The organism is Fredinandcohnia onubensis, from assembly GCF_002734285.1.
Classification (GTDB): Bacteria; Bacillota; Bacilli; order Bacillales; family Bacillaceae_L; genus Ferdinandcohnia; species Ferdinandcohnia onubensis_A.
On sequence record NZ_NSEA01000004.1, the window covers coordinates 1 to 57,671 of the forward strand.

Annotated in this window: 54 protein-coding genes and 1 other annotated feature (1 of these 55 running past the window's edge); of the genes, 53 read left to right on the plus strand and 1 reads right to left on the minus strand. The window is 37.8% G+C overall.

What is annotated here, in order from left to right; translation table 11 throughout:
* Positions 1–48: 48 nt before the first annotated feature.
* The 47 genes from CKJ95_RS05075 (at position 49) to pyrE (ending at position 49,534) form a co-directional block, all read left to right on the plus strand.
* Positions 49–261 (plus strand): biotin/lipoyl-containing protein, encoded by a 213-nt coding sequence (locus tag CKJ95_RS05075; RefSeq protein WP_099352326.1) that lies wholly within the window; start codon positions 49–51, stop codon positions 259–261.
* Between the two features lie 10 nt (positions 262–271).
* Entirely contained in the window at positions 272–1,813 is a 1,542-nt protein-coding gene (locus CKJ95_RS05080; protein ID WP_099352327.1) for an acyl-CoA carboxylase subunit beta, read from the plus strand.
* A gap of 147 nt (positions 1,814–1,960) precedes the next feature.
* Entirely contained in the window at positions 1,961–2,836 is an 876-nt protein-coding gene (locus tag CKJ95_RS05085) for a 2-dehydropantoate 2-reductase (RefSeq protein WP_099352328.1), read from the plus strand.
* Positions 2,837–2,839: 3 nt separating this feature from the next.
* The gene (locus CKJ95_RS05090) at positions 2,840–3,232 is read left to right on the plus strand and encodes a DUF3397 domain-containing protein (RefSeq protein WP_099352329.1); all 393 of its coding nucleotides are present in this window, start codon (positions 2,840–2,842) and stop codon (positions 3,230–3,232) included.
* A gap of 91 nt (positions 3,233–3,323) precedes the next feature.
* Positions 3,324–4,949: a bacillithiol biosynthesis cysteine-adding enzyme BshC gene (gene bshC / locus CKJ95_RS05095; protein WP_099352330.1), complete on the plus strand. Its 1,626-nt coding sequence runs from the start codon at positions 3,324–3,326 to the stop codon at positions 4,947–4,949.
* Positions 4,950–5,201: 252 nt separating this feature from the next.
* The gene (gene mraZ, locus CKJ95_RS05100) at positions 5,202–5,633 is read left to right on the plus strand and encodes a division/cell wall cluster transcriptional repressor MraZ (RefSeq protein WP_099352331.1); all 432 of its coding nucleotides are present in this window, start codon (positions 5,202–5,204) and stop codon (positions 5,631–5,633) included.
* A 294-nt stretch (positions 5,634–5,927) separates the two neighbouring features.
* Positions 5,928–6,860, plus strand: coding sequence for a 16S rRNA (cytosine(1402)-N(4))-methyltransferase RsmH (gene rsmH / locus CKJ95_RS05105; RefSeq protein ID WP_099352332.1), 933 nt, complete (start codon positions 5,928–5,930; stop codon positions 6,858–6,860).
* Between the two features lie 53 nt (positions 6,861–6,913).
* A complete protein-coding gene (ftsL, locus tag CKJ95_RS05110) occupies positions 6,914–7,276 on the plus strand; it encodes a cell division protein FtsL (RefSeq protein ID WP_099352333.1) in 363 nt (120 codons plus the stop codon).
* Positions 7,277–7,278: 2 nt separating this feature from the next.
* Entirely contained in the window at positions 7,279–9,486 is a 2,208-nt protein-coding gene (locus tag CKJ95_RS05115; RefSeq protein WP_099352334.1) for a penicillin-binding protein, read from the plus strand.
* Between the two features lie 159 nt (positions 9,487–9,645).
* Positions 9,646–11,601 carry a stage V sporulation protein D gene (locus CKJ95_RS05120; protein ID WP_099352335.1) on the plus strand — a complete coding sequence of 652 codons (1,956 nt, stop codon included), beginning with the start codon at positions 9,646–9,648 and terminating at the stop codon, positions 11,599–11,601.
* Between the two features lie 208 nt (positions 11,602–11,809).
* On the plus strand, positions 11,810–13,273 hold the full coding sequence (locus CKJ95_RS05125; protein ID WP_099352467.1) for a UDP-N-acetylmuramoyl-L-alanyl-D-glutamate--2,6-diaminopimelate ligase: 1,464 nt from the start codon (positions 11,810–11,812) through the stop codon (positions 13,271–13,273).
* Complete coding sequence (locus CKJ95_RS05130; protein ID WP_099352336.1) at positions 13,274–13,720, plus strand: hypothetical protein; 447 nt, start codon at positions 13,274–13,276, stop codon at positions 13,718–13,720.
* Between the two features lie 2 nt (positions 13,721–13,722).
* On the plus strand, positions 13,723–14,697 hold the full coding sequence (gene mraY, locus CKJ95_RS05135; protein ID WP_099352337.1) for a phospho-N-acetylmuramoyl-pentapeptide-transferase: 975 nt from the start codon (positions 13,723–13,725) through the stop codon (positions 14,695–14,697).
* Positions 14,698–16,050 (plus strand): UDP-N-acetylmuramoyl-L-alanine--D-glutamate ligase, encoded by a 1,353-nt coding sequence (gene murD, locus CKJ95_RS05140; RefSeq protein ID WP_099352338.1) that lies wholly within the window; start codon positions 14,698–14,700, stop codon positions 16,048–16,050.
* 48 nt (positions 16,051–16,098) lie between these two features.
* Positions 16,099–17,199, plus strand: a complete 1,101-nt coding sequence (gene spoVE, locus CKJ95_RS05145; RefSeq protein ID WP_099352468.1) for a stage V sporulation protein E — start codon at positions 16,099–16,101, stop codon at positions 17,197–17,199.
* Between the two features lie 110 nt (positions 17,200–17,309).
* Complete coding sequence (gene murG / locus CKJ95_RS05150) at positions 17,310–18,398, plus strand: undecaprenyldiphospho-muramoylpentapeptide beta-N-acetylglucosaminyltransferase (protein ID WP_099352339.1); 1,089 nt, start codon at positions 17,310–17,312, stop codon at positions 18,396–18,398.
* Positions 18,399–18,480: 82 nt separating this feature from the next.
* Complete coding sequence (gene murB / locus CKJ95_RS05155) at positions 18,481–19,389, plus strand: UDP-N-acetylmuramate dehydrogenase (RefSeq protein ID WP_099352340.1); 909 nt, start codon at positions 18,481–18,483, stop codon at positions 19,387–19,389.
* A 202-nt stretch (positions 19,390–19,591) separates the two neighbouring features.
* Positions 19,592–20,401, plus strand: coding sequence for a cell division protein FtsQ/DivIB (locus CKJ95_RS05160; protein WP_099352341.1), 810 nt, complete (start codon positions 19,592–19,594; stop codon positions 20,399–20,401).
* The gene (locus tag CKJ95_RS05165) at positions 20,385–21,092 is read left to right on the plus strand and encodes a DUF881 domain-containing protein (RefSeq protein WP_257215718.1); all 708 of its coding nucleotides are present in this window, start codon (positions 20,385–20,387) and stop codon (positions 21,090–21,092) included. Before CKJ95_RS05160 ends, CKJ95_RS05165 begins: the two co-directional genes overlap by 17 nt.
* 35 nt (positions 21,093–21,127) lie before the next feature.
* Entirely contained in the window at positions 21,128–21,838 is a 711-nt protein-coding gene (locus tag CKJ95_RS05170) for a DUF881 domain-containing protein (protein WP_099352342.1), read from the plus strand.
* A gap of 18 nt (positions 21,839–21,856) precedes the next feature.
* Positions 21,857–22,219: a small basic family protein gene (locus CKJ95_RS05175; RefSeq protein ID WP_010282644.1), complete on the plus strand. Its 363-nt coding sequence runs from the start codon at positions 21,857–21,859 to the stop codon at positions 22,217–22,219.
* A 129-nt stretch (positions 22,220–22,348) separates the two neighbouring features.
* Positions 22,349–23,641 carry a cell division protein FtsA gene (gene ftsA, locus CKJ95_RS05180; RefSeq protein WP_099352343.1) on the plus strand — a complete coding sequence of 431 codons (1,293 nt, stop codon included), beginning with the start codon at positions 22,349–22,351 and terminating at the stop codon, positions 23,639–23,641.
* Between the two features lie 45 nt (positions 23,642–23,686).
* The gene (gene ftsZ, locus CKJ95_RS05185; protein ID WP_099352344.1) at positions 23,687–24,853 is read left to right on the plus strand and encodes a cell division protein FtsZ; all 1,167 of its coding nucleotides are present in this window, start codon (positions 23,687–23,689) and stop codon (positions 24,851–24,853) included.
* A 401-nt stretch (positions 24,854–25,254) separates the two neighbouring features.
* Positions 25,255–26,181, plus strand: coding sequence for a sigma-E processing peptidase SpoIIGA (gene spoIIGA, locus CKJ95_RS05190; protein WP_099352345.1), 927 nt, complete (start codon positions 25,255–25,257; stop codon positions 26,179–26,181).
* Between the two features lie 73 nt (positions 26,182–26,254).
* Complete coding sequence (gene sigE, locus CKJ95_RS05195) at positions 26,255–26,974, plus strand: RNA polymerase sporulation sigma factor SigE (RefSeq protein ID WP_099352346.1); 720 nt, start codon at positions 26,255–26,257, stop codon at positions 26,972–26,974.
* Positions 26,975–27,029: 55 nt separating this feature from the next.
* Positions 27,030–27,899 (plus strand): RNA polymerase sporulation sigma factor SigG, encoded by an 870-nt coding sequence (gene sigG / locus CKJ95_RS05200; RefSeq protein WP_099352347.1) that lies wholly within the window; start codon positions 27,030–27,032, stop codon positions 27,897–27,899.
* Between the two features lie 189 nt (positions 27,900–28,088).
* Positions 28,089–28,334 carry a YlmC/YmxH family sporulation protein gene (locus CKJ95_RS05205; protein WP_099352348.1) on the plus strand — a complete coding sequence of 82 codons (246 nt, stop codon included), beginning with the start codon at positions 28,089–28,091 and terminating at the stop codon, positions 28,332–28,334.
* A gap of 156 nt (positions 28,335–28,490) precedes the next feature.
* A complete protein-coding gene (gene pgeF / locus CKJ95_RS05210) occupies positions 28,491–29,312 on the plus strand; it encodes a peptidoglycan editing factor PgeF (protein ID WP_099352349.1) in 822 nt (273 codons plus the stop codon).
* Between the two features lie 7 nt (positions 29,313–29,319).
* Positions 29,320–29,997, plus strand: a complete 678-nt coding sequence (locus CKJ95_RS05215; protein WP_099352350.1) for a YggS family pyridoxal phosphate-dependent enzyme — start codon at positions 29,320–29,322, stop codon at positions 29,995–29,997.
* A gap of 49 nt (positions 29,998–30,046) precedes the next feature.
* Complete coding sequence (locus tag CKJ95_RS05220) at positions 30,047–30,481, plus strand: cell division protein SepF (RefSeq protein ID WP_099352470.1); 435 nt, start codon at positions 30,047–30,049, stop codon at positions 30,479–30,481.
* A 6-nt stretch (positions 30,482–30,487) separates the two neighbouring features.
* Complete coding sequence (locus CKJ95_RS05225; protein WP_099352351.1) at positions 30,488–30,748, plus strand: YggT family protein; 261 nt, start codon at positions 30,488–30,490, stop codon at positions 30,746–30,748.
* A gap of 183 nt (positions 30,749–30,931) precedes the next feature.
* Positions 30,932–31,705: a YlmH family RNA-binding protein gene (locus CKJ95_RS05230; RefSeq protein WP_099352352.1), complete on the plus strand. Its 774-nt coding sequence runs from the start codon at positions 30,932–30,934 to the stop codon at positions 31,703–31,705.
* 108 nt (positions 31,706–31,813) lie between these two features.
* Complete coding sequence (locus tag CKJ95_RS05235; RefSeq protein ID WP_099352353.1) at positions 31,814–32,314, plus strand: DivIVA domain-containing protein; 501 nt, start codon at positions 31,814–31,816, stop codon at positions 32,312–32,314.
* A 65-nt stretch (positions 32,315–32,379) separates the two neighbouring features.
* Positions 32,380–32,635 (plus strand) — a binding site (T-box leader).
* A 103-nt stretch (positions 32,636–32,738) separates the two neighbouring features.
* The gene (gene ileS, locus CKJ95_RS05240; protein ID WP_099352354.1) at positions 32,739–35,507 is read left to right on the plus strand and encodes an isoleucine--tRNA ligase; all 2,769 of its coding nucleotides are present in this window, start codon (positions 32,739–32,741) and stop codon (positions 35,505–35,507) included.
* Positions 35,508–35,783: 276 nt separating this feature from the next.
* Entirely contained in the window at positions 35,784–36,158 is a 375-nt protein-coding gene (locus CKJ95_RS05245; RefSeq protein WP_099352355.1) for a TraR/DksA C4-type zinc finger protein, read from the plus strand.
* Positions 36,159–36,243: 85 nt separating this feature from the next.
* On the plus strand, positions 36,244–36,747 hold the full coding sequence (gene lspA, locus CKJ95_RS05250; RefSeq protein WP_099352356.1) for a signal peptidase II: 504 nt from the start codon (positions 36,244–36,246) through the stop codon (positions 36,745–36,747).
* Positions 36,722–37,630: an RluA family pseudouridine synthase gene (locus tag CKJ95_RS05255; RefSeq protein WP_099352357.1), complete on the plus strand. Its 909-nt coding sequence runs from the start codon at positions 36,722–36,724 to the stop codon at positions 37,628–37,630. Before lspA ends, CKJ95_RS05255 begins: the two co-directional genes overlap by 26 nt.
* A gap of 223 nt (positions 37,631–37,853) precedes the next feature.
* Entirely contained in the window at positions 37,854–38,402 is a 549-nt protein-coding gene (pyrR, locus tag CKJ95_RS05260; protein ID WP_099352358.1) for a bifunctional pyr operon transcriptional regulator/uracil phosphoribosyltransferase PyrR, read from the plus strand.
* 146 nt (positions 38,403–38,548) lie between these two features.
* Positions 38,549–39,865 (plus strand): solute carrier family 23 protein, encoded by a 1,317-nt coding sequence (locus CKJ95_RS05265; protein WP_099352359.1) that lies wholly within the window; start codon positions 38,549–38,551, stop codon positions 39,863–39,865.
* Positions 39,866–40,025: 160 nt separating this feature from the next.
* Positions 40,026–40,928 (plus strand): aspartate carbamoyltransferase catalytic subunit, encoded by a 903-nt coding sequence (locus tag CKJ95_RS05270; RefSeq protein WP_099352360.1) that lies wholly within the window; start codon positions 40,026–40,028, stop codon positions 40,926–40,928.
* Positions 40,925–42,211, plus strand: a complete 1,287-nt coding sequence (locus CKJ95_RS05275; RefSeq protein WP_099352361.1) for a dihydroorotase — start codon at positions 40,925–40,927, stop codon at positions 42,209–42,211. Before CKJ95_RS05270 ends, CKJ95_RS05275 begins: the two co-directional genes overlap by 4 nt.
* On the plus strand, positions 42,208–43,308 hold the full coding sequence (locus CKJ95_RS05280; RefSeq protein WP_099352362.1) for a carbamoyl phosphate synthase small subunit: 1,101 nt from the start codon (positions 42,208–42,210) through the stop codon (positions 43,306–43,308). The genes CKJ95_RS05275 and CKJ95_RS05280 overlap by 4 nt, the downstream gene beginning before the upstream one ends.
* Positions 43,293–46,505 (plus strand): carbamoyl-phosphate synthase large subunit, encoded by a 3,213-nt coding sequence (gene carB, locus CKJ95_RS05285; protein WP_099352363.1) that lies wholly within the window; start codon positions 43,293–43,295, stop codon positions 46,503–46,505. Before CKJ95_RS05280 ends, carB begins: the two co-directional genes overlap by 16 nt.
* On the plus strand, positions 46,502–47,281 hold the full coding sequence (locus tag CKJ95_RS05290) for a dihydroorotate dehydrogenase electron transfer subunit (protein ID WP_099352364.1): 780 nt from the start codon (positions 46,502–46,504) through the stop codon (positions 47,279–47,281). Before carB ends, CKJ95_RS05290 begins: the two co-directional genes overlap by 4 nt.
* Positions 47,278–48,189, plus strand: a complete 912-nt coding sequence (locus tag CKJ95_RS05295) for a dihydroorotate dehydrogenase (protein WP_099352365.1) — start codon at positions 47,278–47,280, stop codon at positions 48,187–48,189. Before CKJ95_RS05290 ends, CKJ95_RS05295 begins: the two co-directional genes overlap by 4 nt.
* Positions 48,189–48,905 carry an orotidine-5'-phosphate decarboxylase gene (pyrF, locus tag CKJ95_RS05300; protein WP_099352366.1) on the plus strand — a complete coding sequence of 239 codons (717 nt, stop codon included), beginning with the start codon at positions 48,189–48,191 and terminating at the stop codon, positions 48,903–48,905. Before CKJ95_RS05295 ends, pyrF begins: the two co-directional genes overlap by 1 nt.
* Positions 48,902–49,534, plus strand: coding sequence for an orotate phosphoribosyltransferase (gene pyrE / locus CKJ95_RS05305; protein WP_099352367.1), 633 nt, complete (start codon positions 48,902–48,904; stop codon positions 49,532–49,534). Before pyrF ends, pyrE begins: the two co-directional genes overlap by 4 nt.
* Positions 49,535–49,582: 48 nt before the next feature.
* On the opposite strand, the gene CKJ95_RS05310 is transcribed toward pyrE, so the two are convergent.
* Complete coding sequence (locus tag CKJ95_RS05310; protein ID WP_099352368.1) at positions 49,583–51,292, minus strand: Rqc2 family fibronectin-binding protein; 1,710 nt, start codon at positions 51,290–51,292, stop codon at positions 49,583–49,585.
* 170 nt (positions 51,293–51,462) lie between these two features.
* Between CKJ95_RS05310 and CKJ95_RS05315 the strand changes: the two genes are divergently transcribed.
* From CKJ95_RS05315 to coaBC, 6 genes are all read left to right on the plus strand, one after another.
* Positions 51,463–54,153 carry a calcium-translocating P-type ATPase, SERCA-type gene (locus tag CKJ95_RS05315; RefSeq protein ID WP_099352369.1) on the plus strand — a complete coding sequence of 897 codons (2,691 nt, stop codon included), beginning with the start codon at positions 51,463–51,465 and terminating at the stop codon, positions 54,151–54,153.
* A gap of 200 nt (positions 54,154–54,353) precedes the next feature.
* Positions 54,354–55,229 (plus strand): YicC/YloC family endoribonuclease, encoded by an 876-nt coding sequence (locus CKJ95_RS05320; protein WP_099352370.1) that lies wholly within the window; start codon positions 54,354–54,356, stop codon positions 55,227–55,229.
* Positions 55,230–55,289: 60 nt separating this feature from the next.
* The gene (remA, locus tag CKJ95_RS05325) at positions 55,290–55,553 is read left to right on the plus strand and encodes an extracellular matrix/biofilm regulator RemA (protein ID WP_010282579.1); all 264 of its coding nucleotides are present in this window, start codon (positions 55,290–55,292) and stop codon (positions 55,551–55,553) included.
* Between the two features lie 12 nt (positions 55,554–55,565).
* Positions 55,566–56,183, plus strand: coding sequence for a guanylate kinase (gene gmk / locus CKJ95_RS05330; protein ID WP_099352371.1), 618 nt, complete (start codon positions 55,566–55,568; stop codon positions 56,181–56,183).
* Positions 56,184–56,417 (plus strand): DNA-directed RNA polymerase subunit omega, encoded by a 234-nt coding sequence (gene rpoZ, locus CKJ95_RS05335; RefSeq protein WP_099352372.1) that lies wholly within the window; start codon positions 56,184–56,186, stop codon positions 56,415–56,417.
* Positions 56,418–56,474: 57 nt separating this feature from the next.
* Positions 56,475–57,671: the 5' portion of a bifunctional phosphopantothenoylcysteine decarboxylase/phosphopantothenate--cysteine ligase CoaBC gene (gene coaBC, locus CKJ95_RS05340; protein WP_099352373.1), read on the plus strand. It continues 6 nt past the right edge of the window; the window shows 1,197 of its 1,203 coding nt (coding positions 1–1,197); its start codon is at positions 56,475–56,477; the stop codon falls past the right edge of the window.

The window sequence follows — 57,671 nt, forward strand, 5'->3', positions numbered from 1 at the left end:
TTCTTATAAAAGTTTTGACAATACGCTCAATTAATAGGGGGACTTAATATGAAAGAAATAACAGCGAGCATGGCAGGGACAGTATTACAAGTATTGGTTTCAGTAGGGGATGAGATAAACGAAGGCCAGGTTGTGGTCATGCTGGAATCAATGAAAATGGAAATACCGATAGAAAGCGTACATATTGGCAAGGTTGCATCTATTAAAGTAGAAATCGGTGATTTTGTAAACGAAGACGATGTATTACTTGTACTAGAATAGGAGGGTAATAATGCTTCATACAAAGGATTTGGACCAAAAGTTAGTTGAAAAAAGCAAAGAAATCGAAGCAGGAGGGCATGAAAAATACCATCAAAAGCTGAAAGAACAAAATAAATTATTTGTTCGTGACCGTCTTGCGCTTTTATTTGATAAAGGAATATACCAAGAGGATGGAAAATATGCAAACAATTCAGCAGGCGACCTTCCAGCAGACGGTGTCGTTACTGCAATTGGAGAGATAAACGGACAAAAAGTATGTGTAATGGCAAATGATTCTACTGTTAAAGCGGGTTCGTGGGGAGCTAGGACGGTTGAGAAAATCATTCGGATTCAAGAGACTGCTGAAAAGCTTCGTGTACCGCTATTATATTTAGTAGATTCCGCTGGAGCTCGGATTACAGACCAACTTGAGATGTTTCCGAATCGTCGAGGGGCGGGGCGCATTTTTCATAATCAAGTAAAACTATCAGGGATGATCCCTCAAATATGTATTTTATTTGGTCCATCAGCTGCAGGAGGGGCTTATATACCTGCATTTTGCGATATTGTGATCATGGTTGATAAAAATGCTTCAATGTATTTAGGTTCACCAAGGATGGCCGAAAAAGTCATTGGTGAGAAAGTGACCTTAGAAGAAATGGGCGGGGCAAGAATGCATTGTACAGTTAGTGGCTGTGGAGATGTACTTGCTGCCAATGAAGAGGAAGCGATTCAAAGTGCACGACAGTATTTGCAATTTTTCCCTGCCAATTATTTGAACAAACCCTCTTGTATGGAAGGGAGATTACCAAAGGAAGGTAAAAGCCTACAAGAGATCATACCTGTAAATCAGAATGCTCCTTTTAATATGTACGAAGGCATTGATACCCTCATTGATGAAGGAAGCTTCTATGAAATTAAGAAATTATTTGCTCCAGAAATAATTACTGGATTAGCACGTATAGATGGAAAACCTGTTGGGATTATTGCAAACCAACCAAAGGTAAAAGGTGGAGTCCTATTTGTAGATTCTGCTGACAAAGCGGCTAAATTTATCACATTATGTGATGCATTCCATATCCCGTTAGTGTTCTTAGCTGATGTTCCTGGGTTTATGATTGGTACAAAGGTTGAAAGGGCGGGCATTATTAGACATGGAGCAAAATTGATTGCTGCAATGAGCTCCGCAACTGTTCCGAAGATTTCAGTTATCGTGCGAAAAGCATATGGCGCTGGACTTTATGCAATGGCAGGTCCTGCATTTGAGCCGGATTACTGTGTCGCACTTCCGACAGCCCAAATTGCAGTTATGGGGCCTGAAGCAGCGGTTAATGCAGTATATTCGAATAAAATTAATGAAATTGAAGACCCAAAAGAGCGGATCGCTTTTGTTCAACAAAAACAACAAGAGTATAAAGAGACGATCGATATTTACAAGCTGGCTTCTGAGCTAATTGTAGATGATATTGTTCCAGCTGCAGAGCTTAGACGTGTCCTCATTGATCGTTTGGCTGCTTACGAAACAAAGGAACTTGAATTCGGCCAGAAAAAACATCCAGTCTATCCAGTATAAATAAGAAGGTTAATTAGACCCCAAGGAATTTGCCTTGGGGTTATTTCTGTATTGGTATGATTTTGCCTACCTTTTATAGTAAGTATCTAGTCATTTTGTCGGGCTTTTTGGTAATATAAAGGTAGGACAAACTATGGAGTTGGAACTATGAAAATTGGAATAATTGGTGGGGGTTCTATCGGGTTGTTATTTGCAGGCTATCTTGCAGAATACCATGGTGTAACTCTATATACGAGAACTGAACGTCAGGCATCTGAAATTAATCGAAACGGCGTAACAATAGACATTGAAAATACGTCAAAAACATACCGAGTACAAGCCATATCAAGTAAAGCTAGTGTAATCGGAGAAGATATCCTTTTCGTCGCGGTGAAACAATACATATTGAAGGACGCCCTTTCACAGATCAAAGATTTAGAAAAAGTACAAACAGTTTGTTTTTTGCAAAACGGAATGGGTCATCTTGAGTTCATGAATCAACTCGAAAATACAAATATCCTTGTGGGTGTTGTAGAACATGGTGCTTTAAAATTCAATGACACTACCATCATACATACTGGCATTGGTCGTACAAAGCTAGCGATTTTTAAAGGGGATTTTCCCGCATTTGACATACCCTCTAAGGAGTTCCAAATCGAATTTCATAACGATTGGTATAAAATGATAACTTCAAAGCTGATTGCTAATGCTGTCATCAACCCATTAACAGCTTTATATGGTGTTAAGAATGGGAGATTGCTTCAAAATGAGTATTTCAAGAACCAAGTGAAGACTTTATTTCGTGAAATCACGTCTGTCATACCTTGTAATGAAGAACAAATGTGGGAGCTTGTGACGACAATTTGTGAAAATACTGCTCAAAATAAATCATCTATGCTACGAGATATAGAAGAAGGAAGAAAAACGGAAATTGATGCCATTTTAGGATATGTTTTAGCAGAAGCAGAGAAAATAGAGCGGGAAGTAGCGATAACACAATTTCTACATGATTCTATAAAAGGGATGGAAAGAAGAGGGGGATAGGGAATGATCAATTTTTTTGCCGGTATTGCAGCGACCTTTGTTACAGTTCCTGTGCTTGGCTTTATACTAGTCTATTTAATTAGTAGATTTATATTGAAAAGTAACAGAAAATCATTTTTTCTTTCGGTAGATATTACAACCGTATTTTTTCTCATTGCAGTGCATTATTTATTGCTCGTAATTGTGGGAAAAAGCATGCTTTGGCTAATCATCCTGATCCTTGTTTTTTCCATTTTGCTGACTGGATTTGTGACTTGGAGAAAAAGTCATGAAATAGATACGGTGAAAGTATTAAAGAAATCTTGGCGATTTGTTTTTCTTGCATCTACATTTGCTTATTTTCTTTTGCTTTTAATCGGCTTGGTTCAACGAATTTTCGTCACAACCATAAATTAATCCATCATGAGCGAATATTTTTGGTTTATAGAAAAAGCGTGCTATACTCATCTAAGATACATACTGGATAAGAAAGGAAGAACAAGAATTTATGGAGGTTTTGGATCTCTCTTTGCCATCATCAAATCGATTAGTCAATGACTATCTTTTAAATAAAATGGATATAGAGAAATTTTTCGATTATGATATACATTCTCCCCTTGTCTATGAGATAAGAAAAAAGGATCTACAAAAAAGGCATTTTGAACGTGAAAAACTTGTTGAGCATTTGCTTATCTTTAATAAAAGATTCAATTATCATCAACATACGATCGAGAATATTAATAAGCTACTTGATCCAAGTAGTGTCGTGGTGATTGGTGGGCAACAAGCGGGTATTTTAACTGGGCCATTGTATACGATCCATAAAATCGTATCTATTATAAAACTTGCAAAAGAGCAAGAAGAGAAATTAAATGTACCGGTACTGCCAGTGTTTTGGATTGCGGGAGAGGACCATGATTTTGCGGAAATCAATCATCTCTTTATAAATCTGCAAAATGGTATTCGAAAAAGGGCTGTTCCACAATATCACAATCGTAAAACAATGGTTTCATCGATTGAGATTGAACAAGCGGGCTTTTTAGAATGGATAGAAGAAATCTTCGAGACTTATGGTGAAACAAACCATACAAACGGTCTTCTGGAACGTTTAACTGGTTTCGCGGAAAAATCAAAGACCTATGTTGATTTCTTTGTGCAGATTATTAATGATCTTTTTGGAGAAACCGGTCTTATCCTTGTTGATTCAGGATCAAAAGAAATTAGAACCATTCAATCTCAATTCTTAAGAAAAATGGTTGAAAAAAATAGAGAGATTCATGATGGATTGTTGCTTCAGCAAGAGGTATTGTCATCTCATCAATACCCAAAAATGATTGAAATGAATGAGTCGAGTGCAAACCTTTTTTACACCCAAAATGATGAACGTATTTTACTTGAGTATAATATGGAACAAGATGTGTTTAGCGGTAAAAACAATGAATGTATACTTTGTGGAGACGAATTGCTTGAAGTTGCGGAGAAACAACCAGAACTTCTAAGTAACAATGTAGTAACAAGACCAGTTATGCAGGAGTTCTTGTTTCCAACACTAGCTTTTATTTCTGGACCTGGTGAGGTTTCATACTGGGCCGAGCTAAAAAAGGTGTTTGCTGTAATGGAGATTCAGATGCCTCCTGTTGTACCAAGACTCATGATGACAATTGTTGAAAGGGCGATAGAGTCTAATATCGAAGAAGTGGGATTAACGATTCAAGCTACCCTTTCTGGAGAACTTTCAAAAGTAAAACAGTCCTGGTTGGAACAACAAACAGCTGATGTGGACGGGATTATTCTCGATGCGAAAAAAGAAGTAGAGCAAATTCATAAGAAGATACGAAAAGTGGGGCTTGAAGTTGATTCAGGATTAGGGGATCTTCTCTTGAAAAATGCTCAAAACATTCAATCGCAGCTTGATTTCGTGAAGAACACAATAAACCGAAGTATTTTAAACAGTAATGAAATAGAATTGAATCGTTTTAACCGAATAGAAAAATCTCTTCTACCACTTGGCTCCCCACAGGAGAGAGTTTGGAATGTTTTTTACTATTTAAATAAATACGGAGACGATTTTATCCAAGATTTATTAGCACTTTCGTTTGAATTTAACGGAAAGCATAAGGTAGTAAAGATGTAGAATATGACGAAAATCCTCGGAATTCCGGGGATTTTTTTTATTTTAATCAGCAAAAGTAGGCGACCTTTGCTGATTAAAATAAAAGCCTCCGGCGGATGCCACGATTTTTCAAAGGTAATTTTTCGAGCAAGCACGAAAAAAATCGGGCGCAAATAAACCAAGGTTTATTTGATTTGGAAAAATATTATAAAAACCGGTGGTGGAAAGTGGGGGATTGTGGTAAGATAAAGTCAGAAAGTGGGGACAATAGATATGTTCATGGGAGAATACCATCATACTGTTGATACGAAAGGCCGAATGATTATACCTGCTAAGTTTCGAGAAAACCTAGGAGAAACATTTGTTTTAACTAGAGGTTTAGATCAGTGCTTATTCGGTTACCCACAATCAGAATGGAAAATACTTGAGGAAAAATTAAAAACACTCCCACTTACTAAAAAAGACGCACGAGCGTTCACACGTTTTTTCTTTTCTGGAGCCATTGAATGTGAACTTGATAAACAAGGAAGAGTAAATATTGCAACACCGTTAGTTTCATACGCTGGGCTTGAGAAGGAATGTGTAGTACTTGGAGTATCAAACCGTATTGAAATTTGGAGTAAGGAGAAGTGGGAAGAATATTTCGCTGCTTCTGAAGAATCTTTTTCTGATATAGCTGAAAATATGATCGGTTTTGATATATAACTTTATTCAGCAGGATTCACTTTTTTATGGTGTGATGAATGCTTTATTAGTATAATATTCTGGGAGGATTCAAACCCAGACTGAATAAAGTTATAGCCTCCGGCGGATGCCACGATTTTTCAGTGGAAGATTTTCGATCATAAGATCAAAGACTAAGAACGCCACTTCCTGTGGCAACGTCTTTGTGACCCACATCGTGTGGGCCTAAAAAAATCGTGCGCAAATACGCCAAGGCGCATTTGAATGAACTCTTGTGTATAAAATAAGTGTATTACTGAAATAAGAGGTGCTAACATGTTCAAACACAAAACCGTTCTATTAGAAGAGGCTGCCGATGGATTGAAGATTCGTCCAGATGGAATATACGTAGACTGCACACTTGGTGGTGCAGGACATAGTTCATACATAGCTTCAAAGCTTTCAAACAAGGGTAAGCTATATGCTTTTGATCAAGACGATATTGCGATTAAAAATGCACAGGACAAGCTTGCGGAATATGGTGACATTGTTACCATCATCAAAAGTAATTTTGCTCACATAACTGAGAAATTACATGAACAAGGTGTTACGGCTGTTGATGGAATTCTGTTTGATTTAGGGGTATCATCACCACAATTAGACACACCGGAAAGAGGATTCAGCTATCACCACGATGCACCACTTGATATGAGAATGGACCAAAATTCAACATTATCAGCTTATGACGTTGTCAACAATTGGTCATATGAGCAAATGGTAAGAATCTTTTTTCAATACGGTGAAGAAAAGTTTTCCAAACAAATTGCTAGAAAAATAGAGGCTGCAAGAGAAAAAAAATCAATCGAAACGACAGGAGAATTGGTTGAGTTAATTAAAGATGGAATTCCTGCTGCTGCTAGAAGAACCGGCGGACATCCAGCGAAAAGAATTTTCCAAGCGATTCGAATTGCGGTAAACGATGAATTAAAGGTATTTGAAGATGCTATTCACCAGTCAATTGAGCTTTTGGCAACAGGTGGGCGAGTAAGTGTCATAACCTTCCACTCACTAGAGGATCGGATTTGTAAGGTTGCCTTTAAAAAGGCAAGTGAAGGTCCACCCCTACCACCAGGGATTCCAATTATACCTGATGAATATAAACCTACATTAAAACTTATCACAAGAAAACCGATATTACCTACAGAAGAAGAATTAGAGGCAAACAAAAGAGCTCGTTCTGCAAAGTTAAGGATTGCAGAGAAGCTTTAAGTTTCGTGGCTTCATTCATTAATAACTAGAAGAGATACTTAAGGAGGGATATGATGGGTAATTTAGCATACAAAGTTAGACAAACAGAAAACTATCAACCAAATCAGGCACCAAAGACACGACCGGAAAGAAGACAGAAATTTCGATTTTCGTTAGGGGAAAAGTTATTAGGGATAATATTCTCTGTAGCTGTGATATTCTGCGCAATTCATATCATATCTAACCAAGTATCCATCTACAAAACGAATATCGAAATTCAACAAATCGAAGCATCAATTACTCAACAAACAAAAACAAACAATGACCTTTATGTACAAGTTCAAGAACTAAGCGAATATGAGCGTTTATGGGAAAAAGCAAGAGAACTTGGACTTGTATTAAATGAGAATAACGTTAAAGTGGTCCAAGGAAACTAATTATGAAAATAAAGGTTAAAAATAACAATATAAACAGAGGAGCAGCATTTATTAGTATAATATTTGCTTTGCTCTTTTTTACATTGATGGCAAGATTTGTGTATATCCAAGGTACGGGTAAGGTTGATGGTGTTGTTTTAGCGGCTTTAGCAGAAGAAAAATATACAAAACAAAGAGCAATTGAAGCAAAACGAGGAGCTATTTATGACCGCAATGGGAATCCAATTGCTGAGGACACTTCTTCTTTTACAGTGGTCGCAATCCTCGACGAAGAACTAACCCTAGACGAAGATAATCCGAAACATGTAGTTGATCCTGAAGAAACGGCAAGCAAGCTTGCACCGCTTTTAAAAATGGATGAAAACGAAATGTATAAAATTTTAACAAAGCCTGATCGAAAACAGGTTGAGTTTGGTACGAATGGACGCGATATAAGTACATCACTCAAGCAAGAAATTGAAGCATTAGAATTGCCTGGCATTGCGTTTAGACGAGAATCAAAACGCTACTATCCGAATGGGACGTTTGCATCACATCTTGTAGGGTATGCCGGTAAAGTAACCGACAAGGAAACTAAAAAGACGGATACCGTCGGAATGTTGGGGATTGAAAAAGACCTCGATAAATATCTTCTTGAAGAAGATGGCTATATGAAATTTCAAAGTGATACAAAAGGGTATAAGCTTCCGGACGCTAAAGAACAGATAGTGGCTCCCGATAATGGAAGTAATGTTTATTTAACGATTGACCAAACGATTCAAACTTTCTTAGAGGACGCCATGAACACGGCTGTTAAGGAATATAAGCCGAAAAAAGTGATCGGTGTTGTTGCTAATCCAAAGACCGGCGAAATCTTAGCGATGTCAACAAGACCAAGCTTTGACCCGAATGTAAGAAATATCGAAAATTACTTAAATGATGTGATTGCCTATCCATTTGAACCAGGTTCTACGATGAAGATATTCACATTGGCAGCAGCGATAGAAGAGGGAGTCTATAATGGTAATGCAAAATTCGCTTCTGGAAGCTACTCTGTGGGTGGAGAAACCATTCGTGACCATAACAGGGTAGGTTGGGGTTCAATTACCTATGATGAAGGCGTGCTTAAATCTTCAAACGTTTCATTTGCAAAAATTGCAAATGAACAATTAGGTACGGATAAATTATTGGAGTATTTAGGTCGTTTTGGTCTTGACCGACCAACTGGTATTGATTTAGAAGGCGAAGTTGAAAATAAGATAAACTTTAAATGGGAGATTGATAAAGTATCAACAGCATTTGGACAAGCATCTTCTGTTACTCCAATACAGCAGGTCCAGGCCGCAACAGCCATTGCAAACGGTGGAAAGATGATGAAACCATATGTTGTCGATAAAATCGTTGACCCTGATACGAATAAAACGGTTGTCGACCATGAGCCTAAAGTAGCAGGTCAACCAGTGTCAGCTGAAACTGCTAAGCATGTGTTAGATTTGTTAGGTAAAGTGGTAACGGATGGAACAGGAAGACAATATAATCTAGAAGGTTACCAAGTGGCAGGGAAAACAGGTACTGCCGAAATTCCTAGTCCTCAGGGTGGGTATTTATATGGAAGAGGAAATTATTTATATTCCTTTCTTGGGATGGCCCCACTGGATAACCCGAAACTTGTTGTTTATGTTGCAGTTCAACAACCAGAACTTAAAGATACCGACATTGGCAGCGAGCCAGTTGCGCTTGTATTCAATCATGTTATGAAAAATAGCCTGCAGTATTTAAATATTCAACCAACTGATCCAAGTCCAGAAAATAATGAGAATGTAGATCAAGAAATAGCAACTGACTCTTATGCAGGGAAATCAAAAGAAGAGGCAATAGCAGCAATTGAAAAGCAAAATCTTAGAGCGACTGTGATTGGAAATGGAAAGAAGATCGTTGCTCAGATTCCGAAACAAGGCGAAAAAGTTCTGCCAAATGAGCATATATTCCTTCGTACCGACCAAGATGCAACCCTTCCGGACATGACGGGCTGGTCTTTACGGGACGTCATGATGTTAGCCGATTTAACGAATATCAAAGCATCTTATAATGGTAATGGTTATGTTGTCAAACAAAGCTTAGAGCCAGGGTCAATCTTAAAAGAAGGGGATAAGTTAACGGTAAATCTTGAAACACCAAATACACCGGGAGAAGAACCCGTTGAAGAAGAGAATAGTGAGAAAGAACAATGAGGGAGCTGATTTTTCAGTTCCTTTTTTGTTATAAGAAATTCATTGGCGACCCTTTCGTTCTATTCATTCCTGTACAAGCATATATTTAGACGAGCCTTGGATTTTAAAGAGATTTTCACTTTTTAAAGGCGCTTACGTTTCAATAGGAGGTACAACAATATGCGAGTTTCGAATGTAACAGTACGAAGAAGGTTATCAATAGTACTATTTATAGGGTTTTTATTATTTCTAATTATTGATGTTCGCTTAGGGTATGTTCAATTTTTTGTAGGAGAAAAGCTGACTGCACTCGCCAAAGATTCTTGGAGCAGGGACATTCCGTTTGAACCTGAACGCGGAAAAATTCTCGATCGCAATGATGTTGTCCTCGCTACCAATCAAAGTGCTCCGACAGTTTTAGTTGTTCCTAGACAAATTGAAAACCCTGCTGAGGCAGCAGAAAAATTAGCTGCAGTATTAAATATGTCAAAAGAGAAAGCATTTAAAAAAATTACCCAAAATGAGTCAAAGGTATATATCAATCCCGAGGGCAGAAAAATTTCTCATGAAAAAGCGAATGAGGTCCGTGCACTTGGGATAAAGGGTGTTTACATCGCGGAAGATTCAAAGCGTCATTATCCTTTTGGCAGTTACCTCTCTCATGTATTAGGCTTTGCTGGTATCGATAACCAAGGGTTAACAGGACTAGAGAAAAGTTATGATGAAGAATTAAAGGGTGAAGAAGGAAGTGTTCAGTTTTATTCAGATGCGAAAGGTAGAAGAATGCCAGATATCGCGGATGATTATACACCTCCGAAGGATGGTTTGGATTTGAGGCTAACCATTGATACAAAAATCCAAACCGTAATTGAACGGGAACTTGATAATGCTGAAGCACAATATAACCCTGATGGAATCATTGCGATTGCGATGAATCCAAATAATGGAGAAATTTTAGGGATGTCTTCAAGACCTGATTTTGATCCAGCCAACTTTAGGAACGTCCCACAAGAGGTATATAACCGTAACCTCCCAGTTTGGAGTACGTATGAACCTGGTTCAACTTTTAAGATTATTACACTAGCAGCTTCCTTAGAGGAGGGAAAAGTCAACTTAGAGAATGATCATTTTACTGATCCCGGTTTTGCGAAAGTAGGGGGAGCAACACTTAAGTGCTGGAAAAGGGGCGGACATGGACATCAGACCTTCTTAGAGGTCGTCCAAAATTCATGTAACCCAGGATTTGTAGAACTAGGCACTAGATTAGGAAAAGACACCTTATTTAAGTATATAAAGAATTTTGGATTTGGACAAAAGACTGGAATTGATCTTCAAGGAGAAGGGACAGGTATTCTATTTAAACCTGAAAATGTCGGTCCTGTAGAGTTAGCCACAACAGCATTTGGTCAAGGGGTAGCCGTAACACCGATTCAACAGGTCACAGCTGTAGCTGCAGCGGTAAATGGAGGGACCTTATATAAGCCGTATGTTGCTAAAGAATGGGTGGACCCTATAACAGGTCAGGTTGTTAAACGGAATGAGCCTGAAGCTATTCGTAGTGTCATTTCAGAAGAAACATCCAAACAGGTACGTTTTGCGCTTGAAAATGTTGTTGCCAAAGGTTCTGGTGGTGGAGCTTATGTGGATGGTTATCGTGTGGGTGGTAAAACAGGTACTGCCCAAAAATCGAAAAAAGGTGGCGGCTATCTACAAAATAACCACATCGTATCCTTTATTGGATTTGCACCGGCAGATGACCCACAAATTGTCGTATACATTGCCGTAGATAATCCTAAAGGTACTGTGCAATTTGGTGGAGTAGTAGCAGCGCCAATCGTTGGAAATATTATGCGTGAAAGTTTACCGTTGCTTGGTATTGAAAAGCGAGACAATCAAATCGAGAAAGAAATCAAATTGTGGACCGATAAAAAATATCTTGAAGTTCCTGATGTGATTGGCTTGACTAAGCAGGAATTGCAACAACAATTAATGAATATAAAATTGGATATAAGTGGTGAAGGAAATGTTGTCGTTGACCAAGCTCCAAATGCAGGTGAACGAGTTCAAGAAGGAACAACATTACGAATCCATCTCGGGGAAGGCGCAGATAAAAAAGAATCAAAAGATAAGAATTAAGTAGCCAAAGGATTCCCCCTTTTGGCTTCTTTTTTCTATAAAAAGGAATACCTTTAATATAGAGGAATAAAATTTTTTGTAAGGTCCTTTTGTTAAATGTCTAATAGGTAAATAGGGTACTAGACAACAACGTAAGTCTGGAGTAACATGTTAATCTGGTGCCCATTCGACAGAGTAAATCTTTCGAGGGGAAATGGTAAAATTCATGATGAGATTACAAGAATTATTAGCTAACTTGCATGATTTTACGGAAAAAGGTAGTGCCAACCCACTTATCACATCTCTTGAAATGGACTCGAGAGCGGTAGGAAAGGGAAGTTTGTTCTTTTGTGTAGAAGGTAGTACGTTTGATGGCCATTTGTTTGCAAAGCAAGCGGAAGAACAAGGTGCTGTTGCTATTATTGCTGAAAAAGAGGTCCAGGTATCCATTCCGGTTATCAAGGTAAAAAACACCCGAAGAACAATGGCTGTGTTGGCTGACGCTTTTTACCATCACCCGACACATCAACTCCATTTAATTGGAGTTACTGGGACAAATGGTAAAACGTCAATAAGTCACATAATCGAGGAGATATTTAAAGAAGCTGGCCAGAAAATAGGCTTAATTGGAACCATGCATACGAAAATTGGTGAAAAGACCATTGAAATGAAAAATACAACACCAGAATCAGTCATGCTACAAAGGTATTTTAAGCAAATGGTTTCTGAGAAAATAAACACCGCAGTTATGGAGGTTTCCTCTCATGCCCTAGATATTGGTAGGGTCCATGGTTGTGATTTTAATATTGCTGTTTTCTCTAATTTGACTCAGGATCATCTGGATTACCACCAGACAATTGACGAGTATCGTAGAGTAAAAGGTCTGTTGTTTACTGGATTAGGAAATCGATTTGACAAAGATAATCCAAAATTTGCCGTACTAAATAATGATGACCCTGCTTCAAGGGAATATGCAAGGTCTACTTCAGCAGCTATCATCTCATATGGCATTCACCATTCAGCTGATATTGTGGCTTCGTGTGTTCGTATGACCGCCTCAGGGACAGAGTTTATTTTAACAACTCCGTTCGGTTCTTACGAGGTGAAGATGAATTTAATTGGTATGTTTAGTGTCTATAATGTGTTGGCGGCAATCGCTACTTGTATCATTTCTGGAATACCTATTTCAACCATTATTTCAGCAGTTGAAAAGGTAAAAGGGGTTCCCGGACGTTTTGAAATTGTGAACCTAGGGCAAAATTTTACTGTGATTGTGGATTATGCACATACGCCTGATAGCCTTGAAAATGTTTTGAAAACTGTAAAAGAGTTTTCAAATGGGAAAATCTTTGTCATTATTGGATGTGGTGGTGATCGTGATCGGTCAAAGCGCCCAATCATGGCAAGGATTGCTACAAAATTTGCGGATATCCCTATTTTTACATCAGATAATCCTCGCTCAGAAGACCCTGTTCAAATTCTAAAGGAGATGGAAGCTGGAGTAGTAGGAGAAACATACATCACAATCCCCGATCGTGAAAAAGCAATATTTTATGCTATTTCAAATGCGGGTGAGAATGATATAATAATCATTGCTGGCAAAGGACACGAAACTTATCAACTCATCGGGAATAAAATTCACTCGTTTGATGACCGCCTTGTTGCAGCACGTGCAATTAAGGAGTTGACATAATTGTTATCCAACCACGATTTATGGAGTCTTTTTCAAGAATCATATGGATTAAGAAGTCAAGATTTCTATTTTGAAGAAGTGATTACAGATCCAAACCTCATCACGAAAAAAGGGCTATTTATTTCAATTGAACAAGAAAAAAGGGATGAATTATTAAAGCGTGCGCTTTATAATGGTGTGGTTGCAGCAGTTTGGCCCAAGGAAGAGAAATTACCGGGATTTCTTCCCAATCATTTCCCTGTATTTATAGTACCAGAACCACTACCAGCACTGAAACTAATCCTAGAATTCTATCTTAAAAAAATCGAAGAAAATGGGTATGATCAAATGACAAAATTTAGACTATTTAATCATGTAACTGAAGAAATGAAACAAAACTATCCCATAGTGGATGAAATAACGAAGCTGACAAAAAAAGTAGCAATGAATGAAGAAGGGAGGGGATAAGGATGATAGAAGAAGTAGTCATATACTCGATTGCAATAGGGTTTATAATAAGTGTCATTCTTTCCCCTATTTTTATCCCTTTCTTACGTAGATTAAAATTTGGACAAAGTATCCGTGAGGAAGGACCTAAATCCCATCAAAAAAAATCGGGAACACCGACGATGGGTGGAATCATTATTCTGGTTTCCATTTTACTAACTACCCTTTTAGTGTCAAATCGATTAGGTGAACTGTCTGTTACTACATATTTGCTTTTATTTGTAACAATTGGGTATGGGGTACTAGGCTTTTTAGATGACTTTATTAAAGTGGTATTAAAAAGGAATCTCGGTTTGACTTCGAGACAGAAACTGTTTGGTCAAATCGTTATTGCTATCATTTTTTATTTTATTTTTAAACAAAATAATTTTTCAACAGCAATCTCAATACCAGGTACAGATTTTGAATTTGATTTAAAACTTCTGTATGTACTGCTGTTAATTGTATGGTTAGTAGGGTTCTCCAATGCAGTCAATTTAACGGATGGTTTAGATGGATTAGTATCGGGTACAGCAGCAATTGCTTTTGGGGCATTTGCGGTTTTAGCTTGGAATCAAGCGCAATATGATGTTGCTATTTTCTGTGTAGCTGTAGTCGGTGCAGTTCTTGGATTCCTCGTATTTAATGCCAACCCTGCCAAGGTATTCATGGGTGATACAGGTTCGCTTGCACTTGGTGGAGCAATTGCGACAGTTGCTATCATGCTAAAGCTTGAAATACTATTATTATTAATTGGTGGCGTATTTGTAATAGAGACATTGTCTGTTATTATTCAAGTCATTTCGTTTAAAACAACAGGCAGACGTGTTTTTAGAATGAGTCCTTTGCATCACCATTATGAATTAGTAGGATGGTCTGAATGGCGAGTTGTTGTGACATTTTGGACTGTTGGATTATTGTGTGCCATTCTTGGAATCTATATTGAGGTGTGGATTTAATTGAAAAAATCAGAGAAGTTTACTAATAAGCATATTTTAATACTTGGACTTGCCAAAAGCGGCTATGCTGCAGCAAGAGTTCTCCATGAGGTTGGGGCTATTCTAACTGTTAATGACCAAAAGCCGTATGAAGAAAATGAGGCTGCTCAGGAACTAGAAAAAATGGGAATTAAAGTAGTGTGTGGAGGTCATCCAATTGACATTTTGGATGATCATTTTGACTTTATTATCAAAAATCCTGGGATCCCTTATAGTAATCCTATTCTTGTTAAGGCGATCGATAAAGGCATCCCTATTTTAACGGAAGTGGAGTTAGCATACCATATTTCTCCAGCTGATTTTATTGGGATTACGGGGTCAAATGGAAAGACAACGACCACCACGTTGATTTATGAAATGCTTGAAAAAGGAGAGAAGTCTCCATTAATTGCGGGAAATATTGGAACAGTTTCTTGCGAGGTTGCACAAGGGGCGGCAAAGGAAAATATTATCGTGACTGAGCTTTCTTCTTTTCAATTAATGGGAATTGAAGATTTTGCTCCTAAAATTGCTGTGTTGTTAAATATTTTCGATGCCCATCTTGATTACCATGGAACAAAGGAAGAGTACATCAAAGCAAAGGCGAGAATTTTTGAAAATCAGACAGAAGCTAATTATTGTGTCATCAACCTAGATGACAAGGATGTGATGTTTGCTGCTGAGAATGTTAGAAGTAAGAAAGTTCCTTTTTCAACCACGAAAGTATTAAACGAAGGCGCTTATATAAAAGATCAGGCGATTTATTTTAATGATGAAAAAATCATTGAAATTAATAATATTGTTTTACCAGGTGTTCATAATCTCGAAAATATCTTGGCTGCTGTTGCGGTTGCGAAGCTCGTGTCAACACCTAATACTGCCATTATCGAGGTCTTAACAAGTTTTACAGGTGTTAAACACCGCCTTCAGTATGTCACTACAATTGAAAATCGTAAATTTTATAATGATTCAAAAGCGACAAATATTCTTGCCACAAAGAAGGCAATTTCTGCCTTTGAACAGCCAGTTATTTTGTTAGCAGGTGGACTAGACCGTGGAAATGAATTTGATGAACTTGTAGATGAACTAACCCGGGTGAAAGCGATGGTTCTATTTGGTCAAACAGCTAAAAAGCTTGAAAAAGCTGGCCAACTTGCTGGAATAGAAATCGTAAAAATTGTCGATAATGTTGAAGCAGCGGTAAAAGTAGCTTATGATCTTTCAAATGAGGGTGATGTCATTTTATTATCACCTGCATGTGCTAGCTGGGATCAACATAAAACATTTGAAGAAAGAGGAGACATTTTTATAAACGCCGTGCATAAGCTTAAGTAAGGGCTTGGACAATCTAGAGCTCTGAATCTAGAATGTAGAGGTGTTTTGATTGTGACCCAGAGAACGACCCCGGATATCATTTTAATTATTACAACACTTACACTTTTAGCAGTTGGATTAATTATGGTGTACAGTGCCAGTGCAATATGGGCTACATATAAATTCGATGATTCGTTTTTCTTTGCTAAAAGACAATTATTATTTGCAAGTGTTGGAGTCATTGCGATGTTTTTCATCATGAATGTGGACTATTGGACTTGGAGAACCTGGGCAAAAGTCCTAATCATTATTTGTTTTGTATTATTGGTCGCTGTACTAATCCCTGGAATTGGAATGGAACGTAATGGTTCTCAAAGTTGGATTGGCGTTGGAGCATTTTCAATACAACCATCAGAATTTATGAAATTAGCAATGATTGCGTTTTTGGCAAAATTCCTATCTGAGAATCAAAAGAAAATTACTTCCTTTAAAAAAGGATTAATGCCGTCACTGGGTCTTGTTTTTCTGGCGTTTGGTATGATTATGCTACAGCCGGATTTAGGAACGGGAACAGTAATGGTTGGAACTTGTGTTGTGATGATATATGTAGCGGGGGCAAGAATCTCCCATTTTGTTGGTTTGGGCTTAATTGGAGTGGTGGGATTTGTTGCTTTAATTTTATCGGCTCCGTATCGAATTAAAAGGATTACATCCTTTTTAGACCCATGGGAAGATCCATTAGGAACAGGGTTTCAAATTATTCAATCTCTTTATGCAATTGGACCTGGAGGCTTATTCGGTTTAGGTTTGGGGCAAAGTCGGCAGAAATTTTTCTACTTGCCAGAACCTCAGACTGACTTCATTTTTGCCATTCTAGCAGAAGAGTTGGGCTTTATCGGTGGTTCATTTGTCATCATTTTATTTAGTATTCTACTTTGGAGAGGCGTACGGATTGCTTTAGGGGCACCTGATTTATATGGAAGTTTCCTGGGAATTGGAATTATCGGGATGATTGCGATCCAAGTAATTATAAATATTGGAGTTGTAACTGGTCTGATGCCGGTAACGGGAATAACACTTCCGTTCTTAAGCTACGGAGGGTCATCCTTAACCTTAATGCTCATGGCAGTCGGTGTCCTTTTAAATATTAGTAGGTATTCAAGGTATTAACCCAAAAACACATGAATATATGTTATACTTAGAAAAAAGTTTAACCCTGTTTACTTGAACAGGGTTAAACTAATTTGAACGATAAACTTCCAAAAACGGGAGGAGTTTCCTTGAAAATAGTTGTTAGTGGTGGTGGAACAGGAGGGCATATTTATCCTGCACTTGCCTTAATTAAAGAAATTAAAAAACTTAATCCTTCTGCCGAATTTCTCTATATCGGTACAGAAAAAGGGTTGGAGAGCAGTATTGTAACCCGTGAAGGGATCCCATTTAAAACAATCCATATCACTGGATTCAAACGAAAGCTTTCCTTTGAAAATATTAAAACAATTACTCGGTTCCTAAAAGGTGTCCAAGACAGTAAGAAGTTGATAAAAGACTTTAAACCTGATGTTGTAATAGGTACAGGCGGTTATGTATGTGGACCTGTTGTTTACGCAGCATCAAAATTACATATACCAACAATCATTCATGAACAAAACAGCATACCAGGTCTTACAAATAAATTTTTAAGTCGATATGTTGACAAGGTGGCCATCTGCTTTGAAGAAGCTGGACAGTTTTTCCCTAAAGAAAAAGTAATCCTTACAGGAAACCCACGGGCGTCTGAGGTAATCGGTAAAGACGGAAGTACGGGGAGAGAATCTGTTGGTCTAAAAAGTTCCCAAAAATCCGTTTTACTAGTTGGTGGAAGCAGAGGTGCTAAACCACTTAACGACGCATTTTTGAGTGCTTTATCCGAGGTGAAGGAAAAAAATTATCAATTCCTGTATGTTACTGGTGAGGTTCATTATGAAAATGTACTTAATCGGGTAAAGGCGGTTGGAAATCCTGATAATGTGATCATCAAACCGTTTATCCACAATATGCCGGACGTACTAGCAGGTGTTGACCTCGTTGTAGCTCGCGCAGGTGCGACAACCTTAGCTGAACTAACTGCTTTAGGATTACCAAGCATCTTAGTGCCAAGCCCTTATGTAACAAATAATCATCAAGAGAAAAATGCAAGATCCTTAAGTGATAAGGGGGCAGCCATATTAAGACTTGAAAGAGATCTTACAGGTTCTCAGCTAATTAAGGACATTGATTCAATTCTATTAAACCCAATAAAACTTGAAGAAATGAAAAATGCTTCTTCAGAAATAGGGATACCAGATGCGGCTAGTCGTCTATACAAAGTGATGAATGACCTAATCTAGGCGAATGTACCATGAAAGCAGCAATGAGCATATACTACAGTAATGTCTGTTCTAAGTCGAGATGCAGATGAAGGAGGTAATCATGGAAAATATAGTGAAAGAACTTCAAGAGTCGAATGTTGGCAAGGTTATAGAGAACGAACCTTTATCTAAGCATACAACCATTAAGATTGGTGGTCCGGCCGATTTATTTATCGAACCAAATAGTATTGAATCCTTAAAAAAGACACTTGAAATAATAAAAAAACACGGAATTAAATGGCGTGCCATCGGACGAGGTTCAAATCTTCTAGTTTCTGATAAAGGTATTGAAGGTGCAGTTATTAAACTAGGAAATGGCATTAATCATATGGAGTTACAAGGCACAACTTTAACTGTTGGTGCTGGTTATTCAATCGTAAGTCTTGCTGTACAAATTGCAAGAAAAGGATTGTCAGGACTTGAATTTTCAAGTGGAATTCCAGGTTCAATCGGTGGCGCTGTCTATATGAACGCTGGGGCACATGGGTCTGATATTTCCAAAATATTAACGAAGGCACATATTTTATTCGATGATGGTAGTTTGGAATGGCTTTCGAATGAGGAAATGGAGTATTCCTACCGTACTTCAATCCTTCAAAAGAAACGACCTGGAATTGTGGTTGAAGCAACGTTTCAATTAACTGAAGGGGATAAAGCAGATATTTCGGCAGTCATGAAAAAAAATAAAGACTATCGAAGGGATACTCAACCATGGGATCTCCCTTGTGCTGGAAGTATTTTTCGTAATCCGCTTCCGCATTATGCTGGTCAATTAGTAGAAAAATCAGGCTTGAAAGGCTATACCATTGGCGGAGCAAAAATATCCGAAATGCATGGTAATTTTATTGTGAATGCTGGAAATGCAAAAGCGCAGGATGTTCTTGATCTCATTGGATTCGTAAAGGAGAAAATCTATACTCTACACGGAGTGCGAATGGAAACAGAAGTTGAAATAATTGGTCGAATCTAGACAGATTCTACACCCATTTCTTAGGAAAATATGATATAATACAATAACATGTATGTGTTACTGTATAAGTTTCTAAACGGCATGTATACATGCCGTTTATTCTTTCGTTTAAAGCATTTTTAAAATACATGTATTTGCCTATATAAAATGGACAGGTTGTTATATTAAGATGATTACAGGAGATTTTTGATTCGCGGGGTGAATGTATTTGGCAAAGCAAAAGGTTGTTACAATAGAAGACCGAATTCCAAAGCTTAAGCAGAGAAGAAAACAAAAAGCTAATCGTCGATTGATTATGTACATAACCTTTTTCTTTTTATTGCTTTCCGGAATTCTTTATTTCCAATCTCCTTTAAGTAAAATCGGCGAGATCACTATTACAGGCAACCAAAATATCACATCCGAACAAATTTCAAAGCTTAGCAAATTGAATGTTGGGACAAGCTTTTGGAAGGTCAATCAGGATGAAGTTAAACAAAATATAAAAAAACACCCTGAAATTAAGGAAGTTACGATTCAAAAGATATTTCCCAACGATATAAAGATAAATGTCAGTGAGCTAAAAAGGGTAGGATATATAAGTGGTCATAATACTTTTTACCCAATCCTTGAAAATGGGAAGATTATTGAGAATGCCCAAAAATTTGGTTCAAAAGCGATTCCAGTTGATGCGCCAATTTTAGTTGACTGGGATGATGAAGCATTAAAGTTGCTTACAAAGGAACTAAATAAAATCCAACCCTCAATTTCAAAGCTTATTTCCGAAATTCACCATACTCCTACAGAATATGATCCTCTTCAGATGACCCTTTACATGATTGATGGGTATGAAGTTAAAGCTACTGTACGAAATTTCGCGAAGAATATTACAACATATCCTACAATCGTCAGTGAATTGGATCCATCTCTAAATGGATATATTGAACTAGATGTAGTGCCAACTTTTATTCCATATGAAAAAGAGAGCACCAGTGAAGAAGGAGAGATGGTAACAGATGAAAGTGAAGGGTAAGCATGTGGTTCTTTCATTTGTCTGCTTAGTCCTTGGCTTTATGATTTCATTCTCGTACCAATTTACAAAAGAACAAATGGAATCAAGTCAGGTCACTGAACAACAGTGGAATGAAGAAACAAAAATACGAACGGAATTCAATGAACAAAATGAAAAAAATAATGAGCTTCAACTGAAACTTATTGAAAAACAAAATCAAATTCAAGCAATTGAAGAAGAACTTGCGAAAGAGGAACAAGAACAAATTTACTATAATCTTGTTGAAGAAGTAGAGAAGTATCGAATGGTTGTTGGTGAAATTGGTGTAAAAGGCCCAGGAGTTTCAGTTACACTCGAGGATTCATCTTACGTTCCATCAGGTCAAGATGTTAATAATTATTTAGTTCATGAGAGCCATTTATTTAAGGTCATAAATGAACTTTATGTATCTGGTGCCCAAGCTGTTTCGGTAAATGGAAAGAGACTTAGTCATGATTCGTATATATACTGTAATGGGCCAGTTGTTGTTGTTGATGGCAAACCATATCCGGCACCATTTGTGATCACGGCAATTGGTGATCCCGATGTCCTCATACCGGCTCTAAATATGAATGGTGGAATTACAGACCAATTGATTCAAGATAATATTGTCGTGAAGATTGAGAACAAAACACAAATTCAAATGGACCCATTACTTCAAGCGAATGAATAAACCGGATGTTTGATATAGAAGGCTAGGTGGTTTTCTTGGACAAAAAAACAGGCATTAGCTTCACTGTGATTACGTGTATAATTGGTTTTATGGTTGCTGTCCAATTTCAAACCATTAAAGAACCTGAAGTGCGAGATACTCGTGACTTATGGGAATTGCGTGAAGACTTAAAGCAATCACAAGAATTATATACAGAATTATTAACAAAAATTTATACATATGAAGCAAAGTTGGAACAATACGAGAATCAACGTGATGACAGTAAAATGCTTATTCTTAAAGATACGCTTGATGAATTAAAGAAGCAGGCAGGACTTACACAAGTGTCAGGTCCTGGGCTTACGATTACAGTTGAGCAATCGTTCAATGAAGCAGGAAGACAAGCTACAACCATTACTCCGAGTTTGTTGAGATGGCTAGTAAATGAATTGAATTCATATCAGGCAAAGGCAATTTCTATTGACGGCCACCGTGTAATTACGACAACGGTCATACGGGAAATTCAAGGAAGACCAAAAATTGATTCATATTCTCTAAATCCATTACCAATTGAAATAAAGGTCATTGCAGACGATGCTGAACGACTTTATAACAAGTTAAAAGCATCAGAAGCAGAGCGACAATTCTTTATTGATAATTTGCGATTAAAAATATCAAAGCCAAGTAAAGTTGTAACAATTCCTGCATTTGATGACCCAATTAGGATTACAGAAATGCAACCTAATATGGAACCAGATAATAAGTGATAAAGGTGGAACATAGTCATGTGGCTTCCAATTTTCGGTCTAATAGTCGGAATCATCCTCGGACTGTTATCGGAGTTCAAAATTCCAGCAGAGTATTCGAATTATTTATCAATTGCCGTTTTAGCAGCTCTTGATACTTTGTTCGGTGGCATTCGTGCACATTTGCAAAATATATATGATCAGTCCGTATTTGTTTCTGGTTTCTTTTTTAATATTTTATTGGCAGCAAGTTTAGCTTTTCTAGGTGTGCATCTTGGTGTAGACTTGTACTTGGTAGCCGTTTTCGCATTTGGAGTAAGGCTTTTCCAAAATATTGCGGTGATCCGTCGAATAATTTTATCCAAATGGAGCCTTTCTCGTGATAAAATAGAAAAAAATTGATTTTTATAAAGGGAAAACCCCTATGGTTGTTGAATATTTTTCATATACAAAAATTATTATGAAAAATGTCAGTTGTTGTTCGAAAAATGTTATACGAAATGTGTTATGTAAAAAAGGAGGTGCCACAGAATGAACAGCAATGAAATATGTGTTAGTCTTGACATCGGTACATCCAATGTTAAGGTTATCATCGGTGAGATGGTTGATGATTCTCTTAACATAATAGGTGTGGGTAATGTTAAATCAGAAGGTTTGAAAAAAGGTTCAATTGTTGACATAGATGAGACCGTTCATTCTATTAAGAAGGCAGTTGAGCAAGCAGAAAGAATGGTAGGCATTTCTATTAATCAAGTAGTTGTATCCGTCCCAGCTATCAATGTTCAGTTACAGGATGCACATGGAGTAGTGGCAGTTTCTACTGAGTCTCGTCAAAATCGTGAAATAAGCAATGAAGATGTCCTACGTGTAATCGATGCCGCACAATTTATTTCTCTACCACCAGAAAGAGAAATTATCGATATGATTCCAAAACAATTTATTGTAGATGGATATGATGAAATTAGTGATCCACGTGGTATGTTAGGTGTTAGGTTAGAAGTGGAAGGAACTATAATTACAACTTCACGTACAATTTTACATAACCTGCTGCGTTGTGTAGAAAAAGCAGGACTTGATATTACCGCAATCTCCCTACAACCTCTTGCATCAGGTTCAATTTCCTTATCTGATGATGAGAAAAACTTAGGGGTTGCTCTCGTTGATATTGGTGGAGGTTCTACAACTATTGCACTCTTCCAAAATGGTCATCTAAAAACAACAAGTGTTCTACCTGTTGGTGGGGACCATATTACGAAGGATTTAGCAATTGGTTTACGAACATCTACTGAAGATGCTGAGAAAATTAAAATTAAACATGGACATGCCTTTTACGACGATGCTTCTGATGAAGAAGTATTTGATGTACCAATTATTGGCAGTGATCAACATGAACGATTTACCCAATTACAAATTTCTGAAATCATCGAAGCTAGATTAGAAGAAATTTTACTGTTAGCACAAAAGGAAATTAAGAAAATGGGTGTAGGAGATCTTCCTGGTGGCTTTGTTCTTACAGGTGGAGTAGCAAATATGCCTGGAGTGCTGGAGCTATCTCAAATTGTGTTACGAAACAATGTTAGAATTGCAAAGCCAGACTATATTGGTGTCAGAGAACCTCAATACGCAACAGGTGTAGGGCTGTTGCAGTTCGCATATGAGCAAGCAAGAATCCAAGGAAGAAAAATTAGCACTACGGTCCAGGTGGAAAATCCTGAAAAAAGACCTGCTAGACAGCCTCAAGCGAAAAGTCACCCTAAAAACCAAAAAGAAGAGCAAAATATCGGCAAAAAAGTTAAGAGGTTTTTCGGTCTCTTCTTTGAATAGTCAGTTTAAAAGAGAAGTATATTTGCAAATTAGGAGGATCTTATAATGTTAGAGTTTGATACAAATGTTGATCAATTAGCTACTATAAAAGTAATCGGTGTAGGTGGCGGTGGAAATAACGCGGTTAACCGAATGATTGAACACGGTGTTCAAGGAGTCGAGTTTATCGCAGTTAATACAGATGCCCAAGCCTTAAATCTTTCAAAAGCTGAAATAAAAATGCAAATCGGTGGAAAATTAACTCGTGGTTTAGGTGCCGGAGCCAATCCGGAAGTAGGAAAGAAAGCTGCGGAGGAAAGTAGAGAACAAATCGAAGAAGCCCTCAAAGGAGCAGATATGGTATTTGTTACTGCAGGTATGGGTGGTGGAACAGGTACAGGTGCTGCCCCTGTTATTGCTCAAATTTCAAAAGATTTAGGGGCTCTAACAGTTGGTGTAGTAACTAGACCGTTCACTTTCGAAGGTAGAAAGCGTCAAACGCAAGCTGCCGGTGGTATTGGTGCGATGAAAGAATCAGTTGACACACTGATCGTCATTCCAAACGACCGTCTTCTTGAAATTGTTGATAAAAATACGCCAATGCTTGAAGCGTTCCGTGAGGCAGATAATGTGTTACGTCAAGGTGTACAGGGCATTTCCGACTTAATCGCAGTACCAGGGTTAATCAACCTTGACTTTGCTGACGTAAAAACAATCATGTCTAACAGAGGTTCTGCTCTAATGGGTATTGGTGTTGCAACAGGAGAAAACCGTGCTGCAGAAGCTGCAAAGAAGGCTATTTCAAGTCCATTGCTTGAAACATCAATTGATGGTGCACAAGGTGTACTAATGAATATTACAGGTGGAACAAACCTAAGTCTTTATGAAGTACAAGAGGCAGCAGATATTGTTGCATCAGCTTCTGATCAGGAAGTAAACATGATTTTCGGATCTGTTATTAATGAAAACCTAAAAGAAGAAATCGTCGTGACTGTTATTGCTACTGGTTTTACAGAGGCAGAAGTTAACCCAACACGTCCATCTCGTCCTTCATTTGGTGCAAAACCACAAGCACAACCGCAACCGCATCAGCAACCACAGGTTCAGGTTTCGCCAAGAAGAGAAATGAGACGTGAGGAGCCAGTTCAGGAAGTAAATACACGTAGTGCAGTACATGTAGAAGAAGAAATTGATGTACCAACATTCCTCCGTAACCGTAACAGAAGAGGATAAATAGAAAAGCGCAAGGCACCTGCTTATCGGCGACAAGCATAAGAACAGCGCTGACAGAAGGCGGTTTTTGCCTTCAGAAGCGATGGGCTTATGACCAGACAGCCGATGGTGCCTGGAGCTAGACAATAAAAAAGTCTTCATAAATTCTTAAAAAGGCATTTGACAATTTAGTTGTCGAATGCCTTTTTTCTATTTTTTCACCTATTTCTTTGGATTCCCCTTCATTCTAACTTAACTGACAAAATAAGAACTAATCTTCCAAAATTTCTCTTTTATTATCGGCATGAAGTGACAGACTTCCATATAAGATGTACTATATACTATTTTTTAAGCTAACTAGTTTACCAAATGCTAAAACATGTTTCTAAGGTGAAGTGACTTTTGGTGAAAGGAGAAATGGGGTGTCTATTTATTTAGATGTAATCTGGTTGTTAAACTTTTTCTTTGACGCCTTATTATTACTACTAACTGCGATGATTTTAAAGCGAAAGATTGTAAAATGGAGAATCTTAGTAGGTTCATTTATTGGATCTTTGCTAGTTCTCTTAGTGGTTTCTCCTTTCGCAGAAATTGGGTCTCATCCTGTTACAAAACTTCTCTTTTCAATCGTAATTGTAGGAGTTGCTTTTGGATATAAACGATTTCGCTATTTTTTACAAGGATTATTAACCTTTTATTTTGCTACTTTCATGATTGGAGGTGGGATGATAGGGGTTCATTATTTTTTAGAATTCGATGTTCAAGTTTTTGATGGAACAATCATTACTCAGTCAACTGGCTATGGGAACCCAATTAGTTGGGGATTTGTTTTAATCGGTTTTCCGCTCTTATGGTATTTTTCAAAAAATAGAATGGATGACATTGAAACGAAGCAAGTTTTCTATGACCAGATTGTTACTGTGAAGCTAGAAATAGATGATGTCATCTTACATTTACAAGGTTTGGTCGACAGTGGAAATCAATTGTTCGACCCAATTACAAAAAGCCCAGTTATGATCTTAGACACCACAAAATATGAAGAACTCTTTCCTAAAGCCCTGATGGAACAATCCAAAAATATTGAACTCTTAACAAATGATTCTTCAACAGAATCGCATAAATGGGAAAGTCGTGTAAGACTTATTCCATATCGTGGGGTTGGCCAAGAACATCAATTCTTATTGGCAGTTAAACCTGACCGAATAACAATCTATCACGGAAATGAAGAAAATATCGTAAAAAAAGGATTGGTTGCATTCAACCATACTACTTTATCAACTGATGGAGAGTATGATTGTATCGTACATCCCAAAATGCTTGTTTCAAGCTCCATTCAGACAGCTTCGTAAGGGGAATTAAACAAATTTATTCTAATAAATATCATACTCACGCTTTTTACAAATTAGAAGGGAGAACTTATCTGTGGCTAAATTAAAATTAAAACTTACATATTGGTGGTATAAACTTTTAATAAAATTAGGTTTGAAGACAGATGAAATTTATTATATTGGTGGGAGCGAGGCTTTACCTCCACCCTTATCAAAGGATGAAGAAGAGGTTCTCTTAAATAAATTACCGAGTGGCGACCAAGCTGCAAGGTCGATTCTTATTGAAAGAAACCTAAGACTTGTTGTATATATCGCACGAAAGTTTGAAAACACAGGAATAAATATCGAGGATTTAATTAGTATTGGAACAATTGGGTTAATCAAAGCTGTCAATACGTTTAATCCCGAAAAGAAAATTAAACTTGCAACCTATGCATCAAGATGTATTGAGAATGAAATTTTAATGTATTTACGTCGAAATAATAAAATAAGGTCTGAGGTTTCCTTTGATGAACCATTAAATATTGATTGGGACGGTAATGAACTATTATTATCGGATGTTCTAGGAACAGACGAAGATATCATTACAAAGGATTTGGAAGCGAATGTCGATCGAAAGTTATTAGTAAAGGCTTTGCATCAGTTAAATGATCGTGAGAAACAAATTATGGAATTAAGATTTGGATTAATTGGTGGAGAAGAAAAGACGCAAAAAGATGTTGCTGACATGCTTGGGATATCGCAATCTTATATTTCAAGGCTGGAAAAGCGAATTATTAAACGACTTCGAAAAGAGTTTAACAAAATGGTGTAAATAAAAAATAATTTTCCTTTAAAGCTGTTGATTTTGCTGTTTTTATACACCAACTATGGAAATAGTTGTGAATTCGAAATGCATATTTTTCCCTCTAACGGAGATACTTAACTTTGTACAGCAACTCCTGTTAGGAGGGAAAGAATTGACTCGAAATAAAGTAGAAATTTGTGGTGTTGATACTTCAAAACTTCCAGTACTAAAAAATGAAGAGATGCGGCAATTATTTCGACAAATGCAAAGTGGCGATTTGTCAGCTCGCGATAAGCTCGTAAATGGGAATTTACGACTTGTTCTCAGTGTAATTCAACGGTTCAACAACAGAGGAGAATTTGTGGATGATTTATTTCAGGTCGGATGTATCGGTCTGATGAAATCAATTGACAATTTTGACCTTGGTCAAAACGTGAAATTCTCCACCTATGCAGTCCCGATGATTATCGGCGAAATTCGGCGCTATTTACGAGACAACAATCCTATCAGGGTGTCGCGCTCATTGCGGGACATTGCCTATAAGGCTTTGCAAGTAAGAGAGCGTTTGATGAGTGAAACATCAAGGGAACCTACAGCAGAAGAAATCTCAAAGGTTCTTGAAGTGCCACATGAAGAAATTGTCTTTGCACTTGATGCGATTCAAGACCCAGTATCATTATTTGAACCGATTTATAATGATGGTGGGGATCCAATTTTTGTGATGGATCAATTAAGTGATGAACGAAACCGTGATTCAAATTGGATTGAAGAGATTGCCTTAAAAGAAGGAATGAGACGACTAAATGATCGTGAGAAACTAATCCTTCGAAAACGATTTTTTCAAGGAAAAACACAAATGGAAGTTGCTGAAGAAATCGGAATCTCTCAAGCCCAAGTATCACGTCTTGAAAAAGCAGCAATTAAACAAATGAATAAGAACATCCAAAATTAATGGTGGATTCGTCCATTAAATGGACAAGTTATAGCATGAATAGGGTAATTATCAGACATTCGGTGAAATCGAATGTCTTTTTTATCGCCTTTTTACCGTGTGAAATTAAAGCCTTCCCACTTAGTCTAATTTTGTCTCATAAAAGGCAGTAAGCCAGTCATATAGTTTACTATAAGGAGGCGGAGGGAAATGGTGAAAATTTCTGATTTTCAGGCGAAGGATGTTGTAAGTGTTGTCGATGGAAAAAGACTTGGTAATATTGGAGATATCGACATTAACTTAACAACTGGAAAAATAGAGTCCATTATTATCGGTGGCTATGGAAAGGTATTAGGCATATTTGGCCGTGAGGAAGAGATTGTGATTCCATGGAGAAACATTATCAAAGTCGGTAAGGATGTGATTTTAGTGCGAACTCAGAATACAATTGAGTAATCGCGCTAAATTTTGACATTTTTCCTAACATATTCTCCTTTCTTTTGCTAAGATGTGATAAAATAGGCAGAAGAAGGGTTCATTTTTCTAAAAATAAAATATTGTCATCATATCAAGTTAAGATGTGTTGATAATTTTGAATAAAAGGATGTTGTTATGAAGCTTGAACCATTTACTCATAAGGCAGAACAAGTTTTAAAACTTTCCAGTTGGAGTCATATTTCTGATAAACTGGTTGCTGGTTTTACGACTAAAAATGGCGGAGATAGTAAAGGGGATTTTAAATCCTTTAATCTTGGTTTACACGTAAATGATGAAGACAAATCGGTTATTTCAAACCGTGAGCAGCTTGCAGACATTCTCCGCTTTCCACTTGAAAACTGGGTATGCTCTGAGCAAACACATAAAAATAACATCGCTAAGGTCACTAGAAAAGATCTTGGTGCAGGTGTTTTTACATACGAAGATGGCATCAAGGATACGGATGGGTTATATACGACAGAGAAAAATATCCTGTTAACCCTTTGTTATGCAGACTGTGTTCCACTTTACTTTTTTGCACCATCTAAACAAATCATTGGAATTGCTCATGCAGGGTGGAAGGGAACTGTTCAGGATATTGCAGGTGAAATGATTCGTGCTTGGGGTAATGAAGGTGTTAAACCAGATAATATCCAGGCAGTAATCGGACCAGCAATAGGAAAATGCTGCTACATTGTGGATGATTACGTAATAAATTTTGTGAAAAATTTGGACAAAATAGAGTCAAAACCATACGAAATAGTGAGTGACAACCAATATCGGTTAGATTTAAAAGAACTGAACTATCAACTAATGGTGAGGGCAGGAATTCCTCCTGAAAATATTCAAGTTTCCTCGTATTGCACGTCCTGTGAGAATCAGAATTTCTTTTCGCATCGAAGGGATGCCGGGAAAACGGGAAGAATGATGAGTTTTATTGGCTTTAAGGAGGATTAATTTTAAAATGAGTGTAAAAGAAAATCTATTCAACATTCTAGAGAACATTGAACAAGCATGCAAGCGGTCAAATCGACCTGCAGATTCTGTTTCAATTATTGCTGTAACGAAATATGTAAGTGTTGAAACAGCTAAGGAAGCAATTGAAGCAGGAATTCAACATATTGGAGAAAATCGCGACGAAGGTCTGACAAAGAAGCGAGAAGAGATTGGGAATGAACCAATTTGGCATTTTATTGGATCGCTTCAAACAAGAAAAGTAAAAAACATCATTGATAAGGTGGACTATATTCATTCACTCGATCGAATATCGTTAGCAGAAGAAATACATAAGCGGGCGAGCGGTAAAATAAAATGTTTTGTACAAATCAATGTATCTGGAGAAGAATCCAAACACGGAATGTCACCGGAAAATCTTGAGTCGTTTATAAAGGAACTTGAAAAATATCCGTCTGTTGAGGTAGTCGGATTAATGACAATGGCTCCATTTACCGATGATCAAGATGTTATTCGCTACTGCTTCCAAAGACTTCGAAAGCTAAGAGATGATGTACAAGCTCTTGGTTTACCACATGCTCCATGTACTGAATTATCTATGGGAATGTCGAACGATTTCGAAATTGCAATCGAAGAAGGAGCTACCTTCATTCGAATAGGTACTTCACTGGTTGGTAAAGAATTTTAACTTTATCAAATACGCCAATAGCGCATTTGATAAGAGAGAGGTGTTACAATTGAGTATAAAATCCAAATTTAAAAGCTTTTTTGCATTAGAAGATGAATATGATTATGATGAAGAGGATTACTTTGAGGAAGAAATAGAACCGACAAAGGCTGTAAAACCAGCTGCAAAGCAAAACGTAGTAAGCTTGCAAAGTGTTCAAAAGTCTTCTAAGGTTATTTTATTTGAACCTCGAGTATATGCAGAGGCACAAGAAATTGCTGATCATTTGAAAAACAGACGAGCGGTTGTTGTTAATCTCCAACGTGTTCAACATGATCAAGCAAAGAGAATCGTTGATTTCCTAAGTGGAACTGTTTATGCCATTGGCGGGGATATTCAACGTATAGGTGCAAATATTTTCTTATGTACTCCTGACAATATAGATGTGTCTGGAAATATCTCTGAGATTGTTTCTAACGAAGAATTCGCTGAAAAGGGGTGGTAATCGAAAATGGGTATTATTTTCGGTATCTTAAGTCAAGCGCTGGTACTTTATTCGTATGCGCTGATCATTTATATTTTAATGTCTTGGTTTCCAAATGCACGTGAATCTGGGATTGGTCAATTTTTAACAAGAATTTGTGAACCATATCTAGAGCCTTTCCGCAGATTTATTCCACCACTAGGGATGATAGATATATCCCCAATTGTTGCAATCCTAGTGCTAAATTTCGCTGGTAGAGGAATTCATGCTTTACAAAGCATGTTCTAAAAAGGGCCTTGATTCAAGGTCCCTTTTCTTTATTTTTGTCTAGCTCCAGGCGCCATCGGCTCTCTGGTCTAAGCCAATCGCTTCGGAAGGTAAAATGCACCTTCTGTCAGCGCTCGTCTTATGCTTTTGTCGCCTAAACCTGCGCGCCTTGCGCTTTTCTATTTTAAACGAGGTATTATACATATGAATTTATATCAACATTTTCGAAAAGAAGAGCATGCGTTCATTGATCAGGTGTTGGAATGGCAACAGACTGTACTGAATCAGTATAGTCCTAGGTTAAGTGATTTTCTTGATCCACGTGAACAAGAAATTGTGAAACAAGTGGTAGGAACCGGTGGAGATGTACTTGTTCACTTTTCTGGTGGAAAAGAAGGACTTGAACGAAAACGTGCATTATTGTATCCATCTTATTTTGAGCCAACCGAAACAGATTTTAATCTATCCTATTTTGAAGTGAAATATCCTGTTAAGTTTGTTTCTGTTGACCACCGAAAGGTTCTGGGTTCATTAATGTCTCTAGGTCTCAAACGTTCCAAATTTGGTGATATCCTAACACAGGACGAGCGTATTCAAATTGTTGTTGCCGGTGAGGTTGCTGATTATATACGCATGAATTTAACATCCGTTGGTAAGGCAACGATCTCATTATCAGAGATTGCTGCTTCAGAACTCGTATTCGTACAGGAAGAATGGACTGAGCAAACAGTCACTGTCTCCTCCTTACGATTAGATGTTATATTGGCATCCATTTTAAATTTATCAAGGCAAAAAGTGCAAGTCTTAATTGAAAATGGACTTGTAAAAGTGAATTGGAAAAAAATCGAACAAACTTCATTTGAATGTAAGGAAGGAGATGTTCTTTCTGTTCGTGGTTACGGAAGAAGTAAACTTCATTCAATAGAAGGGAAAACGAAGAGAGAAAAATGGAGAATCATTGTAGGAAGACAAAAATAATTGTAAATAATGCAGGAATTTCTTCTTTTTTGTCGAATTGTAAAGTATCATTTGTTTAGAGAATGTTTGAAAATCAAACGCATTTATTAATTTTTGGAGGTGGCATTCGTGCCTTTAACGCCATTAGATATTCATAATAAGGAATTTAACAAAGGTTTTCGCGGCTATGATGAGGACGAGGTTAATGAGTTTCTTGATCAAGTTATTAAGGATTATGAAATGGTTATTCGTGAGAAAAAAGAACTTGAGTCAAAACTTTCAGAACTAAACGAAAAACTAGGTCATTTTACAAATATCGAAGAAACATTAAATAAATCGATCTTGATTGCACAAGAAACAGCTGAAGAAGTAAAACGTAATGCTTCAAAAGAAGCAAAGCTTATCATCAAGGAAGCAGAGAAAAATGCAGATCGTATTATTAATGAATCGTTATCTAAATCTAGAAAGATATCAATCGAAATTGAAGATTTGAAGAAACAGTCAAAAGTATTCAGAAACAGATTTAAAATGTTAGTGGAAGCTCAGTTAGATATGCTTAATAATGATGATTGGGATCATCTCATGGAATACAATGTAGAGCCTGTTTTTGCAGAATCAGAAGAAAACTAGTCGTGACACTTGACTCTTTTGTTTAATACGCATATAATTTTAAAACAACTAATTACTTTAATATACAAGCAGCTTTGAAAGGGACAGTAGTTCTTGTCAAACTTATTAAGCGAGTCGGGGATGGTGGAAGCCCGATATAAGTGATAAGAATGAAAATCACCCTGGAGTTCGGTGCTGAACACATAAATTGATTCAAAAGAGATTGTCTTTTGAACAGTTCTAAGTAAGCATTTCGCGTCTCATTCACGTTACGAATGTCGAGTGGACGAATGAAAATTCGTCTATAAGGGTGGTACCGCGAGAGGCCTTCTCGTCCCTTTTTGGGATGAGAAGGCCTTTTTCTATTCTGATTAAAGGTATCACAGATCATCCAAACTGTAACAAGCTGCAAATAATTAGGAACTATTATTAGGAGGAAATGGTAATGGAGTATAAAGACACGTTATTAATGCCAAAAACAGATTTCCCAATGCGTGGAAACCTTCCAAATCGTGAACCACAGATTCAAGAACAATGGGAAGAAATGAATATTTACCAAAAGGTTCAGGAACGTACGAAAGGTCGTCCATTATTCGTCCTTCATGATGGCCCTCCATATGCGAATGGTGACATTCATATGGGGCATGCCTTAAACAAAATCATTAAGGATATGATTGTTCGTTTTAAATCAATGAACGGCTATTGTGCACCATATGTTCCAGGGTGGGATACTCATGGACTTCCGATTGAAACAGCCCTTACTAAGAATAAAAAGGTAAATCGCAAGGCAATGAGCGTCGCAGAATTTCGTAAGCTTTGTGAGGAATATGCTTACGAGCAAATCAATAACCAACGAGAACAATTTAAACGTCTAGGGGTTCGTGGTGATTGGGAAAACCCGTATATCACATTAAAACCAGAATATGAAGCACAGCAAATCAAAGTATTTGGTGAAATGGCTAAAAAAGGTTATATCTACAAAGGACTTAAGCCTGTTTATTGGTCTCCTTCATCTGAATCAGCACTAGCAGAAGCAGAAATTGAATACCAAGATAAACGTTCACCTTCTATCTATGTAGCGTTCCCAGTGAAGGATGGTAAAGGTGTCTTAGAAGGTGACGAAAAAATCATCATCTGGACAACAACACCATGGACAATTCCAGCAAACCTTGGAATCAGTGTACATCCTGATCTAGAGTATTCTGTTGTTAGTGTTGACAACAACAAATACGTGGTAGCTTCTGCATTATTAGAAGCAGTGACTAAAGAAATCGATTGGGAAAATGTATCTGTTGTGAAAACATTTAAAGGTCGTGAATTAGAAAATGTTGTAGCCAGCCACCCAATCTATGGTCGCGATTCCCTTGTAATGCTTGGTGAACACGTTACAACTGATGCAGGTACTGGATGTGTACATACAGCACCTGGTCACGGGGAAGATGACTTCATCGTTGGACAAAAATATGGCATCGGCGTACTTTGCCCTGTAGATGAAAAAGGCTATATGACAGCAGAGGCAGAAGGGTTTGAAGGTTTATTCTATGATGAGGCTAACAAACCAATCACTGAAAAATTAAATGAGGTTGGAGCACTTCTAAAGCTTGCCTTCATTACTCACTCTTATCCACATGACTGGCGTACGAAAAAACCAACTATCTTTAGAGCTACAGCTCAGTGGTTTGCTTCTATTAAAGATTTTAGAAACGAACTGATGGACGCTGTTAAAGAAACGAAATGGGTTCCAGCATGGGGTGAAACAAGACTTTATAACATGGTTCGAGATAGAGGAGATTGGTGTATTTCTCGTCAGCGTGCATGGGGAGTCCCAATCCCAGTATTCTATGGTGAAAATGGGGAACCAATTATCACAGATGAAACCATTAATCATGTTTCAAACCTATTTAGAGAATATGGTTCAAATGTTTGGTTTGAACGTGAACCTAAAGACTTATTGCCAGACGGATTTACACATGAATCAAGTCCAAATGGTATCTTCACGAAGGAAGATGACATTATGGACGTATGGTTTGACTCTGGTTCATCCCATCAGGCAGTCTTATTAGAAAGAGATGATCTACAACGTCCGGCAGACCTTTACTTAGAAGGTTCTGACCAATATCGTGGTTGGTTTAACTCATCTCTATCAACAGCTGTAGCTGTAACAGGTAAAGCACCATATAAAGGTGTACTAAGCCATGGCTTTGCCCTTGATGGTGATGGCCGTAAAATGAGTAAGTCATTAGGAAACGTTGTTGTTCCGGAAAAGGTAATGAAACAACTAGGAGCAGATATTCTACGTCTTTGGGTAGCTTCAGTCGATTATCAGGCGGATGTTCGTGTATCCGACGCAATTCTAAAACAAGTAGCAGAGGTTTACCGAAAAATTAGAAATACATTCCGTTTCTTGCTTGGTAATTTAAGTGACTTCAATCCGGAAACAGATGCAATTCCAGTGAATGAATTGCGTGAGGTAGATCGTTATATCCTTGTTAAATTAAACAAACTAATTGATAAGGTAAAAACATCTTATGAAAATTATGAGTTTGCAGGTGTTTACCATTCCGTTCATAATTTCTGTACAATCGAGCTAAGCTCATTCTACCTAGACTTCGCAAAGGATATTTTATATATCGAGGCAGCGGATCAACATGATCGCCGTTCAATCCAAACTGTCTTATATGAAGCTTTATTAAGCTTAACTAAGCTTGTAACACCGATCCTTCCACATACAGCAGATGAAGTATGGAAACATATCGATTCTGTTAATGAGGAAAGTGTTCAATTAGTTGATATGCCAATTTCAGTCGAAATCGTAAATGCAGATGCATTGGAAGCGAAATGGGATTCATTTATGGAACTTCGTGATGATGTTCTAAAAGCTTTAGAAACAGCGAGAAATGAGAAAGTTATTGGAAAATCATTAGCTGCTAGCATTACTTTATATCCAAACAACGAAACAAAAGCTCTTCTAGATTCAGTTGAGGAGAACTTAAAACAGTTGTTTATTGTATCAGGATTTGCAATTGGCGGCTCATATGAAGAAGCTCCAGAAAATGCACAAGCTTTCGATCAAGTAAAAATCGTTGTAGGTGTAGCAGAAGGAGAAACCTGTGATCGTTGTTGGGTCGTAACACCAACAGTTGGTGAAGACTCAGATCACCCGACACTTTGCTCACGTTGTGCATCTGTTGTAAAAGAAAATTACCAAAACTAAAATAGGGAAAACGCCATGAATCCATAGGTTCATGGCGTTTTTTTGCAAAAAATTGGTATCTTGAAATATTTCATTAATAGAACTGTAACCCAACAATTTGCCTGTCTGCCGTCAAAAATAAATGAGAAAAACGTAGTATGTAATTAGAAAACATTAAAACTGACAACAGGAAAAACTTGTTGGCTTTAACGAAAACCATTATGGATAATACTATCTCTACTACCTTATAAAGATGTATTTAAGCATTAATCAAAAGCATGATAAGGAGGCGTTCCAATGAACGATCAGTATGCAGAGATTAAAGCGGAATTGGAATTAACAAAGAAAGAACTAATATCCAGGTTAATGAAGTCAGCACAATATGAGGTAAGTCAAGAACTACTTTTTCAGAATGAACAATCTGAGAAAGAAAAAATTGTAATGAATCATATAAAAGAAGACCTAAGCGACGTCGAAAGAGCTTTAAATAAAATTAATTCCGGCACATTTGGAATTTGTGAAGAGACTGGTGCAGAGATTCCGTTTGAGAAACTACGGATACTTCCAACAGCTCGAACCATTTTCGAATTTTCCTTCACTGATCTATATGACAGAAGTAATGTCATACCCCTTCAGCGTAAAAACCATCTTTCTTTAGTGGAGCAAAAGTAAAACCTTTGCTTTTGCTCTGCTTTAATCCCTTAAATAGATTGTACAGCCGTCCATTCATATGCTAAAATTCAAAAGTATAGTTTGTATGGATGGGGGCGTATTCGTGTATTATTTAATTGCTTTATTTATCATTTTATTAGATCAGGTTACAAAATGGATTATTGTCCGTTTTATGGAGCTTGGAGATTCGATTCAAATCATTCCTAACTTTTTGTATATAACCTCGCATCGAAACCGTGGTGCAGCTTGGGGAATACTACAGGGGCAAATGTGGTTTTTCTATATTGTGACCATAATCGTGGTTGTTATGCTCGTTTTATACATACAGCGCCTCAAAGCAAACCAGCGCCTGTTTGGCATTGCACTTTCATTTATGCTTGGTGGTGCAATTGGTAATTTTATTGACCGTATCTTTCGTAAAGAAGTTGTCGATTTTATAGATACATACATTTTTACATATAACTTCCCTATTTTTAATATTGCCGATTCAGCACTTGTAATTGGTGTTGGCTTGATTTTAATTTTAACTATTTTTGAAGGGAAATTAGAAAAGGAGAAAACAAATGAATCAATTCGAACTAACGATTGAGGATCAACAGCAAAATGACCGAATTGATAGAGTCGTTTCAGCTTTTAATTCAGATTGGTCGAGGACACAAGTCCAGTCTTGGATTAAGGATGGAAATATAAAAGTCAACGGGAATAATGTTAAAACCAATTATAAAGTTAATATAGGCGACCATATTCATATTGACATTCCTGAACCGCAAGCTTTGGATGTGGTACCAGAAGAGATGAATTTAGATGTTTATTATGAAGATGCAGATGTTCTCGTTGTCAATAAACCAAAGGGAATGGTCGTACATCCTGCACCAGGTCATGTTAGTGGTACGTTGGTAAACGGTCTTATGGCTCATTGCAAGGATTTATCTGGAATCAACGGTGTTATGCGCCCAGGTATTGTTCATCGAATCGATAAGGATACTTCAGGCTTATTGATGGTTGCAAAAAATGATGTTGCGCATGAATCCTTAGTGAATCAATTGGTCAAAAAGTCAGTAACTCGCAAATATAAAGCGCTTGTTCATGGCGTCATACCGCATGACCAAGGTACGATTGATGCACCCATTGGAAGGGATAAAAAGGACCGTCAAAGCATGACTGTTACAGATGAAAATAGTAAAGATGCAGTGACGCATTTTAATGTCTTAGAACGATTTAAAGATTTTACATTTGTTGAGTGTCAGCTTGAAACAGGGCGTACCCATCAAATACGTGTTCATATGAAATATATTGGTTTTCCTTTAGCGGGTGATCCAAAGTATGGTCCAAAGAAAACGTTAGACCTTGGTGGACAAGCCCTTCATGCAGGGTTATTGGGCTTTGTTCATCCTAGAACGAATGAATATCTTGAATTTGAGTCTCCACTTCCTGCTTATTTTGAGGAACTTCTTGAGAAACTGCGTCATTGATTTTGTTCCTTACAAAAAAGGATTGACAAATTTCGATAATGAACGTAGAATGAACTTAATTAAATGAGCCCCTTTAAAATCAGTCCCGTGAGGCTGAGAAGGAAACGGAACTACATAAGGATTATCATTGCATCCTTATGTATAAATGTCTATGTCCTTTCACTTACGGTGAGAGGACATTTTTATTTTAAAGAGGGAATCAATGTGAAGTGAGGTGTAACAAATGGCTGAAACTGATAAAGCTGTAGTTTTAGACAATCAAGCAATTCGAAGGGCTTTAACAAGAGTTGCTCACGAAATCATTGAAAAGAACAAAGGAATAGAGAACTGTGTAATTGTTGGGATCAAGACGAGAGGTATTTACTTAGCAAAGCGCATTGCCAGCCGAATTGAACAAATCGAAGGCAAGAAGATTGCAATTGGTGAATTAGATATTACCTTGTACCGAGATGACTTAACAACAAAAACAGAGGATCGTGAACCGATTGTAAATGGGTCCGATATACCAGCAGACATTACAAATAAAAAAGTAATCCTTGTCGATGACGTGTTATACACAGGTAGAACAGTGAGAGCTGCACTTGATGCCCTTATCGACATTGGCCGACCAGCACAAATTCAATTAGCTGTTTTAATTGACAGAGGTCATAGAGAGTTCCCAATTCGGGCAGATTATGTTGGAAAAAACATTCCAACTTCTAACTCAGAAAAAATTGTGGTTGAACTAGAAGAAATAGACAATTTAGATCTAGTAACGATTCATAAAAAGTAAATAAAGTACCCTTTAAATGTAGTCCAGAGAGGCTAACAAAGGGGTAAACATTCCTTCTCAAAAGATAGGGATTTGTATACCTCTTTGTGTAAAAAACACAAAGATTTTTTTGTTTTGGGTATCTTAAAATGAGGGGGAAATTCGAAATGAGTAATGATAACCAAAAGATTGTTTTAGGGATAAAAGATAAACCATCTCCAGGATTATTCGCAATACTGAGCCTGCAGCATTTATTTGCCATGTTCGGTGCAACAATCCTTGTACCGTATTTAGTAGGAATTAGTCCTGGGGTAGCTCTCATCTCAAGTGGGTTAGGTACACTAGCATTTTTGCTTATTACAAAGGGTCAGGTTCCAGCATACTTAGGATCATCCTTTGCTTTTATCATCCCACTTCAAACAGCAATAGCTGCTGACGGTCCTGGTGCTGCAATGATGGCAAGCTTACTTGCTGGGCTCGTATATGGGATTGTAGCGCTGTTAATAAAAGCAACAGGACATAAATGGCTTGTGAAGATTTTACCACCTGTTGTTGTTGGACCAGTTATTATCGTAATAGGTCTTAGCCTAGCTGGTACAGCGGTTGGAATGGCAATGAATGATGCTAGCGGCGCATATAGTCTACAGCATTTTTCAGTAGCATTAGTTACATTAGCAATCGTGATTATAGCAACCATCTTTTTCAAAGGCTTCTTAAACCTAATTCCGGTACTAATCGGGATTATCGGTGGATACGTATACGCATTAGCAATCGGGTTAGTGGATTTTACTGCAGTAAAAGAAGCAAAGTGGTTTGAAATGCCAGACTTTATTATCCCGTTTGTTTCATACACACCGCATTTTTCATTAGATATGATTGCATTAATCGTTCCAGTAGCGGTAGTTACTTTATCAGAGCATATCGGACATCAAATGGTCTTAAGTAAGGTTGTTCAAAAAGATCTGATTAAACAACCGGGATTACATCGCTCAATTATGGGTGATGGAGTAGCAACGATGATTGCTTCACTACTTGGTGGTCCACCAAATACAACATACGGAGAAAACATTGGCGTTTTAGCCATCACTCGGATATTTAGTGTATATGTAATCGGCGGTGCAGCTGTTGTGGCGATTGTCTTTGGTTTCATAGGCAAAATCAACGCCTTAATTAGTACGATTCCAACACCAGTTATGGGTGGGGTATCCATTCTCTTATTTGGAATTATCGCTTCATCTGGTTTACGGATGTTGGTAGATAGCAAAGTTGATCTTGGCGATAATCGTAACTTGGTGATTTCATCAGTTATCCTTGTCATCGGAATCGGCGGAGCATTTATCCGCGTACTTGGCTTTGAAGTTCACGGCATGGCATTAGCTGCAATCATAGGTGTTTTACTTAACCTAATCCTTCCTGGCGGAGTAGTTCCGGAAGAGGAAGATATATATGAGACTCATCTTGAGGATGATAACTCTGTTGCATAATGATTCACCTTTTAAAATAACCCAGAGAGGTTATTAAGGGTGTAAGGTTTTTGCGAAAAGGGTATTGGCTTTCTTATACCTCTTTTCAAACAAAACCTTGTCTTACACCCTTACCTAAAAAAGGTAAGGGTGTTTTTTTATAAGAATTGGAGGAGAGAAAATGAATCATTTACTTACGATGACCGAGTTAAGCATTGAGGATATTGACCGAATTCTATTTGATGCGAGCCTGTTTGCCGAAGGAAACAAATGGAAGCTTGAAAAACAAACATTTGTTGCCAATCTTTTCTTCGAACCAAGTACACGTACACGCTTTAGTTTTGAAGTAGCCGAGAAAAGATTAGGTGCAGACATCCTGCAGTTAGATGAAATGACTTCAAGTGTTCAAAAGGGAGAAAGTCTTTATGACACAGTAAAAACCCTTCAATCAATCGGGGCAAATGCAGTCGTGATTCGTCATCCAAAGGATGAGTATTTTAAGGAATTAATAAATGGCATCCATATTCCAATCATTAATGCAGGTGACGGATGTGGTCATCATCCTACACAATCTCTCCTTGATTTATTAACAATTAAACAAGAGTTTGCTAGATTCCAAGGTTTAAATGTGCTAATCGTTGGCGATATTCGTCATAGTCGGGTTGCAAGATCCAACGCCGAAGTGCTAACGAGATTAGGCGCAAATGTTCGTTTTTCAGCTCCATTAGAATGGCAAGATGATACAAATCCACGTGGTGAATATGTAGACCTTGATAAAGGGATTAGAGAAGCAGATGTCGTCATGTTGCTACGCATTCAACATGAGCGCCATGCGTCATCGATGGGCTTAACGAAAGAAGAATACCATGAACAATATGGTTTAACGATTATGCGAAGCAAAAACATGAAAAAGGGTAGCATTCTTATGCATCCAGCTCCCATCAATCGTGGAGTTGAAATAGCAAGTGAATTAGTTGAAGCACAAAACTCAAGAATTTTTAAACAGATGGAAAATGGTGTATTCGTAAGAATGGCCGTACTTAAAAGAGTGTTACAACAGGTTGAAGGAGGAATTTTAATATGAGCACATTATTAAAAAATGCAAAAATTTTAAACGAACTAGGTGATTTAGTAAGTGCAGATATCAAAATCACGGATGACATGATTGAAGCGGTTGGTACAAACCTTGATCCAACGAATTGTAAGGTAATTGATGTAGAAGGAATGTTTGTATCAGCAGGTTTCGTTGATGTACATGTCCACCTTCGTGAACCAGGAGGCGAACATAAAGAAACAATTGAAACAGGAAGTCTTTCGGCAGCAAAAGGTGGATTCACGACAATTGCAGCAATGCCTAACACAAGACCAGTTCCAGATTCAGTTGAACAAATGAATTGGTTACACCAACGAATCAAGGATACGGCTCATGTGAATGTTCTGCCATATGCGTCCATCACTATTCGTGAGCTTGGTCAAGAACTTACGGATATGAATGGATTAAAGGAAGCAGGAGCATTCGCATTCACAGATGACGGTGTTGGAATTCAATCTGCTGGAATGATGCTTGAAGCTATGAAACAAGCGGCCGCAATTGATATGCCAATTGTAGCCCATTGTGAGGAAAATACGTTAATCAATAAAGGATCTGTTCATGAGGGTGAATTTTCGAAGAAACATGGAATTAATGGAATTCCTTCTGTGTGCGAATCCGTACATATTGCAAGGGATGTTTTATTAGCTGAAGCAGCGGGCTGCCACTACCATGTATGTCATGTAAGTACAAAGGAATCAGTTCGTGTCATCAGAGATGCAAAACGTGCTGGTATCCATGTAACAGCTGAGGTTACACCACATCACTTATTACTATGTGATGAAGACATCCCTGCACTAGACACAAATTATAAAATGAATCCTCCATTACGTGGAAGAGAGGATTTAGAGGCCCTTATTGAAGGACTTTTTGATGGAACAATCGATTTTATCGCTACAGATCATGCACCACATGCAAGTGAGGAAAAAGAACAGGGAATGGCTCTAGCGCCATTTGGCATCGTTGGTTTAGAGACAGCATTCCCACTTCTTTATACACATTTTGTTGAAACCAACAGAATGACATTAAAGCAATTAGTAGACTTACTAACCAGTAAACCAGCAAACACATTTAAATTACCATTTGGAACCATAGAAATTGGTAAGAATGCTGATTTAACTGTAATTGATTTAAACGCTACAGAAACAATTGATCCAGAAAGCTTTGTTTCAAAAGGAAAAAATACACCATTTACTGGCTGGGAATGTAAAGGATGGCCGGTCATGACACTTGTAAATGGCAACATTGTATGGCAGAAAGGAAGTGTTCTAGTATGAAGCGACAGCTTATTTTAGAAGATGGAACCATTTTTGTTGGTGAAGGATTCGGAAGTGAGATTGAGAAGTTTGGTGAGGTTGTTTTTAATACTGGAATGACAGGTTATCAAGAAATTTTATCAGACCCATCTTATTGTGGTCAAATTGTAACATTAACATATCCCTTAATTGGAAACTACGGTATTAATAGAGATGATTTTGAATCGATTAACCCAGCTATCAGTGGTTTTATTGTAAATGAAGTGTGTGACCATCCATCAAATTTTAGAAGTCAATTTAATTTAGATGAGTATTTTAAGTCAAAAAGTATTCCAGGACTTTCTGGAATTGATACAAGAAAGCTAACAAGAATTATCCGCCAATATGGGACACTTAAAGGTGCTATTTGTGGAATGGATGTTAATGTAAGTGAAGTTATCAACCAACTTGGTAATCGTACCTTACCCACTGACCAAGTAAAACAGGTTTCTACAAAAGGTTCTTACCCAAGCCCAGGTAGAGGACATCGTGTTGTTTTAGTTGATTTTGGTATGAAACACGGTATTTTACGCGAACTAAATCACCGTGACTGTGATGTAATTGTCGTTCCATACAATGTAACAGCGGAAGAAATCCTTCGACTAAGACCTGACGGAATCATGCTAAGTAATGGACCTGGGAATCCAAAAGATGTACCTGAAGCTATCGAAATGATTAACGGTGTTTTAGGGAAGGTTCCTTTATTTGGGATTTGCTTAGGTCACCAATTGTTTGCTTTAGCAGGTGGTGCCGATACTGAAAAAATGAAATTTGGACATAGAGGATCGAACCATCCGGTTAAGCACATAAAATCCGGAAAGGTTGCTATTACTTCTCAAAACCATGGCTATACAGTTAATGAAAAGTCTCTAGCTTCTACAAGACTGGAAGTAACACATAAAGCACTTAACGATGGATCCGTAGAAGGACTGCGCCATTTAGATTATCCAGCATTTACTGTTCAGTATCATCCAGAGGCCTCACCTGGACCTGAGGATGCAAATAGCTTATTTAACGACTTTTTACAGATGATTGAAAACTTCAAGAAAGAAGGCGAAGAGCTATGCCAAAACGCTTAGATATTAACACTATTCTAGTAATCGGATCAGGTCCAATCGTTATTGGGCAAGCAGCGGAATTTGATTATGCAGGGACTCAAGCCTGCTTAGCTTTACGAGAAGAAGGCTATAAGGTGATCTTGGTTAACTCAAACCCTGCAACAATTATGACGGATGTTGAAATTGCAGATAAAGTTTATATAGAACCAATAACATTAGAATTTGTAAGCAAAATTATTCGTAAAGAAAGACCGGATGCAATCCTGCCAACACTAGGTGGTCAAACTGGCTTAAATATGGCTGTAGAACTTTCAAAATCAGGCGTTCTTGAAGAATGTAATGTCGAGATCCTAGGGACAACTCTTTCAGCGATTGAAAAAGCCGAAGATCGTGATTTATTCCGAACCTTAATGAACGAACTGAATGAGCCTGTGCCAGAAAGTGAAATTATCCATAACCTAGATGAAGCATACGGATTTATTGAAAAAGTAGGATACCCCGTCATTGTAAGACCAGCCTTCACCTTAGGAGGTACTGGTGGTGGAATTTGTAACAATGAAGAAGAATTGATTGAAATTGTTACAAGTGGATTGAAAAATAGTCCTGTAACACAATGTCTACTAGAAAAGAGTATTGCAGGGTTTAAAGAGATTGAATATGAAGTAATGCGCGATTCTGCAGATACTGCAATTGTAGTTTGTAACATGGAAAACGTAGACCCAGTTGGAATTCACACTGGTGATTCAATTGTTGTTGCACCGAGCCAAACATTAAGTGACCGAGAATATCAATTATTACGAAATACATCTTTAAAAATCATCCGCGCACTTGGGATTGAAGGTGGATGTAATGTACAGTTAGCACTTGATCCTTATAGTTTCAATTACTATATTATCGAGGTAAATCCACGTGTGAGTCGTTCTTCAGCGTTAGCATCTAAGGCAACTGGTTACCCAATTGCCAAGCTTGCGGCAAAAATTGCTGTAGGTTTAACGCTTGATGAGATGATTAACCCTGTTACAGGAAAAACATATGCAGCCTTTGAACCGGCACTTGACTATATCGTTACAAAAATACCCCGCTTTCCATTTGATAAGTTCGAGTCTGCAAACCGCCGACTTGGAACGCAAATGAAAGCCACTGGTGAAGTTATGGCCATTGGCCGTAATTTCGAGGAATCCATACTTAAAGCAGTTCGATCGCTCGAGTCAAATGTTTCTCATATTCAATTAGAGGATGCAACAAATGCTGATCCTGCCACAATTAAAAAAAGAATTAGGAAAGCAGGAGATGAGCGTCTATTCTATCTTGCGGAAGCGATTAGACGTGGTATCACCATCCAACAAATTCATGAGTGGAGTGAAATTGATTTATTCTTCCTCCAAAAATTTGAAAATATAATCACGCTCGAAGACACATTACGGGAAAATAAAGGTGATCTAGAAACATTGAAGTTGGCAAAAAAGAAAGGATTTGCTGACTCCATCATCGCGGAGTTATGGGATTCAACAGAGATTGAAATTTATGAAACTCGCAAACAAGCAGGAATTGTCCCAGTATATAAAATAGTTGATACATGTGCGGCTGAGTTTGAATCAGAAACACCTTATTATTATGGAACATATGCGGATGAAAATGAATCAATTGTAACGGATAAGAAGAGTGTTATCGTTCTAGGTTCAGGTCCAATCCGAATCGGGCAGGGAGTTGAGTTCGATTATGCAACCGTTCATTCTGTTTGGGCGATTAAACAGGCAGGCTATGAAGCAATCATTATCAACAATAACCCTGAAACAGTGTCAACTGACTTCAGTATTTCAGATAAGCTTTACTTTGAGCCATTAACTATTGAGGATGTTATGCATATCATTGACCTTGAACAACCTGAAGGTGTAGTTGTACAGTTTGGTGGTCAAACAGCTATCAATCTAGCAAGTTCTTTAGTTAAGCGCGGAGTGAAAATTTTAGGTACATCTTTAGAAGATTTAGACCGCGCAGAAAATAGAGATAAATTTGAGCAAACCGTTATTTCACTTGGCATACCACAACCTAAAGGGAAAACAGCAACTTCGGTTGACGAAGCAGTTGTCATTGCGGAAGCTATCGGTTATCCAGTGCTTGTGAGACCTTCATATGTATTAGGTGGAAGAGCTATGGAGATTGTTTATCAAACAGAAGAACTTCTTCATTATATGGAGAATGCAGTGAAGATTAACCCGGAACATCCAGTACTAATTGACCGCTATTTAACTGGTAAGGAAATTGAAGTAGATGCCATTTCTGATGGGGAAACAGTATATATTCCTGGGATTATGGAACACATCGAACGTGCTGGGGTACACTCGGGTGACTCGATTGCCGTATATCCGCCACAAACTTTATCAGACCATGTAAGACAACAAATCATTGACCATACGATTGCACTTGCAAAAGGATTAAATATAATAGGTCTACTAAACATTCAATTTGTGGTCTATAACGAAGAAGTCTTTGTTATCGAAGTAAATCCAAGATCAAGCCGTACAGTCCCATTCTTAAGTAAAATAACTGGCGTACCTATGGCAAATATCGCGACAAAGGTAATACTTGGACAATCATTGCCATCACAAGGGTTTACAACAGGATTACACCCAGAAAGTGAAGGAGTTTATGTGAAGGTTCCAGTCTTCTCGTTCGCAAAACTTCGCAATGTGGACATTTCGCTTGGACCAGAAATGAAATCAACTGGTGAAGTAATGGGCAAAGACTATACGCTAGAAAAAGCATTATATAAAGGCCTAGTTGCATCCGGAATCACGATTCCCAAATATGGATCTGTGTTATTAACAGTAGCTGATAAAGACAAGGAAGAAGCGCTTGAAATTGCAAAACGATTCCACACAATTGGCTATCAACTTTTAGCTACAAGTGGGACTGCTAGCTACTTACAAAAAGCAAACATTCCTGTGACCGTGGTTAATAAAATTGGTGCAGAGGCTCCAAATTTAATTGATGTCATTCGTCAAGGAAAAGCACAATTTGTAATTAACACATTAACAAAAGGAAAACAGCCTGCAAGAGATGGCTTTAGAATCCGCCGTGAAACAGTTGAGAATGGAGTTGCATGTTTAACTTCACTAGATACGGCTAAAGCAATCGTAAAGGTTCTGGAATCCATGACATTCTCAAGTGAAGTGATGGGTTCCCACGTGCAAAAACGCGAGGTGGTACATTCATGATTAAAAAGGAACAAATGAAAATTGTGAGCCACACTCAAATTGCAGAGGATATTTTTGAACTAACATTAGCAGGGGATTTAGTTCAGGCAATGAACGATCCAGGACAATTTGTCCACGTAAAAGTCAGTGATGGAATTGACCCGTTGCTAAGAAGACCGATTAGTATTGCAAATATTGATCAAGAAAAGCAAGAATGCACACTGATTTACCGAAAGGAAGGACTCGGCACACGAGTCCTTTCTGAAAAAAACATTGATCAATCAGTCGATGTGTTAGGTCCACTTGGAAACGGCTTTCCAGTGGATGAAGTAGGTGTTGGTGAAACTGCCCTGCTTGTCGGTGGAGGAATTGGAGTTCCGCCACTTTATGAATTATCGAAGCGATTAGTTGCAAAAGGTATTAAAGTGATTCACGTCCTTGGATTCCAATCAAAATCTGCTGTATTTTATGAAGAAAAATTTAGTGTGTTAGGTGATACTTATATCGCAACAGTGGATGGAACAGTTGGAACGAAAGGATTTGTAACAGATGTCATCTCAAATAACGGTATTACATTTGACACGCTCTATTCCTGTGGTCCAACACCAATGCTAAAGGCACTTGAAGCGGCCTTCCCTGATCGAAATGCTTATATCTCACTAGAAGAAAGAATGGGCTGCGGAATTGGCGCATGTTTTGCATGTGTATGTCATCTTCAAGATGATCCCGACGGTTATACCTATAAAAAAGTATGCAGTGATGGGCCAGTATTTAAGGTTGGAGAGGTGGTACTATGAACAGACTTCAAGTTGAACTACCAGGTTTATCACTAAAAAATCCAATCATGCCAGCATCCGGTTGCTTTGGATTCGGAAAAGAATACTCGAAGTTTTACGATTTGAGTACATTAGGCGCGATTATGATTAAAGCAACAACTGTAGAACCAAGATTCGGAAACCCAACTCCACGAGTAGCAGAGACCAGTGCAGGGATGTTAAATGCAATTGGATTACAAAATCCAGGACTTGAGAAAGTCATGGCTGAGGAGCTTCCGTGGCTTGATCAATTTGATGTACCCATTATTGCGAATGTTGCCGGTTCACAAATTGAAGACTATGTCGAGGTAGCTAGGGAAATCTCGAAAGCATCTAACGTTCATGCACTAGAATTAAATATTTCATGTCCAAATGTAAAAACGGGTGGAATTGCTTTTGGTACGGTTCCTGAGGTGGCTGCAGAGCTTACGAAACATGTAAAAGAAGCATCTAGTGTTCCAGTATACGTTAAATTATCACCGAATGTTTCAAACATTGTTGAAATGGCAAAAGCAATCGAAGAAGCGGGTGCAGATGGTTTAACAATGATTAATACATTAATCGGAATGCGGATTGATCTTAAAACAGGAAACCCAATTTTAGCAAATAAAACAGGGGGCCTATCAGGTCCAGCCATCAAACCCGTTGCAATCCGTATGATTCATGAAGTAAGTCAGGCAGTGTCGATACCAATAATTGGAATGGGTGGCGTTCAATCAGCTGAAGATGTTCTTGAATATTTCTATGCTGGTGCAAGTGCTGTAGCAGTTGGGACTGCCAATTTTGTGGACCCATATGTTTGCCCGACAATTACCCGGGATCTTCCAAGATTACTAGATAAATATGGTTTTGAGCATATCTCGGAATGTCAGGGAAGGAGCTGGAAGTAATGCAACGACCGTTAATTATTGCTCTCGATTTTCCAAACTTAACTTCTGCGAAAGACTTTCTCAAGGATTTTGGGAAAGAGCCACTTTTTGTGAAAGTTGGAATGGAGTTATATTATCAAGAAGGACCATCTGTCATTCACTTTTTAAAAGAACAAGGTCATTCTATTTTCCTAGATTTGAAACTTCATGATATTCCAAATACCGTATTTTCTAGCATGAAACGTCTGGCGGGTCTTGGAGTTGACTTAGTCAATGTCCATGCTGCTGGAGGGCGGGGAATGATGGTAGCAGCCCGCGAAGGACTTGAGGCAGGAACTACAATGGGGCAGTTAAGACCTAAGTGTATTGCCGTCACACAGCTTACGAGTACAACTGAAGAAGTGATGAGAAATGAATTACTAATCGAACGCAATTTGTTAGATGTAGTTGTCGAGTATGCAACAATGACAAAGGATAGTGGCTTAGATGGTGTCGTATGTTCCTCTCTTGAAGTTCCAGTAATCAATAGAAAGCTAGGAAACGAATTTATGACAGTTACGCCTGGAATTCGCCAAGCTAGCGATGAAGTAGGAGATCAAGCACGAGTTGTAACACCTGAAAAAGCAAGAGAATTAGGATCAACCGCGATTGTTGTTGGTCGATCAATCACAAGAGCAAATAACCCATTACAAACATATAAACAAATGAAAGCAGCATGGGAAGGGGTACGAGTATGAATAAAGAAATAGCAGCACATTTATTAGAAATTGGGGCCGTATTTTTACAACCAAATGAGCCATTCACATGGTCTTCAGGCTTAAAATCTCCTATTTATTGTGATAATCGAATGACTCTTTCTTTCCCACAGGTACGAAGGGAAATTGCTAAGGGATTATCTGAATTAATTAAAATTCATTATCCTGAGGTCGAAGTGATTGCTGGAACTGCAACTGCTGGGATCCCTCATGCAGCATGGGTAAGTGATGTATTAAATATCCCAATGTGCTATGTGCGCAGCAAAGCAAAAGCACATGGCAAAGGCAATCAAATTGAAGGCAAAGTGGTTAAAGGACAAAAAGTTGTCGTTATTGAAGACCTTATTTCAACGGGGGGTAGTGCCATTACAGCAGCTGAAGCACTCCGTGAGGCAGGGTGTGAAGTACTAGGTATTGTTGCAATCTTCTCGTATCAACTTCCAGCAGCAACAGCAAGATTAGAAGCAGCAAATATTTCAGCTCATACCTTAACCGATTATCCAACTTTAATTAATGTTGCACTTGAAAAAAATGTCGTATCTGAAAACGATGTTGAAAGCCTTAAGAGCTGGAGAGAAAATCCGGTTGACTGGTATACAACTAAAGCATAATAAACAGGCCCTAGGAATCAAGTGATCCTAGGGCATTTATTTTTTTATTTACTTTCTTAGATGTAAAATTAAATCTTCTTGTGGTGTCACATATACGGTTTGTTGATTATCATAGATGACATAGCCAGGCTTTGAACCATTCGGTTTCTTAACATGGCGCACCAGTGTGTAATCAACCGGTACAGAGGATGAATTTTTTGCTTTACTAAAATACGCTGCAATTGTCGCTGCCTCAAGAATTGTATCTGGTGATGGTTGTTTGCTTCTAATAATCACATGTGAACCTGGTATGTCCTTGGTATGTAACCATATGTCATCTCTTGCAGCTAGTTTATTTGTTAAATAATCATTTTGTTTATTATTTTTACCAACAAGGATTTCTGTCCCGTCACTTGCTACATAGTGCTCAATAGAAGGTTTCATAGGTTTCATCTTCTTATTGCCTTTTTGTTGCTTTTTCTTCAGATAACCTTCTTCCATAAGTTCCTCACGAATTTCCTGCAAATCCTTTGGTGCAGCTGATTCGATTTGTTGTAATAAAGACTCGAAATAAGCAATTTCTTCATTAGCTTTCGCAATCTCATGTTCTACATAGGAAACTGCATTCTTTGCTTTTTGATACTTTGAAAAATAACTTTGCGCATTTTCAGATGGTGATTTTTGTGGGTGTAGGGGTATTTTCACCATCTCATTTTCCTCTGAATAGTAATTCAACACTTCAATTTCCTTGTCGCCTCGAGTTATCGCATACATATTCGCTGTCAAAAGTTCACCAAAGAGCTTATATTTTTCAGCTTTTTCAGATTCGACTAAGGTTGCTTCGAGTTTTTTGATTTTTTTCTCGTTTTTTGTTTTTTCATTATGAATAAACCGTTCTAAATCATTGCCTTGCTGCTTAACCCGGTCACGTTCTGCTTTTCCAAAATAAAAACGATCGAGCATTTCACTAATCGTATCAAATGCCTTTGCCTCACCACCAATATGATGTAACGGAAGGATATAGAAAAAGTCCTTTTGTCCTTTTGTTATGATCTGTGGTGTAATTTGATTTTGTTTAATCGTCGTAATCATCGATAAAAAAGGATTAGGTAATGATTTTCGATTAGCTATTCCGGCGCGAAATATAACTTCTCTTGCAAATACAGGGGAGATCCCAGAAAATTTATTCACAATCTGTTGATCTAAACGACCAGCATTAAAATCAATTTTCCTCAAGAATGTCTCTTCATCGACTGTAAAAGGATCTATCTTTTCCTGAGCAGGAGGAAAAACATATGTATACCCTGGTAATACAGTGCGGTGACGATTGACTGCTGGTGAAATATGTTTGATGCTATCAAGGATTGTCTGTTTTTCCGAATCAACGAGGATGATGTTACTATGTCTACCCATAATTTCTATAATCAGTTGTTTTAAAGAAACATCACCAAGTTCATTACGGCCTTTTATATCAAAAATAATAATCCTATCCATATCAACCTGACGGATATTTTCGATGATACTGCCTTCTAGATGTTTGCGGAGTAACATACAAAACATCGGCGGCTCATGTGGGTTATCATATAACTCATTTGTTACATGGATACGGGCATAACTAGGGTGTGCTGAAAGCAGTAGCTTATGATTCTTTCCATTTGAACGAACCTGAAAGATAAGTTCATTTTTATATGGTTGATAGATTTTTGAGATCCTACCACTCTCTAATGTTTTTTGTAATTCATTCACAATTGCATGTGTGAAGATTCCATCGAATGTCATACGTGTTTCCTCTTTTCCATATCAATAGAAGACAAGGTCTTCTAGTTCCTCTTCAATGTTATTGTACCAATAAATAGGTAACTTAGAAAAAGTATAGCATTTTTTGGGACGAGACTGAATAAGCTTTCAAAGAGATATATGATTTAATGTGAGGGGTGTGTAAAAGACGGATGAAGTGGTATGAGCTTAGATCAGAAGAGGTCGAAAAAAAAGTTAATACAAGCCTTTCTCATGGTCTTTCCGACCAAGAAGTAAAGCAGCGACAAAAGCAATTTGGATATAATGAATTGAAGGAAGCCGAACGCCCTTCAGCAATTTTGCTTTTTTTAGCTCAGTTTAAGGACTTTATGGTTCTTGTATTACTTGCCGCAACCTTGATCTCCGGGTTGTTAGGGGAATACATTGATGCTATCGCAATTATGGCCATTGTTTTAATTAATGGATTTTTAGGTTTTTTCCAAGAACGAAAAGCAGAAAAATCGCTTCAAGCCTTAAAGGAACTCTCTGCACCACAGGTAAATGTTTTTCGAAGTAATGAATGGGGTCGTGTTCTTTCAAAGGAACTCGTTATAGGGGATATCATTAAATTTACCAGTGGTGATCGTATTGGTGCAGATGTACGTTTAATTGATGTGAAAAGCTTAGAAATTGAAGAATCCGCGCTTACAGGGGAGTCTGTTCCTGTTACAAAGCATGTTGAACCGATTCGTGACGGTGATGTCTCACTTGGTGACCAAGAAAATATGGCATTTATGGGAACGATGGTTACACGTGGTAGTGGCGTAGGTATCGTAGTAGGAACTGGTATGAATACAGCGATGGGCCAAATCGCAGAACTTCTTCAATCGGCCGAAGCGATGATTACTCCATTGCAAAGAAGGTTGGAACAATTAGGTAAGGTTTTAATTACCGTTGCCTTAATTTTAACTCTCTTAGTTGTAGTGGTAGGTGTTATCAATGGACATGAGCTTTATGAAATGTTCTTAGCGGGAGTTTCATTGGCTGTTGCTGCCATACCTGAAGGATTGCCGGCAATTGTTACTGTTGCGCTATCTTTAGGTGTTCAAAGAATGATTAAGAAGAACGCAATTGTCAGACGCTTGCCTGCTGTTGAAACTTTGGGTTGTGCCTCGGTCATTTGCTCAGATAAAACAGGAACGATGACTCAAAACAAAATGACGGTTACACATCTTTGGTCTGGTGGCAAAACTTGGTCTGTTTCCGGTACAGGCTATGATGTAGATGGGAAGTTTTTCTTGGGAGATAGAGAAATCAAACCATCAGAACATAAGACTCTTCAACAATTATTAACTTTTGGAGTGTTGTGTAATAATGCATCATTAAAGCAGAAGGATGATGATATTATCCTTGATGGAGACCCGACTGAAGGAGCTTTACTTGTTGCAGGTATTAAGGCGGGACTTACGAATCAATTATTAGCAGAGCAATTTGATATTGTAGAAGAGTTCCCATTTGATTCTGCAAGAAAAATGATGAGTGTCATTGTAAAAGATAGAGCTGGAAATCAATTTGTTGTTACAAAGGGTGCACCTGACGTATTACTAGGTGTGAGTAAATCGGTCCTTTGGGATAATAAACAGCAACCATTAACAGCAGGATACGAGAATGAGATTAAGGACGCGATTGAGGGCTTAGCCTCGGATGCTCTTCGTACGATTGCAGTTGGCTTTAAACAATTACGGCCTAATCAAAAGTTAGTGTCGGAAAGCGAAGCCGAAAGCGAGTTAACCTTTATTGGGATTCAAGGAATGATCGATCCACCAAGACCAGAAGTAAAAGATGCAGTTAAAGAGTGTAAAGATGCTGGGATTAAGACGGTTATGATAACAGGAGACCATCTTATTACAGCAAAAGCGATTGCTACACAACTTGGCATTCTACCTCCAGGGGGTAAAGTGTTAGATGGATATGCTCTTTCAAAAATGGATGTAGAAGAGCTAGAGGAAATCGTCGATGATGTCTATGTATATGCAAGGGTGTCACCTGAACATAAATTAAAAATCGTAAAAGCTCTTCAAAGCAGGGGACATATTGTTGCGATGACAGGTGATGGTGTAAATGATGCGCCTGCGATTAAAGCATCGGATATCGGTATTGCGATGGGCATTACAGGTACAGATGTAGCAAAAGAAGCATCATCATTAGTATTACTTGATGATAACTTTGCGACAATTAAAGCAGCTATAAAAGAAGGCCGAAATATCTATGAAAATATTAGAAAGTTTATCCGATATTTATTAGCTTCTAATGTGGGTGAAATACTTGTTATGTTATTTGCGATGCTAATGGGCTTACCATTACCACTCGTACCAATCCAAATTCTTTGGGTTAACCTGGTAACGGATGGATTACCAGCAATGGCGCTTGGACTTGATCAACCAGAGGGGAACTTGATGAAACATGGCCCACGCCATCCAAAAGAAGGGGTTTTTGCAAGAGGATTGGGCTGGAAAATTGTCAGCCGCGGCTTTTTAATTGGGATAGCAACCCTGGCAGCCTTTATGGTTGTCTATCACAGGGATCCAAGCAATCTCGGATATGCCCAAACCATTGCGTTTGCAACACTTGTAATGGCACAGCTTATCCATGTATTTGATTGTCGTAGTGAACGGTCTATTTTTCACCGGAATCCATTCCAAAATATGTACTTAGTATGGGCGGTCATTTCATCTATCGTATTAATGTTAATTGTGATTTACTATCCACCATTACAACCGGTCTTCAAGACATACGCAATTGAACCAAGAGATTGGCTCCTAGTTCTAGGAATGTCTGCAATTCCAACATTCCTTTTAGCAGGATCATTATTAACAAACAAGCGTTCTACAGCTCGTGCATAAAGTGTAAGGCTTGGATTTTAGTTACAAAACTATGTTATAATTCATGAGGTAATGGAGTATGCACTCTATTACCTTTTTTCTTTTTTGTTGAAATCTTTAAAAACTACTCGATTTTAGAAATCAATGGTAAAATAAGTATAGAATGAAGAAATTTTATCTATAAAGTAATGTCTCTTTTATGTTAGATTGGAAGTGAAAAGATGATAGCAAGTATGACAGGTTATGGTCGTGCCAATAAGGAATTGGATGGCTACGCCGTTCATGTTGAACTGAAATCTGTAAACCATCGATTCTGTGAAATCAATATAAGATTACCTAGACAACTACTGTTTCTTGAGGATAAAATAAAAAAAGCGATATTAGAGCATGTAAAAAGAGGTCGTGTCGAAGTATTTTTAAATATTGAAGGTGAAGGACTAGTTACGAAAGCAATTTCCATTGACTGGGATTTATTAGAAGAGCTCGTTTCAACAACCAAAGTCATCCAAGAAAAATACCAACTTAGTGATCAAATTACTTCACAGCAGCTACTTTCAAACGAAAATATTCTTTCTATTGAAGAGAAGGAAATGGAGAATAATGAACTGGAATCAACGGTTCTTGAGGTGATTCAAAGTGCTACACTCCAATTAAAACAAATGAGGGAAGCTGAAGGAAAGACATTAATTGAAGTGATCTTCTCCTTTCTCGACCTAGTTGTAGAAAATGTACATACTATTAAAGAATATGCACCAATTGTGGTTACTCAGTATCGGGATCGTATTGAGAATAGGATCAAAGAATATGTGGGCAATGAATTTGATGAAAATCGTATTCTCACGGAGGTCGCTCTATTTGCGGAAAAAGCTGATATCAGTGAAGAACTGACCCGTCTCGAAAGTCATATTAGTCAGTTTAAAGAAACTGTAAGTACGAATGAACCTATTGGTCGAAAACTCGATTTTATCGTTCAAGAAATGAATAGGGAAACCAACACAATCGGTTCAAAGGCGAATGATCCTACGATTGCAAAACATGTAGTGGAGATAAAAAGTTTACTAGAGAAAATAAAAGAGCAAGTTCAAAATATTGAATAAGCTTGATTATAAAGCCATTATCACGGCAAAAATAGAGGGGTACTTATTGGGGGAGTTTACGTGCAAATCAAATTAATAAATATCGGATTCGGGAATATTGTCTCGGCCAACAGAATTATATCGATTGTGAGTCCCGAATCTGCTCCGATTAAACGAATCATTCAAGACGCTCGTGATCGAGGAATGCTCATTGATGCTACATACGGAAGAAGAACCCGTGCGGTTATGATTATGGATAGTGACCATATTATACTATCCGCAGTCCAGCCAGAGACGGTTGCACAGAGACTTTCAAAAGAAGATGAGCTAACAGACGAAGGGTAGGTATTAGAACGAATGAAAGAAAGAGGTTTACTAATTGTTTTATCAGGTCCATCTGGTGTCGGGAAAGGGACTGTTCGAAAAGCTATTTTTTCTCAGCCTGATACAAAATTTCAATACTCTATTTCGATGACGACGAGAAAACCGCGCGAGGGAGAAGTAGATGGTGTAGATTACTTCTTTAAATCGAAAGAAGAGTTTGAGGAATTAATAAAAAACGACAAGCTTCTAGAATGGGCAGAATATGTAGGGAACTATTATGGAACCCCAATTGACTATGTAGAGTCAACCTTACAGGAAGGTAGAGATGTATTTCTAGAAATCGAAGTACAAGGTGCCCTTCAAGTAAGAAAAGCATTTCCAGAGGGGTTATTCATTTTCTTAGCGCCACCAAGTTTGAAGGAATTAAAGAACAGGATCGTAACGAGGGGTACTGAAACTGATGATTTAATTCTTAACAGAATGAAGGTAGCAAAAGAAGAAATTGAAATGATGGACGCTTATGATTATGTAGTTGAAAATGATCAAGTAGAACTTGCATGCGATCGAATTAATGCAATTGTAACAGCTGAACATTGTCGAAGAGATCGAGTGGCAAGACGCTATAAAAAAATGTTGGAGAGTGATTTTTAAATGTTAAATCCATCTATTGACTCATTATTAAATAAATTGAATTCCAAGTATACACTTGTAACTGTTGCATCAAAAAGGGCAAGAGAAATGCAAGAGAAGAATAATGGAATGGTACAGAAGCCTGTATCTTTTAAATCAGTTGGTAAAGCATTAGAAGAAATTGATGCCGGTTTACTTTATTATTCGACTGATAAGAAAACCGATGTTGATACAACACCAACAATTACTGAATAACCAAAAATAACAACCTCTCATGTAGGTTGTTATTTTTTTAAGAAATGGGGGATTCAAGTGCTAAATAAAAAAATATTACTATGCGTGAGTGGTGGGATTGCGGTATACAAGGCGGTAGCTTTGACAAGCAAGTTGACCCAAGCAGGAGCTCAAGTAAAAGTAATCATGAGCGAATCTGCAATGAAATTTGTTACACCATTAACATTCCAAGCTTTATCAAGGAATGATGTTTATTTTGATACATTTGATGAAAAAGATTCGGCTGTTATTGCCCATATCGATCTTGCAGATTGGGCCGATTTAGTTATAGTTGCACCTGCAACAGCAAATATAATCGGCAAACTCGCAAATGGAATTGCAGACAATATGATCACGACAACATTGCTTGCAACTACAGCCCCTGTATGGATTGCTCCTGCAATGAATGTTCATATGTATGATCATCCTGCTGTAAAACGAAATATCGAAATCTTAGCTCGGGATGGATATCAATTTATTGAACCTTCTGAAGGGTATTTGGCATGTGGGTATGTTGGAAAAGGACGCCTTGAAGAGCCGGAAAAAATTGTTGAACTTATTACTGCTCATTTTTCTGAAAAACCAATTTTATACGGTAAAAGGGTCTTAATAACTGCTGGGCCAACACGTGAGAAACTTGACCCTGTCCGATTCTTCACAAATCGTTCAACCGGTAAAATGGGGTATGCTCTAGCAGAGGCTGCAGGTAAAGCGGGTGCAGAAGTAACCTTGATTTCTGGACCGACTAATCTTCCAGTTCCACCTAATGTTAGGGTGATTTCAGTTGAATCTGCAGAAGAGATGTTTACACAAGTGATGTCCCACTATCAACAAAGTGATATTGTCATAAAATCTGCAGCTGTTGCGGATTATCGTCCTAAGCATGTCTATGATGGAAAAATGAAAAAGAAAACGGGAGACCTTGTCCTAGAACTAGAAAGAACAACAGATATATTAAAAACGTTAGGAGAAAAAAAGGATCATCAATTATTAATTGGTTTTGCTGCTGAAACAGATAATATAGAGGAATATGCAAAACGTAAACTATCCTCGAAAAAACTTGACATGATTGTTGCAAATAATGTGACGACACAAGGTGCGGGTTTCGGTACTGATACAAATTTAGTAACGCTTTATAAGAAGGATGGGACACATAAAGATTTGCCGATGATGACTAAACTAGAAGTTGCAAAAGCAATTCTTCAAGAAGTGAAAAAATTCTTGGATGGCGATAAT

Bases quoted from the DNA above. Each gene is read 5' to 3' on its own strand.
- CKJ95_RS05075 (WP_099352326.1), top strand. From the start codon at position 49: ATGAAAGAAATAACAGCGAGCATGGCAGGGACAGTATTACAAGTATTG.
- CKJ95_RS05080 (WP_099352327.1), top strand. From the start codon at position 272: ATGCTTCATACAAAGGATTTGGACCAAAAGTTAGTTGAAAAAAGCAAA.
- CKJ95_RS05085 (WP_099352328.1), top strand. From the start codon at position 1,961: ATGAAAATTGGAATAATTGGTGGGGGTTCTATCGGGTTGTTATTTGCA.
- CKJ95_RS05090 (WP_099352329.1), top strand. From the start codon at position 2,840: ATGATCAATTTTTTTGCCGGTATTGCAGCGACCTTTGTTACAGTTCCT.
- bshC (WP_099352330.1), top strand. From the start codon at position 3,324: ATGGAGGTTTTGGATCTCTCTTTGCCATCATCAAATCGATTAGTCAAT.
- mraZ (WP_099352331.1), top strand. From the start codon at position 5,202: ATGTTCATGGGAGAATACCATCATACTGTTGATACGAAAGGCCGAATG.
- rsmH (WP_099352332.1), top strand. From the start codon at position 5,928: ATGTTCAAACACAAAACCGTTCTATTAGAAGAGGCTGCCGATGGATTG.
- ftsL (WP_099352333.1), top strand. From the start codon at position 6,914: ATGGGTAATTTAGCATACAAAGTTAGACAAACAGAAAACTATCAACCA.
- CKJ95_RS05115 (WP_099352334.1), top strand. From the start codon at position 7,279: ATGAAAATAAAGGTTAAAAATAACAATATAAACAGAGGAGCAGCATTT.
- CKJ95_RS05120 (WP_099352335.1), top strand. From the start codon at position 9,646: ATGCGAGTTTCGAATGTAACAGTACGAAGAAGGTTATCAATAGTACTA.
- CKJ95_RS05125 (WP_099352467.1), top strand. From the start codon at position 11,810: ATGAGATTACAAGAATTATTAGCTAACTTGCATGATTTTACGGAAAAA.
- mraY (WP_099352337.1), top strand. From the start codon at position 13,723: ATGATAGAAGAAGTAGTCATATACTCGATTGCAATAGGGTTTATAATA.
- murB (WP_099352340.1), top strand. From the start codon at position 18,481: ATGGAAAATATAGTGAAAGAACTTCAAGAGTCGAATGTTGGCAAGGTT.
- CKJ95_RS05160 (WP_099352341.1), top strand. From the start codon at position 19,592: ATGTATTTGGCAAAGCAAAAGGTTGTTACAATAGAAGACCGAATTCCA.
- CKJ95_RS05165 (WP_257215718.1), top strand. From the start codon at position 20,385: ATGAAAGTGAAGGGTAAGCATGTGGTTCTTTCATTTGTCTGCTTAGTC.
- CKJ95_RS05175 (WP_010282644.1), top strand. From the start codon at position 21,857: ATGTGGCTTCCAATTTTCGGTCTAATAGTCGGAATCATCCTCGGACTG.
- ftsA (WP_099352343.1), top strand. From the start codon at position 22,349: ATGAACAGCAATGAAATATGTGTTAGTCTTGACATCGGTACATCCAAT.
- ftsZ (WP_099352344.1), top strand. From the start codon at position 23,687: ATGTTAGAGTTTGATACAAATGTTGATCAATTAGCTACTATAAAAGTA.
- sigG (WP_099352347.1), top strand. From the start codon at position 27,030: ATGGAAATAGTTGTGAATTCGAAATGCATATTTTTCCCTCTAACGGAG.
- CKJ95_RS05205 (WP_099352348.1), top strand. From the start codon at position 28,089: ATGGTGAAAATTTCTGATTTTCAGGCGAAGGATGTTGTAAGTGTTGTC.
- pgeF (WP_099352349.1), top strand. From the start codon at position 28,491: ATGAAGCTTGAACCATTTACTCATAAGGCAGAACAAGTTTTAAAACTT.
- CKJ95_RS05215 (WP_099352350.1), top strand. From the start codon at position 29,320: ATGAGTGTAAAAGAAAATCTATTCAACATTCTAGAGAACATTGAACAA.
- CKJ95_RS05225 (WP_099352351.1), top strand. From the start codon at position 30,488: ATGGGTATTATTTTCGGTATCTTAAGTCAAGCGCTGGTACTTTATTCG.
- CKJ95_RS05230 (WP_099352352.1), top strand. From the start codon at position 30,932: ATGAATTTATATCAACATTTTCGAAAAGAAGAGCATGCGTTCATTGAT.
- ileS (WP_099352354.1), top strand. From the start codon at position 32,739: ATGGAGTATAAAGACACGTTATTAATGCCAAAAACAGATTTCCCAATG.
- CKJ95_RS05245 (WP_099352355.1), top strand. From the start codon at position 35,784: ATGAACGATCAGTATGCAGAGATTAAAGCGGAATTGGAATTAACAAAG.
- lspA (WP_099352356.1), top strand. From the start codon at position 36,244: ATGGATGGGGGCGTATTCGTGTATTATTTAATTGCTTTATTTATCATT.
- CKJ95_RS05255 (WP_099352357.1), top strand. From the start codon at position 36,722: ATGAATCAATTCGAACTAACGATTGAGGATCAACAGCAAAATGACCGA.
- pyrR (WP_099352358.1), top strand. From the start codon at position 37,854: ATGGCTGAAACTGATAAAGCTGTAGTTTTAGACAATCAAGCAATTCGA.
- CKJ95_RS05265 (WP_099352359.1), top strand. From the start codon at position 38,549: ATGAGTAATGATAACCAAAAGATTGTTTTAGGGATAAAAGATAAACCA.
- CKJ95_RS05270 (WP_099352360.1), top strand. From the start codon at position 40,026: ATGAATCATTTACTTACGATGACCGAGTTAAGCATTGAGGATATTGAC.
- CKJ95_RS05275 (WP_099352361.1), top strand. From the start codon at position 40,925: ATGAGCACATTATTAAAAAATGCAAAAATTTTAAACGAACTAGGTGAT.
- CKJ95_RS05280 (WP_099352362.1), top strand. From the start codon at position 42,208: ATGAAGCGACAGCTTATTTTAGAAGATGGAACCATTTTTGTTGGTGAA.
- carB (WP_099352363.1), top strand. From the start codon at position 43,293: ATGCCAAAACGCTTAGATATTAACACTATTCTAGTAATCGGATCAGGT.
- CKJ95_RS05290 (WP_099352364.1), top strand. From the start codon at position 46,502: ATGATTAAAAAGGAACAAATGAAAATTGTGAGCCACACTCAAATTGCA.
- CKJ95_RS05295 (WP_099352365.1), top strand. From the start codon at position 47,278: ATGAACAGACTTCAAGTTGAACTACCAGGTTTATCACTAAAAAATCCA.
- pyrF (WP_099352366.1), top strand. From the start codon at position 48,189: ATGCAACGACCGTTAATTATTGCTCTCGATTTTCCAAACTTAACTTCT.
- pyrE (WP_099352367.1), top strand. From the start codon at position 48,902: ATGAATAAAGAAATAGCAGCACATTTATTAGAAATTGGGGCCGTATTT.
- CKJ95_RS05310 (WP_099352368.1), bottom strand. From the start codon at position 51,292: ATGACATTCGATGGAATCTTCACACATGCAATTGTGAATGAATTACAA.
- CKJ95_RS05315 (WP_099352369.1), top strand. From the start codon at position 51,463: ATGAAGTGGTATGAGCTTAGATCAGAAGAGGTCGAAAAAAAAGTTAAT.
- CKJ95_RS05320 (WP_099352370.1), top strand. From the start codon at position 54,354: ATGATAGCAAGTATGACAGGTTATGGTCGTGCCAATAAGGAATTGGAT.
- gmk (WP_099352371.1), top strand. From the start codon at position 55,566: ATGAAAGAAAGAGGTTTACTAATTGTTTTATCAGGTCCATCTGGTGTC.
- rpoZ (WP_099352372.1), top strand. From the start codon at position 56,184: ATGTTAAATCCATCTATTGACTCATTATTAAATAAATTGAATTCCAAG.